Below are 49,756 nucleotides of genomic sequence, written 5' to 3' on the forward strand. Positions count from 1 at the left end.
AACAATTAGTATTACAGGAGATGGCTGCTTCTTTATGCATGGAATGGAGATCCTGACCGCAAAAGAATACGATGTTCCTGTTCTGTTTGTAGTCATGAACAATTCACGCCTTGGCATGGTTCATCATGGACATTCCCTTCAATATAAACGAGCCCACGAACGTTTTTCTCAGCAGCCGGTGGATATATCTCAAATGGCTGCTTCCCTAGGTGTACCGTGCGTTCGAATTGATCATCTAGGTGAACTTACTGAAGAAAAGGTGCAACCATTACTTCAAAACTCCGGTCCTTCCTTACTGGAAATATCTTTGGTTGATGATACCGTTCCGCCTATGGGAGACCGAGTGAAATTTCTTTCATCCTTTGGAAAATAAGGTAATGAACATACAAACTCCGAAAATAAAATAGTTAAGATTCAAATCTATTTCAGCTCGCATCCGCGAGCTTTTTTGGGATAGTCCTTCGTATGAGCACCGCCCCTTTTGAATAATTATGGAAGGAAGGTTTAGACAAGGGGTGGAGATAATGAAAAGCTTTCAAGAAACGGCTAAGTTCGAGCATCAATTCTGGCTGCAAATTTTAGGGGACCACGCCAGATTCATCAGAGATTCGTTATACTCGTCAGAAAAAGAAACAGTTGAATTGGCTAAGTCTTATGTCCAACTATGGGATAGTTTTCTTACTGAATCCAGAAGCGGGCTTATACAGGATTGGATGACCTTCAGCCTCCAAGTTGGAGAAAAAGTACGTGAATTTCGCCGGTTCAAGCTTGATTTAATTGAGCGCTCTCTTTTTGGTCAGGTCAAGATTCACCTTCCTCCCACTTTTATTAATCACATGGTAAATGAACTGGAAGAGTATATGCTGGTTATTGGCTATTTAGGAAAAAGAGAAGTACCGCCTCTCTTTCATGAGCTGCATCACCATCTCCTTTGGTTAATGGACGCTTCAGGACACGCAGGCGCTATTAATGATGAACTTGATGGTGTGGAAAAGCGTCTGAAAGAAAAAAGCGAGAAGTTTACAAAGCATTTTGAGCAATTTTACTTAAAAGCCGTAGAAATGAAAGGGTACCTGCGTACGAATCGCCAGTCCTTTCCAGCACTGAGACGATTTAACGATGAAGTAGCCCTTGAAATGAAGATTTTTAAAACCTTTCTGCGGGAATTGGAAGAAATGGAGATGAATGCCGAACTCTTAGGTACTTTTTCTGCTTTAATGGCAGATCATATGGCTCGCGAAGAATGCTATTATTTATTTAAAGTAGCTGAGTCTACCCAGGGAGAATACCCTTCCTGTGACCCTACAAAGCCCCGTACGGAATAAAAAAGCACCCCCATGGGGTGCTTTTTTATTCCGGTAAATTCTCATTTGGAAGCTTGTAGAATTCACGGATATAACTATAATCTCCTGCCATACGCCCCACAGGTTTTAACTTATATGGGTCAATTTTATCTGTTTCCATATACACTTCTTCCCTTACATGATAGCCCACAACCTTTCCAAGAATAAGCTGGTTAAGTCCCAGATCAATAATCCTGTCGAGCTCACACTCCATGCTTACGGGGGCATCAGTAACTAGTGGAGCTTTTACATACGCGGCTCGTTCTGTGCTGGTTCCTGCCTGTATGAATTCATTTGTTTCTCTCGGATGAGCTTTGCTGCTTTCATGCATCTGATTGGCCAGCGACTCAGACACGATATTCACGACAAACTGGCCGGTCTCTTTAATATTAGTAAGGGTATCTTTTTCCCTTTCCACACTTCCCACTGAAAAACACAACGTGATAGGGTCCATTGAAGCTACGGTAAAAAAGCTGAACGGAGCTAAATTGCCTACACCATCTTCACTTTCTGTAGAAACCCATGCTATCGGTCTTGGTACAACTGCCCCTTTAATCAACTTACTCATATTATGGTCCTTAAACTGATCCTTATGGATTAACAAAACATATCCCTCCTGAGAACGTTTACACCTATCATACGCGAATCATTTTTCATTCTCATCTCTCTTGCTCAATCTGTGTTTAATTACAACATTTTAGGGAATATATGGATTAATTAACACAATATTTATAAAATTTTAAAGGAGGCCCTTTAATTGGGAAATTTATGGAGTAGTATAGAGCAAGGGATTGCAGACTTGTCAGGTTTTTTATGGACATATCCACTTGCTATTATTTTGATTGCAGGTGGTATTTTCCTCACCATTAGAATCAAGTTCTTTCAATTCCGCTTCTTTGGTCACGTTCTCCATCAAACCATCGGTCAGATCTTCAAGAAAACCGATAAAAAAGGTACCATCACCCCATTTCAAGCATTCACCTCTGCCCTAGCCTCGACAGCGGGAGCCACCAATATTGTTGGTGTTCCTATTGCCATCTCCTTAGGGGGACCCGGAGCACTATTCTGGATGTGGATTATTGCTCTAATAGGAATGGCGACAAAATACTCTGAGATTCTGCTGGGTATGAAGTACAGGGAAAAGAACGAAAAGAACGTTTGGGTCGGGGGACCTCAATATTACATAAAAAAAGCCCTCGGCTGGAAATGGCTTTCCTCTGCCTTTGCTTTTTTTCTTATGCTTGAACTAATTCCGAGTACAATGGTGCAGTCCAATTCCATTGCTACACAGGCCGAAGGAGCATTTGGATGGCCTGTTTATATTACAGGAGCTGTCGTATGTGTAGCTATTGCTGCTGTCGTATTTGGAGGTATTCAGCGTATCGCCAAGGTTACCGATAAACTGGTCCCAGGTATGGTACTCATTTATCTAACCGTCTGCTTGTATGTCATCTTTGCCAATGCCGGTCAGCTGCCGGATGTATTCAGTTTAATTTTCACTCACGCTTTCACCCCGGTTTCTGCAACAGGCGGATTCGCCGGCGCCGGTGTAGCGCAAGCTCTGCGCTGGGGAATTGCGCGCGGTCTGTATTCTAATGAAGCAGGACTTGGAACAGCTCCTATCGCTCATGCTGCTGCTAAGACAGACCACCCTTCCAGACAAGGTCTATGGGGAATCTTCAGTGTCTTTATTGACACGATTGTGATCTGTACAGTTTCAGGCATAACCGTTTTAGTTACCGGAGCATGGAAAGAGGTTGGGGGCACGGATGCTTCCAACATGATTAACATTGCCATTGGTACAGAGTTTGGAGACGCCTTCGGAAGTACCTTTATCTCCATTTTCCTATTATTCTTTGTCATGACGACCATTGGAATCCTGGTATTCTATGGCGAAAAACAAGCGGAATATCTATATAACCTTAAATTTGCCCGAGTTATGAGAATCGTTTATATTTTAGCAGTTTTTGTTGGGGCCATCGGTGGGCTGAAATTTGTGTGGCAATTCCTCGATTTACTGCTGGCTTTTGTACTACTGGCCAATATTATCCCACTCCTATTTCTGCATAAAGAAATTGCAGCCCTTACAGATGATTATGTTAACCGGGTATATAAGAAGCGTAAAAGTAAACAGGAAGTTGAACTATTTGATGAAGAAGAAGCCGGTTAAAGTAGTTAAAGACTAAAAAAAAGCAAGCATGGCGGGCCATGCTTGCTTTTTATATTACCTTAAGAATACGTGATCACCAATTACGGTAGTTACTTCTTTACTGCTAAGGTAACTGCTGGAAGCTTTTGCTGGATTATAAAAGAAAAGAGACTCTCTATCATAACCCTGATAAGCTACAGCTTCCTCTACTGCCTGTTTCGACTCCTGACTGGCAGGCTGCTCAATCGTCCCATTCAATACTGGTGAGAATTGAATTCCATCATAGATCACTCCATAAATGGAGTTAGGGAATTCATTGCTTTCTACACGATTCAATACCACTGTTGCTACGCCAACTTTACCTGCATAACTTTCTCCTTTAGCTTCCGCCTCCACTAAGCGAGCCAGTAAATCTTTCTCCCATTCTTCCGGAAGCACAGGCATCTGCAACTGTTCTCCTGGATAAATCACAGAAGACGATTTATCATTGACCGCCTTCAGCTGATGGGTTGAAATCCCATAGTTCGATGCAATGCTATATAAGGAATCGCCTCTTTGGACGGTATAAGTTTGTTGAGCACCTTCCGCCTGAGCAGGGAAAGTAAATGTGAATATTCCAGCAAATACCAATAAGGAAATCATTAAGTTCTTAAACATATGCAATCAACCTCCCTGAAATAATCTATTTCACACATTAACATGGGAGATTAAAACTTTTCACTATTAATTATTTCCAACATTACCAGCTGTTCAATGTACGAAATGGAAGCTTAAATCATTTTATGAATCACTAGATAGGGTTAAAATGAGAGAAATAGAGAAAAGCAGGTGATTTTAATGTTAGACACGCATGCTAGAAAGTATGTACAACCATCTATAGAAAAAACCGCTTCTTTTTTACTAAGAAGAGGCAGGACCCCCAATCAGATAACCATTCTTGCACTTTTTCTAGGTCTTTCTACCAGTCTTCTCTACTTAAGCGGTTATCCAATAATAGGAGTAATCGTATTATGGGTATCAGGCTTTTTAGACGCTGTGGACGGGACGATGGCACGCCATACGAAATCCTCTCCTTTCGGAACTGTCATGGACGTTACGTTCGATCGAATCGTGGAAGTAGCCATGATTGTGGCGGTTGCCTATTTACATCCCGAAGTCATGTGGCCACTATTACTATTAAGCGTTTCGATTATTATTTCCATGACGGTTTTCCTAGTGGTGGGCGCAGTATCGGAAAAGGCAGGGATCAAGTCTTTTTATTATCAGGCAGGAGCGGCTGAACGATCAGAAGGCTTTATATTTTTTAGTATTATGCTCCTATTTCCCAACTTCCTTCTATGGTCCACTCTTCTTTTCTTTGCTGTGGAATTGTTTACCGGAATACAAAGGTTCATGGAAGCAAAGCGGATTCTGCAATAAGTGGAAAAGATGCTTAATACGCCGATTTATCTTCTTTCCTCTCCCATTTCTTAAAGGGAAGCGCTGCATTATCTAAGGTTATTCTGCGGAAAGGCAGGGATCTTTCCTGTGGATGTTTTGAAACTTCTTTATAGATCAGTTCATCATCAAAACCTGCACGTGAGGCATCATCTCTTCCTGCCGAAAAGTACACCTGCTCAGGACGCGCCCAATAAATAGCTCCCACACACATGGGACAGGGCTCGCAGCTTACATAAAGCTCGCATCCCTTTAACTCAAAATGTCCCAGAGTTTCGCACGCACTTCGAATTGCCTGCACTTCCGCGTGGGCTGTAGGATCCATCTTCTCTGTCACTCTGTTACCCGCTTCTGCAATGATAGTCCCTTCTTTTACTACAATGGCAGCGAATGGACCTCCATCGCGCTCCACATTGTCAGCGGCTAATTGAATCGTGTACCTCAGGTATTCCTCTTCAGTCATCTGCTGCATCCCCTCTCGCTGAATGTGATTTTTACGTATGTTTACCTACTCTTAAAAATTAAGCTCTCCTCCTTTTAAACGCTTCACCCCTCTCTGAGCAGACAGGTCTTCTACAAGCTTCAATAGAGCACGATCCTTTTCTTTAGCCTCAATCATGACATCAATCGGCTGCTCTGTCTGTTTGACTATTTTTAGAAAAGGGGTTACATACGCTTCCTCTACGTAATCTGCATGACTGCGGTAAGCTCCTTCGCTCTTTGGAGAAGATAAGTGAACTTTGGGTGGAAACCCGTATCCGGACCATGTTTCGTAAAACCTCGGCAAAAGTTCAACTAAATCTTCATCAGCGGTATGGTTAGCCATGTAATGATGATAGTCAAACATCATAGGGATCCCTTCTTTCTCGCAAACTTCCAAGGTTTCTGTAGTGGTGTACGTTTTATCATCATTCTCCAAGGTCATTTGCTTTTTAATTGGATCCGGCAATTGCTTTAAATTTTCATGAAAACGCTCAAGAGCAGCTGCTTTATCCCCGTATGCCCCTCCGATATGAAGATTAATATGAGATTCTTCATGAAGCCCCATCGCTTTTAATAAAGCATAATGATATTCCATATCTTTAACGGCATTTTCAGTCACATGGGGCTTATCACTTGTAAATAGTGTGAATTGATTAGGGTGGAAACTCGTCCTTAGCTGGTGTTTCTTTACGAGCTTCCCGATTTCAGCATACAACTCCTTAAATGGTGTAATATAATCCCATTCCACATCGTCATGGGTGGCTAATGGCACAAGGGCAGAAGAGAAACGATATAGCGGTATTTCATGTGCAATATTGTAATGAATGGCCCTTAGTGTATGCTGTAAATTTAGTCGCGTAATTCTTTGCAGCTCAGAGATCCGCTCTTCTTCTTTTAATTTTTGGTATCTCGAAAAGGTCATGGTTTTCGCCGGGGTGGCTTCCCATAGGGAAAGTGCATGGGCTACATATCCGAATCGTATGATCATTTAAACAAACTCCTTCTTCACTTCTTAAATGTCTATCACTATATTCCCCGTTTCTCAGGTGTTTAATATACTTACCGCACTTTTCATTTATGATTTTCAGCTGCAAAAAAAAGAATCTTCTTCAAGAAGATTCTCACGTTTCATCCATATACTGGACTTTTAATAAATGTAAAGCGTAATTAACGAAACCACGATACCTATAAATCCGCACATTAAGGTGTAAGGAAGATTTTTTAGAACGATTTGATAAGGATTAACGCCTAAACCAACAGAGGTAATCGTTACAATAAGACCATAGGGAGCTGACGGAACCGTAGCAATGGCACAGCTTGCGAGTAAAATCGTCAAGGTTACCGAAGGCAGTGCTTCCGTTAACAGTCCGCTGACTCCCCCAAAGATCCCCATCGTAGCAATCGGATGCACGCCGAGCAGGGTTAACACAAGAAATGCAGCTTGAATAAACAGCATAATGAGAATAGGGCTGCCTTTCAAAGCAACAATCGGATCCTGTAAATATTGTAAAAATGGAGAAGCATTCAATGCCTCCGTAAAAAATGATAATGATAAAAGCAGTACGATGAAATTATTTAAATGATTGGTCTGTCTTTTCCAAGTGGGCCACCCAATCTGCAAGAAGCTGTTTTTTCGATGTTTTAAGACCGCCCATATAAAAGCAAATGGGAATATGGCAATGGTGACAGCAAATAGAAAGTCAAGCTGAACAACGTTCGCTAAGAACACAACCACCACTAGAAATAGAATAAGAGCCGCGATGAACTCTACTAATTTCTTTTTATTTGATTGGGGAGAGATTCCATCACGCGGATTATACCCTATATCATGTTTACGGAAAATGAGCTTTCCCATAGTCGAGTCCAATATAATTCCGATTAGAGCAATGAGCAGCATCCATGGCAGGACTTCTAAGTAATTGGCACCTGTTATAAAAATGGATGTAGCCAATAAAATTTCTAATGGACTCCACAGTAAGGCAAGGGAATATCCCCGCAGCGTGGCCATGGCTATGAAGCTATTTCTCACTTTAGTTTTAGCTTCTTTTAATTGATTTTTCAACAGGTCCTGTGAAATTGTTGCTGACGATAGATTCAAAAACGCAGCCAGTGACACCATCGTTACTTCACTTCGTATGTATAAGGATCCCATCCCTTTCGCGTTTCCACCAAGCAAAGACTGCAGCAATTTATTATATCTACCAGCTTTTACTACACTATTCATCCATGGGAGCATAGAAAGAAGAAAAAGCAGACTTATGTTCCCAGCAAAGAAAGAAGGTATTTCATCTACTGAGACGTCACTCGATATAAAGAAAAAAACGCCGACTGCTAACAACACAATACCAAGAATCCGAAAAACCTTGTCAGACCTGGGGAAATTAATGATTACCATCATTATTCCCATGAGCCCGATCACAAAAAAGAGAGTATCATTTGCCCAGAATACATGGACAGTATTTAGTAAGAACACCAATGAATAAAAGATATATAAGTAATTTGTAAGCTTTAAATTGTGCATAATCTCACCTGCCTCTAGGCGAACAATACATGGAATATAAGATGAGTTCGTCTACTTATTTTTACCAGTGATCTCATCCTATCGGTTACAATGATTATTTTCAAGAAACTTGAATTTCAGAAAGGGGTTTATCCCTTATCCTTATCGAGAGCCCTGGTCAACTTCACCGTTTTCTTCCGCTCCTGCTAGGAGGCTTTTTCGATACTCATCCCATCCACTAACTCTTGAAGTTCATGTGTTAATTGATTTAGCTGATCAACAACAGCTTCTAATTCTTGAGACATGGCCAGCTGTTGTTGAGAAGCTGCGGCTATTTGCTCACTGCTTGCTTCATTCTCTTTAGCAGCATTTTTCAATTCTTGCATTGAAGCTTGAACTCCAGCTCCACTTGTACGGATTTGTGAAGAACGCCTTCCTGTATCTTTTATCCGGTGAGTAACTTCTGAAGTAGCTTTCTGAATACCGTTTAATGATCCTTCAGCGTTCTCCATCAGCTTATACCCTTCATTTATCTTCAAAGTACATTCGTTCATCTCTGAGTGAATGATCGCTGATTCTTCCTGTATACCTGATACAACTTTGTGAATGGATTGTGCAGATTGACTCGACTGGCGTGCTAATTTCCTGACTTCTTCCGCTACCACCGCAAAACCTTTCCCTGCATCTCCTGCTCTTGCTGCTTCAATAGAAGCATTGAGGGCTAAGAGATTTGTCTTTTCTGTGATCTCTCTTATAACAGAAACAAAATTAGATACTTCGCCCGTCTGGTTCAAAAATTGGGCAAATAAATCTTCTAACTGTTCCACTGAGCGATTAGCCTCCTGAACCCTGTTTCTCGCCTCATCAACTATAGATGCTCCTGCAAGAGACTGCTCATTAGCGGATTCAGAGTGGTGCTCTACTTCCTTTATATGTTCATCCATTTCTTTAATCGTTTGCAGCAGTTCTTCCAGTTTTCCTGTGTTTTCCTCTGCCTGGCCTCTTTGAGTAGCAGCCGCCGCATTCATGGTTTGAGCAGAACCAGCTATATCCTGAGCGGAATTGGCGCTTTCATTTGTTTCATGCTGAATAACTTGCGCCAGCCTCCCAAGCTCTGCCATACTTCGGTTTACATGCTGGACGACAGCTTCGTATGTCTTTGAACTGCGGCTGCGCTCTTTCTCTATCTCTCTTTCTAACTTCCTCTTATGTAGTATTAAGATAAGTGTGGCTCCATAGGTGAGCAAAAGGAACACAGCATGGATCATGAGCAAAGAGAATTTATAATTGGGTGTTCCGCATAACAGTACCGGAAAAAAGAAATAGCCAGCTAAGTGATGTACGGCAAATATGCCCGTGCTGATGCTAAGCATAGCGATAGAGTTATAATAGGCAATGAGAGCGAGAACCATAAATATGGAATAATGATATTCAACCAACCCATCACCTGAAGCGATGATGAGCATCGAGCCATGAGTTAAAGCCAAAGTAATGATTAACGGAAGTTTGCGGTGGTTCGAATCGATTCGAAAAAGAGTGAAGCCTATGATTACAAGAACTGCCGTTATCCCTAAAAGGATATAAAGCAGAGTAGTCATAGAAGGTGAAAGGTTATTTACCCCCATAAGAAAAGAGTAAGACTCTAAAAACCCAAAAACACGGTGCAATATATAAACCGTCACTGCAATGATCAACACTCCGAAAGCGAAACATAACATAAGTAGATTCCCGTTCAACCTTTTTACCATTACTTTTAACCCACCCTCAATTTTATATCTACCTCTACGCAATACTAATGAACTATACTTAATAATACGAATTATTTGATTAATCTACTATTACTACATTTTTACGTATGTATTAATAGGATACTTATCCTGCTGCACCTGCTTGTATAAAAAAAGCTGCCGGAAAACCAGCAGCTTCATTCTTTCCTTCATTCTTTTTATCGGATGTTCATCTCAGAAGGTTTAGGTCCTTTTCTTTCTCCGCGGTCTAATTTATTAATCGCATTCATATCCTCTGCCGTCAGTTCAAAATCGAATACATCAAAGTTTTCTTCGATTCTTGACGGTGTAACTGATTTTGGAATAACAATCGTATCGTTTTGTAAATGCCAGCGGATAATAACCTGGGCAGCTGTTTTATTGTGCTGCTCAGCTATTGATTGAATGGTTTCGTCCTTCAGCACTTCTTTTCCTTGCATTAGTGGACTCCACGCTTCAAGATGGATACCATTTTTGCGACAGAAATCTTTCAGTTCATTCTGAGCAAGATAAGGGTGGCATTCCACCTGGTTAACGGACGGTTTTACTTCACACTCTTCCATCAGGCGCTCCAGATGGTCAATATCAAAGTTACATACGCCGATCGCTTTTACCTTTCCATCCTTTTGCAGCTGTTCCAGTGCTTTATAGGTTTCTACATATTCATCATATTCAGGAGTCGGCCAATGGATTAGGTAAAGATCCACATACTCAAGACCCAGCTTATCCAGACTAGTCTCAAGCGCTTGAATGGTGTTGTTATATCCTTGATCGGTGTTCCATACCTTGGTCGTAATAAATAGTTCGTCACGGCCTAAACCACTTTGCTTAATAGCTTCGCCAACCTGTTCTTCATTTTTGTAAGCAGCTGCCGTATCTATATGACGATATCCTGTTTCAAGGGCTTTTGATACAGCGGCTACCGCGTCTTTCTGTTCTACTTGCCATACTCCAAATCCTAGCTGAGGCATTTCCACATTGCTATGAAGTGTCATGGTTTTCATAAAAAACTCCCTTTCTTATTAAAGGTTTACAGAGGCAGTGTAGCACAGATGGATTTCCAAATGCTTCTATTATGCTTACCTTAAAAGAAAGAGAGCCTTCTTAGTATTTATTATAGGCGGTTTGATAAACTTCTACTGATCTTTCATGACCGCAGGTTAGTTGATAGGCGAGTGTACCATCCTGCTCTTCCTTATCAATACTTTGACATGTCTTTGTTGTTATTTGCCCATTTCCGAGCTTGTCTCTTCGATTATCGTGTTTATAGTTAATCTCTTCCCCGTTAAAAGAAAGATCAATAAAAATGGGATCTCCCTCTGTGGTACGTCTCACAATGTTTACCTCGTCAATGGTTCCTTGCTGAACATTCTGAATAAAATCATCCAGCTCCTCAATAATTTCAACTGGTTTTTCTACAGCCTTATCCTCAGGTTCTTTTGTGTTGGTATCAGCAGAACTCTCCGCACTTTTCTCATCTTTACTATCCGTTTCCTTGTCTTCCTGCTCCGTCTTGACATTTTCCTGATCCTTGGAGCGATCAGCTCCCTCTTCGGTACTCTCAGCACAGCCGGTTAACAACAAAACAAGCAATAAAATCCTCCATATTTTCATGCTTGATCACCTCTACTTCATTAGACGAATCAAATGAATTTACGTTACAACCGGCTGCGAGAAGCTCAGCTTTTTAGCAAGGTAATCTGCCAACTGGATCCAGTTCCAATATTATAAGCATTCGCAAACGACCCCTGATTAATGGCTACACCTAAATTATCAAGTGAATTTACATACACTAAAGGCTCACCCTTATGAGTATCAGCAAAAGAACGACCAAAAGTCATCGAGTTACGATAAGCTTCTCTTCCATCGTAAGTTATCGTCACCTCCAGTGTATCTCCATAACCAACCCCAATTTGTTTGAAGAAATCACGGGGAATGTTGGTCCACAGGTTTCCAAAACGTATGTCCAGTATGTCGATGCTTCCAGCTGCATAATCACTTCCTATACTTGGTTCCTGAATAGGTAATTCCTCCAGTGACTTTAACGGTACTTCAGGACCTACTTCTTCAAACGAAATAACTCCAGAGGCAAGTCGTGCTCCTGTATAGGCATAAATGTCTCTTCCATGAAACGTATAAGACTCCCCTGACCTCGGAAGTCGATTAATAGTTTCATCAATTTCACGCGCCTGTACAATACCTTCTGTACGCTTAATATGCGTCAGTGTTCCGTTATCAGGAGTAATCACAAAGTGCCCTGCTCCTGTTTTTACTCCGAGACTTCTCCTCGTTGAACCTACACCGGGATCCACCACTGAAACAAAGACTGTGCCTTCCTTCCAGTATGAAATTGTCTGCCACAACCTATAGGAAGCTTCCCATATATTGAAAGGAGGGATGTCATGCGTTAAGTCAAAGATTGATAACCCCTCAGATACGGAATAGGCTACCCCGTGCATGGCGCTGACTGCCCCGTCACTTCTGCCAAAATCGGATTGTAGAACTAACGCTTGATTCATCGAATCCCGCCTCTTTTTTTAGTTATAAATTATTGATAGTTTATCCAAATCCTGCAGCAAAATCAACAAGTTTATCGTTACTGAAGACTTTCATAAATAAGTTCTTTATTAAATTTATAAAATGATTATCCTGCGTAACTAGAAGCAACAACCTAAATCATCAGCTTTTTAAGCCCTCATAACGACTCTTGAAGATAAGCTCCCTTTACTTGAAGACTTGATTTCGAGACTTTTGTGAGAATTTGGTCCTGCGGGGGACGATTTCGCTTTTCGCGGGCATGTGCTGAGCTTCCTCGGGCTTAAAGCCCTGCGGGATCTCACCGATCATGTTCATCCCGCAGAAGTCTTCATCGTCCCCCTTCGGACCTTGCCGAATTAGATGCTCGAAACCATTTAAGACGTCGACGGATTGATGAGAAAAAAGCATGTGATTATGAGGCTATTTCATGCTATAACGTTGTGGAATAGCATGTCTTAAAAGGATTTAGAACCGATAAGAAGGAGTACAATCTTTCCTATAAAAGCGTCCGTTATTCTTACTCGGCTGGGATGGTGGGGAAATGGCGAGACTCCCATGGGAGAAGGGACTAGGTGAGATCCCTTAGGGAGTGAAACGAGCGAGGAAGCTCACCGTTCCCCCATAGGAAAGCGAGTTATTTCCCCAACAGCCCTTCTTCACATACCGTAACGGACCCGAATTATCTCGAAACTGAGTCTTCCACTATTCGGCCCTATTGTTGAATAAGACTATGATGAAATAAAATTGGTAAATTGAGCCAGATAATAAAATAACCAAACGTTACGTTTAACGTTTGGCTTTCTTCTTAGGATATATAATAATCATGCGAAACATGATATAAATAAACAAGGAAAAAAATATTAGAGCGCTGAGTCCATTGGGAACCGGTGTGTTTTTTAAAAGGATACTCAAAACCAACGGCACGGTTGCCGCATATGCTGTCATCTTCCACAATTGCTGGTAAGTCAGCTTACGATCCAGCTGATTCGTCATGAGAAGAGCCGCACCTGCAAGAGCAGATACCCCCACAAGAATTAAAAATATAATCAGCATAGGATAGAAGACAAATACCTGTACCAGATAGAGGCCACGGGACACTTCCGTCAAGTTTGAGTCGAGACGTATAATCGTTCCAATCATATCCGGAAGAAACAGGACCGTCATTAAAATGAACAAGTACACGATCGTACTTGTAATTCCCTTCCGATTTAGACGGAACATCGCTTCCTTCTTAGGTAAACGTATACTATTCCATAATGAATCCAGAAACTCCATGTTATTCTCCTGCCTTAATCTGCATACACAGCAAGTTCTTCTTCAATCTTTGTACGGATTTTATCCAAAGCTTCTTCTGACGTTTTAGCGAAAACACGTGTGCCATTTACAATAGCATAAGGTCTGACTGCACACATGCCGCAGAAAGAAAGACATTCGTTCATGAGTACCGCCACTTCAGGGTATTCGGACTCAATAATGTCTTCAATATCAAGCTCTGTTATTAAGTTACCGTCACAAACTTCGACTACTACTACCCCCATGGTTAAATACTCCTTTCTGTAATGACTAAGATGATAATCCTAAAATTTCTCGTGCGTAACGTTCGTCCTGTTTCATCTCTTCTACCAGTGCATCCATTCCTTTAAAATCCACCTCATCCCGAAGGTGACGCAGGAATTTTACAGATACCGTCTGTTCGTAAACATCTCCTGAAAAATCCAGAACATATGCCTCCACTTTATAAGAATCACCGTTTACCGTTGGACGGTAACCGGCACTAATTAACGTATAATAATGTTCGGGAGCCTCCCGGTGAAGTTTAACCACTCCTAGATAGACAGCTGGTTTTACTTCTACATATTCCTTAATATCTCCCAAATTCAAAGTAGGAAACCCTAGTTCACGACCAAGCTGCTCCCCTTTTTCTACTACTCCTGTAATTTCTAAAGGACGCCCAAGCATGGATTGAACGGCTTCCATTTTTCCTTCTTGAACGAGAGACCGTATTCTTGTGCTGCTGATCTTTTCACCATTCATTTTTAGGTGAGGCACTATTTTCACAGGTACATTTATTTCCTTACAGATGTCAGTAAGCCCCTGTGCATCAGAACCTCTCCCCTTACCGAAGCGAAACCCCTCCCCGACAAGAATGTGCGAGATATTTAATTGACTTAAATGTTCGAAGACAAATTCTTCTGGAGAGGTTTTGGCGTACTCTTTTGTGAAATGAACATGATAGTAACGGTCCACTCCATATCCTTGAAGCAACCTTATTTTATCTTGATAAGAAGATAGAGATGAAGCATATTCAGGGTCTCCTTTTAGCACCCATTTAGGATGATCAGAAAATCCATAAACAGCAATTTTATCCTCAGAGGAAGCTAGTTTTTTTGCCTCATTCAGAAGGTGTTGGTGCCCAAGATGCATTCCGTCCATTTTACCGATTACTAATACGACAGGCTCTGAGTTTTGCGGCGGATGTGCCGTTACTTCAAATATCTCCATCTCCATTGCTCCCCTTTAGTATAATGATTAAACCTACTAATTATATAATACCATGTCCTATTTAAGCAACACTCGCTCTCATTTGCAACTGTTCTGCACGTGGTGTTTAATAATAGGCAAGAAGCTCTTACATAGGAGGTGATCTGATGATTGAGAAAGCTAGCCGGTTTGCTGCTGAAGCCCATAGAGGACAAAAGCGGAAAAATTCAAATACGGATTACTTCGTACACCCTGAACGAGTGGCAGATTCATTACTAAAGGCAGGATTCAGACAGGAAATAGTATGCGCGGGCTATCTTCATGACGTAGTAGAAGATACGTCTTATACACTGCAAGACATTGAAAAAGAATTTGGATTAGATGTTAAAGCTTTAGTCGAAGCTCACACCGAAGACAAAAGCAAATCCTGGCAAGAACGCAAAAGCCACACTATCCAATCTGTTAGAGAAGGTTCATTAGAGCTAAAAGCACTAATAGTGGCTGACAAACTAGATAATCTTCAATCGTTGATTACGGATTTAGAGGTGAATGGGGACAAGGTGTGGAGTAATTTTAACGCGGATTACAGACACCAGAAATGGTATTATCAATCTGTAGCAGAAGTGATGGAAGTTGGATTAAAGGAGAAGGATGTTCCGGCTTTTTTTAACACGTACCGGAAACTAGTTAAACAAACGTTTGATTAAACTCAGTGGGAAGGCCTGCGCTCCCCGTCCTTCCCACTGAGTTATAACATTACAGGGCGATAATAACTGTCGATAATTTCTTCATCGGAATGCGGAATTTCTTCTCCTCTTACAATCTGGGCATTGTTTATACAGCCACTAGTAAGAAGTATAATGTCGTTTTCTTTACCGAGTTCAAGAGACCTTTTTACTCCTTCAGCTCGGGTCTGGGCTGTATGAATATTAGGAGCTGCAGGTTCTTTGAACCCCGTCATTACCTGGTCGATGATGACCTGGGGATGGTGGTAGCCTGGATGATCAACAGTTACAACCACTTGATCGGCTTTTCCTTCAATCGCAGCAGCCATTTTGGGCATCTTATTAAAGTCCCGGATTCCAATACCGGCTATCATCACAATTAACTGGCGGTAATCCAGTTTCTTTACTTCCTCCAACAATCTTTCCAAAGCGACCGGAGTGTGAGCATAATCCAGAATAACTTTTTGGTTGTGCGGAGTTTGAATCACCTGGAATCTTCCTTCTGGCCCCTCAAGCTTTGGAAGAACGTTTAAAACTTCATCCAGCGTAAATCCAAGCAGCAGGGATGTTCCTATAGCGGACAGTACATTTGCAACATTATAGGTTCCATACACAGGTACATAAACCTTATTTGTAGTTCCATTGAAAGACAAATCAAAAATGGAACCTTCTTCAGTCACTTCAATATTTTCTGCATTAAGGTCAGCCTCGCTGTTTGATTGAATACTGTAGGTAATCATGTTTTCATCCTGGAGTTTTAAGAGGTCTTCTCCCATTCCATCGTCATCTATATTAACCACTTTGTGAACGGCTTGATGGAAGAGTCTCATCTTGCATTCTCTATAATGTTCAATGGTTTTATGATACTCGAGGTGTTCTTCTGAAAAATTAGTATGAATGGCTACATCAAACGTTATTCCTTCTACACGCTGTTGATCAAGGGCAATGGATGATACTTCCATAACTGCCGCATGGTCGCCTTCCTCCACTAAATCACGAAAGATATGATGCAAGTCTAAAGATTCGGGAGTGGTAGGAGTACTCTTTTTATAAACGAACCTTCTTTGGGACGACCAGATTCCCGTGGTTCCAATCGATCCCGTTCTCATGCCTAGAAGGGTTAATAGAGAACGAACATAGGCCGTTACTGTAGTCTTGCCATTTGTACCTGTTACCCCAATTGTTGTTAAACGTTCATCTGAATTGCCGAAGAAGAATTTTGAAAAGGAAGCCATGGCTTCTCTAACGTCTTCCACCACAATAAATGTACAATGAGGGTACATTTGACTATGCTCCAGAAATAACGATTCGTTCACGCCAATAATAAGTGATGCGCCATTTTGAACCGCTTCTTCTACATACTGATCTCCATTAAAGCTCTCTCCTTTGATACTGAAGAAAGCAAAATTCCTCTCTACTCGTTTGGAGTGAAAGGCCAGATGTACTACCTCCTGGTAATCAGGACCGTATATACGCTTTATATTCAAATGTTTGAATTGATCAAAATGTATCATCATAGTTGTTTCCTCACTCATAATATAATAGTTAGCGTCGTCAGATTTGCGTTAAAATATGTATGTTCTCTCTAATTGATTAACGGAAATAAACCCATCATCTTCCGGCCTTTAATACCCCTGTGCCCATACTAGATTAATTAAACCTTTTCCCTTATTTTAACGCAGGCAAACGCTTTTGACTTCTAATAAATGAAAAACAGGCACAACGCCCAGGTAATTCCCAAATAAACCCACCTCAGGTCATCCAAAATATGGATGACCTGAGGTGGGTTTATTTGCCTTATTTATTAGAATAAATCTGTATTCGATCGGAGAACTTAAATGGTAACAATCTGTTTAGAAAGAATAAAACATTGCCACAGCACCAAACTTGCTGCGGCATATTGATCAAGTCTCAACCTGCACGTCAGCTTCTTTATTTACTACAGAGGTTGAAACAGCTGATTTCGGCAGCATTACAGTTAAGCTGATGAGGGTGACAAGAATCGTAGCCCCCATATCTGACAAGATAGCTATCCATAGTGTAAGCCATCCAGGAATCGTTAGGAGCAGCGCGGCAAGCTTCAATCCTAAAGCAAGAGAAATATTAAGCTTAACGACTCGATTCACTTGCTTGGCAATTCTTATAGAACTTGGCAGTTTACCAAGGTGGTCCTGCATAAGGACAATATCTGCCGTCTCAATGGCACTATCGGTTCCTTTCCCCATAGCAATACCGAGATCAGCTGTAGCTAAAGCGGGAGCATCGTTAATTCCGTCTCCCACCATAGCAAGCTTTGTACCTTTACTTAATCTCTTTACTTGTTCTACTTTCTGCTCAGGAAGCAAACCAGCATATACATCGGTTACCCCAATCTCACCTGCTACTTTTTCAGCTGTTTTTTTGTGATCTCCTGTAAGCATAATCGTGTGCTTAATCCCCGCCAAGTGCAGTTCTTTAATCAGGGACTTACTTTCATTTCTTATCTCGTCGGCGATCCCGAATAATCCCAGAATCTCCTCTTCACTTGAAACAATGACCAGCGTATATCCTGCCTCTTTCAAAAACTCAATATCCTTTTGCTGTTCCTTGGATAGATCCAAGTGAGTAATCGTCTGTTCGCTTCCCATAAAGTAAGGGGCGTGATTAATTTCAGCGTAAATCCCTTTACCTGGCAGAGCTTCTACTTTCGAAGGCTCTTTTAATGCTGAGTTCTTAGCGTTAACTTCGGCCATCACGGCTTTGGCAATCGGATGGGAGGAATTCTTTTCAATCGAACCAGCTATTGTATAAAAGCGCTCTGGATCATATACTCTCGTGGTCTGGACCGTGGGTGCCCCTTTGGTCAATGTTCCTGTTTTATCAAAAGCTATGCTTTCTATTTTACCCAGCTGCTCTAGAAACACGCCTCCCTTTACCAATATCCCATTGCGGGCGTTTTTTGTAATTCCTGACACGATAGCAATGGGGGAAGATAAAATAAGCGCGCACGGGCAGCCAACAATTAGGACTGCAAGCCCCTGATAAAGTGCCGATCCCCATTCCATACTGAATAACAAAGGCGGTACAACCATAACCAGAAGGGAAATCAGCATGATCGCCGGAGTATAGTACTTAGCAAAGCGATTAATAAACAATTCGGTTGGAGTTTTCATTTCCTGTGCTTCTTCAACTAAATGTAATATTTTCGCTAAGGAGGAATCTTCATAAGCTCTCGTTATTTTCACTTTTAGAAGGCCTTCATTATTAATACTGCCTCCATACAATTTTTCACCCGACGCCTTTTCAACCGGCAATGATTCGCCGGTAATAGCCGATTCATTTACCGAACTAAACCCTTCTATCACGATTCCATCGGACGGGATCTTTTCACCAGCTTTTACAAGTACGACATCATTCTCTTCGAGGGATTCAATTGGTACAACTCTTTCGGATCCATTCTCAAGTATCAGAGTGGCTTGTTTGGGAGCCACTTTGAGCAGCTGTTCCATGGAATTTCTGGCCTTTTCCATTCCGAGACCTTCCAGGTATTCATTTAAACCGAATAGGATCGCTACAATTGTGGCTTCTCTCCACTCTCCAATAGCTACGGCTCCTACCAATGCAATGGTCATTAACGTATCAATATTGAATTTCAGCTTCACTAAATTTCTGGCACCTTTAATAAACGTCTGATAACCACTGAGAGCCATGGCAGCTACGTACATCATAATTAACACATAGCCTGAAACATAGCTTTGCAATAAAAACGTAAGTCCGAAGATCACACTTGATAGAAAAACCAGCATCTTCATATTGGAACCGTGAGAGTGATTATGATCGTGGTGACCTTTCTCTCCATGCTCGTTCGTTTCTATAAGCGAGGCTCCATCTGATTTTAATATTTGACGCACTTTATTTAAGTTTACTTGTTCATCGACGACAAGTTTACTTGAATTAAACTTCAGCTGTGCAGCGTCTCCGTGATCTAACTTTCTAATTTCACTTTCCATTTCGGCTGCACAATTTGCACAGGACAGCCCCTGGAGTTTGTATTCCTTCATTCTTTCCCTCTCCTTTAGTGATGTAGAGCGTGATTGATCGTTTGCTGAAGGACATTGATGACATGCTCATCATCATGAGAGTAAAATAGTGTTGTTCCTGCTCTTCTGTATTTAACTAGACGCAAATTCTTCAAAAATCTCAGCTGATGTGAAACGGTTGACTGTCTTAACTCTAATGTATCTGCAATTTGGTTAACGGACATCTCCTGTTCGCATAGAAGATGTAAGATGCGTATGCGTGTCGGGTCAGATAAAGCTTTAAACGTTTGGGAAACAACGAACAGTGTCTCCTCATCCAGCCCTTCCACTTCTTGCTTTTCCTTTTGATCTTCTTTCTTCGGTTCATTAACCATATGACTCTCCACCATCCTTATATGCACATATATTCATATATACATCTATCGTATGCAGGAATGTGTTTATTGTCAACCATGTTCTGCCCATGTTTATTCCACATTTTTATTGGGAATTATTCTTTTAGCACATGATGCTGCGTTAAATAAAAAACTATTCCAAACGTTTCTTATATTAAAGGAGGAATTTTATATGGCTAAGAAAGTATTAATGGTGCTTACTAATCATGATAAAATCACTGATGAGACACCTACAGGCGTATGGCTTTCTGAATTCGGAGAGGCTTACAACGAATTCAAACAACACGGTTATGAAGTAACGGTAGCAAGCCCGAACGGCGGAGTTGTACCTGTGGATCCAAACAGTGTAAGCGAAGATGAACCGCAGGAGATTTTAGATACAAAACCTCACCTGGAAGACACAGCACCAATCGCTGATTTTTCAGCTGAACAGTTTGACGCTGTTTTCTTGCCAGGCGGACATGGAACTATGTTCGATTTTCCTGATAATGAAACTCTTCAGAAACTGCTTCGTAACTTCTACGAAGCTGATAAATATGTAGCAGCCGTTTGTCACGGCCCTGCAGGACTTACAGGAGCTACTCTATCTAATGGCGAGCCACTGGTTAAAGGTAAACGTGTCAGTGCCTTCACGGACTCAGAAGAAGCTGAAACCACTCTTGATCAGTACATGCCTTTCCTATTGGAAAGTAAATTGAACGAGCTGGGTGCCACAGTTTCTTCAGGACCTAACTGGAGTACTCATTATGAAGTAGACGGTTACTTGATCACCGGTCAAAACCCTCAGTCTACTGAGGCTGTCGCAAAAGAACTTGTTAAGCAACTAGGTTAATAGTGGAGGAAGGCTGACATCCAAGCGGGATGTCAGCCTTCTTTATGTAGGGAAGCGCTCCCGGGAAGAGCGCTTCAAGAGTTACTCAGGTGTTATTTGTGGTGATGGCGGCCGCAAACACAGTCAAAAAGTCTGCGAACAAACAGGAAGTAGATAATTAACCAGAGTACAGCTAAAACTAGTACGACTACAAGTACAGGAACGGCTAGAGGGCCACCTGCAAATAAAGCGGCTGCTGCTATTCCCGCAAGAGCAACGGGCGCTAAAAAGAGTGTAAATATCGCTAACCCCAGTCCACCTGTACTTCTTAGTAGATCATGCATAGAGTTTCACCTCCTGCTACTATTCTATGTCGCAGAAAGGTTCTATCTTGTACAATTAACCAGTAAATGGAATAAAAAGGCTAGTATCTTGCAGTAGAAATAGAGTCGTATGGTAGAATGATTCGTACGAAGAAGGAGGGCTTGGATGAAGAAAAAATTAGACCACATCGGTATTGCCGTTCGAAATATAGAAGACAGCATCGCTTTTTATACGAATGAATTGGGTGGAACGTTAATCGACCGCTACCGAAGCGAAGCAGAAGGCGTGGAAAGTGAAATTGCCATCATTGATATTGATGGTGACAGGACTGAACTTCTCATGCCTACTAACAATACCACTTCCCCTATTGCCAGATTTATTAAGCAGAAAGGAAAAGGTGTCCATCATGTGGCCTATCATGTAGGAGATCTTGATCGAGCTTTGAAAGAACTTGAAACCAAAGGCATCCGCACACTAGAATGGTCACTTCGAACAAACAAGCATGGACGGCGTTTAATTTATTTAAATCCAGCCGATACAGAGGGAACTATCATTGAGTATTGTGATTATCCAGAACTAAAATCTTAGGTCAGATTCTTAATAAAATCGGGCAGAGTCTAACACTTTCTATAATCCTTTCAATCTACCCATTATTAATAAGGGCGAAAACAGGAAGCTTAACATGGTTATTCAAATGTTCCCCTCTCACCTTGTCTTAGCATAGTAAAAAAAGACCAAATCACATCGTGATTTGGTCTTTTTATCGCAAAATGTAAAAGATGTTTTCTCTAGTGAGAACGAACGTTGACCCCGTAGAATTGTCACTCATTCTAATGCATGATCTCTATCGCTTCTGAGAGATCATAATCAGCAGGGTCAAGCTCTGTTTCCTGACCTAGAGCAAGTTTAGCAAGTTCAGAGCCCAGAAATGGACCGGAAGTTAACCCAGATGCCCCGAGACCATTAGCGGCCAGCAGTCCGGGATGCTCTGGTACATAACCAAACACTGGAAGAAATCCAGGCGTAAATGGCCGGAATCCTACACGTGTCTCAAGAACGGAACTGTTATATAAGCCTGGAGCGTAGCTGAGTGTTTGGTCGAAGATTTCATGAATGGCTCCCGCAGTCGTCCGATTGTCAAATTCCGTATCATCTTCATGCGTGGATCCAGCGATAATTCTACCTCCGCCGAAAGCTAATAAATACTTATTGGTGGGAGGCATAACTACAGGCCATTCACTTGTATTTTTCTCAGCTAGTTTCAAATGGATAATTTGAGCCTTCTGGAACGTAACCTTAAAATCAATGCCTAAAGGAGTAAACAATTCTTTTGCCCACGCTCCTGCTGTCACGATCACTTGGTCGGCAGCATAGAACTGACTATCTACCTGGACACCTCTGATATCTTCCTTTTTATATACAAGAGAAGCTTCTCCTTTAACCAGAACAGCCCCATGCTTCTTGGCTGCATTAAGCAGAGCGTCTCTCATTAAGCGTCCATCCACTCGGGCCCCTCCACTTACATGTACCGCCCCATACTCCTCTGAAAGTACCGGAAAGAGCTTGTATGTTTCCGCAGGAGAAAGCCGAGTTACTTCTCCGATCTCAGGCGCATCTTCTCTCCGTTTTAACACTCTTTCTACCATCTTATCCAGCTTATCTTTATCGGTATGCAAACTGATCGCTCCGACTCTCTTGTAGCCTGTTTCTGCTTCTCCATCGTCCAGCAGCGACTGCACTAGTTCAGGATAATAATTAGCGCCTCCTCTGACAAGCTGATACCACTTTTTATTTCGACGCTGAGAAAGCCACGGGCATACAATCCCGGCAGCCGCTTCGGTAGCCTGTCCCTGATCTTCTCGGTCTATAATAGTCACCTCAGCCCCTGTTTTTGCTAAGTGATATGCCGTTGAAGCACCAAGAATTCCTGCACCTACCACAATATATCTAGTCACATCTAACACCCTGTTTCCTCTTAGATTCACTAATCAGTTATTTTACAACAGATGAGAAGGTGTCTCAAACGTGAATATACCAGAAAGATCAACTCTCTTTCTTCAAAGCAGGCAGCTTTGTAAACAGGACTGAGCACACGTGCTCCGTTAGCTATAACTTGCGAATGGACACATTTATTTTTGACTTTCAACTATGCTTGCAATATTCACAAAGATAACGGTAACACTGGTCTATGGTACTTACACAATCATGTACGTCTTCATTTTGTATTTCATATAGATTGAAATTATTTTTTGTGATTGTAAACGGGTGGATAGTGACCATACGGCAGTTATCATTGGAGAACCTTTGCAGTTCTAAATAAATAGGATCCCATTCATCTTCTACTATTTCAAACCAGCTGGCCTGCTCCATCTGACTCTCTCCTTTTACCAATTAAAACCCCTGTTAATTCACAATTAAGTACTTATATCTCTATCAAATAAACTCTACTTCCCACTGATTATTTACGTAGAGACCAATAACCTCTGCCTGATAGCCCCATGACTGGACAAGCTCTACCGATTGCTTAATCTGATCTACTTTTTCTTCTCTAGGAACAGGGTTTCCTGCACAGTCATGGTGACCTACGACTGCAATGACGTCAGAACCATGTTTATCACAGGAAATTCCTACTTTCGCCTGCATAGCTTCTAGATTTTCCTTTGATCCTTCAAGTAAATAACGAGTTGGTCCTGCTTCGGTAATCATATCTACGTATTCGGCATCGTACTTCTCCTTCATCCAATGGATGACTGGCAGCTGGACTCTTCCGTCCATGCAATTAATGGCTGTCACAAATTCTCTTTTGCTCATAACATTACCTCCTGATATTTATATTCATCTAATAGTTTATCAAATCTAGCCGTAAATGGATGATCCTTTTTTAAAAGTATAGAACAGGCTGACTACATTAAGGTCAGCTGTTCTAATTAAACGTTTTATAATAGTCATTATAACTGCTTACGAAGGTAATCGGCCAGTCCCATCGCGCAGACTTCAAAGTCTAAGCGTAATAATTCGAAAACGGGATGGTCTTCCGTTATGTTTTTTCCATTTAAATATTCCGCAATGCGTCTATGGAGCCGCTGCTCTATACCTGCGATTCCTTCGTTCTCGTTCCATGCTGTACGAGCTTCTTCCACAAAAATCGGAATCCACTCCATGACTTCGTCAAAAGCTTCTTCAGGATTTTCAGTTTTACCAAAGTGGCCGAAAAACAGCCGCTTCGGGTTCATTGCGCGAAAACGCTCAATCGATTGCTTCATCGCTTCCGGATCAAATTGATTCGGTGATGTCGTAGGGAGAAAAAAAGTTAAGCCCTTATGTTCAGTTTGATGATAGCGAATGCCTGCAGTATCTCCAGTGAAAATACCCTGGCTTTTTGAATCAAAGATTCCTAAGTGGTGTTTGGCGTGCCCGGGAGTATCATAAAAAGTTAAGCGTCGGTTCTTCTCAATATCCAGTGTCTCTCCATCCGCTTTCGTAACTATTTTTTCTTCAGGAACAGGAAGAATGGGATCAAACAGCTGATCAAATTTATCCCCATATACAGCACGGGCCCCCGCAATCAGCTTGGAAGGATCAACTAAGTGCCGTTTTCCCCTTTCGTGCACAATAACTTTAGCATTTGGGCATTCCTGAAGCAGCAAGCCAGCCCCACCTGCATGATCCAGATGGATGTGAGTTAAAATAATATACTCCACCTGTTCAGCGGCGAGGGATAAATCCTTCAAGCCTTCAAGAATTCTTGGTACAGAAGGGCTGGGACCTGTTTCTACTAAAGTAAGCTTCTCTGACTGTAAGACATATGTACCTGTGCGGCCTTCAAACCCTAAGTCAAACCCATCAATTAAATAGATATCGTTTCCTAGTTCTATCGGTGCTTTCTTGTCCAATGTCTCCACCTTACCTTTCCTTTTTCTACATTTTACTAAAATATGGATAGAATAACACCCTGGGTTCTGGATGTTTGTCACAAATTTTCCATAGGTGAATATCATGGTTTTGTGAGGAGTTGATTAACAGTGACAGACGAAAGGAATATGTACCAGCAGCCGTCTACCATGAAACCTACTGAAAGCCAGTGCGAACAACACAAGTATTACCACGTCATGGTTACACTTGAGGACGGGAGCACAGTGGATGGAATTATCATTGATGTGAGAAATGATAAAATCACCATGCTGATCAGTGAGGATGTCATGGTAGATGAAAAAGGTGAAGCTCAAAATTCAAGTTCAGACAATCGTCAATACGGTTATGGTGGTTATGGTCGAAGAAGAGCTCGTCGTTTCCGACGGTCTGTACTCCCTATTGCGGGATTAACTGCCCTTGCCCTTTTTCCTTACTTTACTCCTTATCCTTACTATCAGTATCCATATTATCCGTACTACTATTAATCGTGAACCAGGCGGAAATCAGGGAATCTCTCCAAGTCTCCTCCCTGACTTCCGGAAAAATTAAACCACCTCAGGTCATCCATAAAATGGATGACCTGAGGTGGAATTTTTTGGATTCAGATTGCTTTTATCCGAAGATGGTTTTTTCAATTTGTTTCATTTCATAGAAGTAGCCTTGTTTTTGCATCAATTCGCGGTAAGTTCCTTTTTCCACTATCGTACCTTCATCCATCACAATAATCTGATCCATGACTTCAAGACCTGTAAGACGGTGACTAACCAGGATCAGAGTATCTCCCTCTGCCTGATTAAATAAACGTTCATAAATTTTCTGTTCAGTTAAAGCATCTATAGAAGAAGTAGGCTCATCCAGTATCCAGAGTGGTTCTCCTTTCAGCAACGCCCGTGCAATTGCCAGACGCTGTTTTTCTCCCCCAGAGAGATTTTCCCCCTTCTCAAAAACGGGATAGTCCAACTGGAAAGAACCAAGCTCTACGTCACGGAGGGCGTCCAGCATTTGCTCATCCGTCAGGTCATCTTTAGCTAATTGCAGGTTCTCCCGAACAGTACCATAAAAGAAGTGGTTTTCCTGCAGCACGACATTGCTTTTGCTCCAAACACTCTCTTGATCAATACGATCCAATGGGTGGTCATTTAAATGAATTTCCCCCTGGTCGGGGATATGAATTTTTAATAGCAGCTGCAGTAATGTTGATTTACCTGACCCACTTGGACCGACGAGAGCGGTCTTGGAACCGGCTGGAATCTTCAAATTTACTTGCTGCAAAGTCTGCCGCTCTTCCTCAGGAAAACGAAAATCTACGCTGCTCAATTCAAATCCGTATGACTCCCCGCCGTCCAGATGCAGGCTTCCATGATCCTCCATCATTTCATCGCCTATTGAAAATAGTCGTCCGGAAGCACGTTTACTGTCTTCTAAGTGACTCGGAAGGACGGCCATGGGTGTAGCATTTTCAAATACCGTCAGCGAAATCATCACTAGCATCGCTAAAAACAAGCCATTTAAGTCGCCTCGCGCAACTAGATAAGCTCCCAGTCCCAATACCACCCAGGAGATTAGTAAAGACACCAGCGTATTAACGGAATGGCTGAAGATTCTCTGCATACCTTCCCGCTCCTGTTCTCTAATATAAGAAGCAGAGGATTCATGCAGCCGCTCCTCTTTAGTCTCCAATTGCTGATAAATTTTCAAGTCACGGAATCCATAAAGAAATTCCGTTACATCTATCGATAATTCTCCTCGCGATTCCCTTACTCTATTTTCAATCGTTCTCTGCCGTAAAGAAAATAAATAGGGAACAAACACTCCTGTAAGGACCAGCCCAAGAAGCAATACGATTGCAATTGACGTAGAAAAGATCGACGTAAACACAATCGTACTTAAAAAGATGACCACGAGAACTACCGGTGGATAATAGACCCTTAAGAAAAAGTTCTGCAGGCTTTCCACATCTCCCACAATCCGAGCCAGTAGATCACCACTCCTGTATTTTTGAAAAACACGCGGAGCATAAGGTTCAAGCTTTTCAAAAAAAGCCACTCGAATATTACTTAGCATCGTGAAAGTCGCGCGGTGGGAATAGTAACGCTCAGCGTAACGTCCCAAAGCCCTTGCAAATCCAAATAATTTCAAAAAGGCAATCAGCACCGTGAGCGCATATAGAGGCGGCACAAGAGCGGCTCTAGAAATCAAATAGCCACTTGAGGCAAAAAGACCGACAGCCGCCATTCCAGCTAAAAAACCAAACAAAATTGATAACAGAACATCTTTTTTCTCCATTGCCACAAGCTTTATCAGTTGGCTGATGTCTTTCATGCTGGCGTTCCTCCTTGCTGAAGCCGGACCATCTCTCTATATTCCGGATGGTTCTCCAATAATACTTCATGAGGTCCTAAAGCAGACAGATTCCCCTGATCTAAGAACAAGATCTGGTCGGCGTTTTTGATCGTGTGAAGACGATGCGCTACTGTAATAACGGTTGACGTTTTAGAGAGCTCCTTCATAGATTCCTGCAAGATGCGCTCCGTCTTTAAATCAAGTCCCGTGGTGGGTTCATCGAAAAGGATAACCGAAGGGCGCTTTAAAAAAGCTCTGGCGATGGCAAGTCTCTGCTTTTCCCCCCCTGAAAGTCCGCGGCCTGCCTCTCCAACAGGCGTTTCATAGCCGCGCTCCAGAGATTCAATAAGCTCTGCAATTCCCGCTCTCTGAGCAGCAGCTTTAATGTCATTCATTGAGTGATTACCACGTCCGCCAATCGCAATATTTTCAGCAATGGTTCCCGAGAATAAATAAGGATGCTGAGAAATATAACTGACTTCCTTAAACCATTCGTGCTCCTGGTAAAAGGAAAGAGCTTCCCCATTTACTTTCACTCGCCCCTCTGAAGGCTGGATCAGCCCAGCTATCACATGAAGCAAGGTAGATTTACCTGAACCGCTTCTCCCGACAATCGCGGTTTGTGAATATGCGGGAATCGTTGCCTGAATATTTTCCAGTGCAAATAACCCCTCTTCTTTTCCATAGCTGAATTGCACATGATCAAGTTCTAAAGATGGAGGCTTAGACCCTGCAGATAGTTTGCCTTCTCCCCACTCTACATAAGATTCCGTTTCATTCAGCTCCTCTGTCAGCTGATTGGCAGCACCCGAACTTCCACGTCCTGTATGAAATGCACTGCCGAAATCTTTAAGAGTTAAGTAAAATTCAGGGGCTAATACCAAAATGAAAAAAGCAGAGAAAAACGGAACGCTTTCATATACCACCAAACGAATGGCAATTTCCAGTGCAATCAGACCAATGCTGAGCATGGATATAAACTCAAGCATAAGCGATGAAATGAAGGCTACCTTCAGAACACCCATCGTAGCATCCCGAAAGCCGAGGCTGCTCTTTTCTATTTCATCTTTCTGCTTCTGAGCTCTTCCAAATAGCTTTAACGTCGTTAAGCCTTGAAGCGTATCCAGGAACTTACCGGAGAAAGCGGAAAGTTTCTCCATTTGTTCTTCTGACTTTTTCTTCGTCATCACTCCAACAATTGCCATAAAAAAAGGAATAAACGGAGCGGTAATAAGCATGATAAGTCCGGAGTAAATATGCTGCGTAAACACCACAATGAGAATCATAAGCGGAATCACAGCCGTCTGAATCATTTGCGGTACGTAATTACTAAAATAGCCGTCTATTTCGTCTACTGAATCCATAAGTACACTTACTTTACGACCCGACTGCCCTTTCAGAGATGCTTGAATAGGATTTCTTGAAAATTTTTGTATGATAGCCTGACGGTAGTGACTCTTTGCACGGGCGGCCATTTTCACACCGGTTCGACCATGGAGCCACGTAAACCCTGCCCGTCCAGCCAGCACAAGTAAAAGTCCAGCGAGCAGCGGAACAATGTCCTGAAACGATTGCTGCTCTAAAAAGATACGGTCCACAATGGCTACAAAAAAGTAAGCCTGTCCTATGATCGTTCCACCAATGATAAGAGAAATGATGAACAAAGCCAGAATCACTTTTCTTTGACCAAAGGCTAATTTGCTCAAATGTTTCATCTATATGAACTCCTAACTGAAGCTATTTGTGAATTAATTCACACATTAATTTCATTATAATGCATCCTGTTCCAAACTTCTAAGGATAGAACTGATGAATTTATGACAATTTCTATTCATTTTTTCCTTATCATTCGCGTCACATACCCTCGAAAGTCTGGACTAACCTTCAGAATCGACGCACTTTAAGAAATCTCTGATTTCCTTCCTGCTTTTTAAAGCAATTATCTTTTTATCAGGGCTCATGCTTTGAAAAGCTTCCAGCCTCTTTTTCATTTTTTTCTTACGAGGGTGATAGGTGGTAACAATGAACTTAATAAATTCAAGATCCAGCTTCTCTTCACACCCCTCCCCCATGTCTGCACGCGTTTTTCCGCGGTGGAGCCACCACCTTTTAATGACACGGTAGAGACAAAGAAGAAGCGGAAGCTCCAGGTAAATAATAGTATCTGCATGGGAAGCCCTCAGGTCGTAGGTCGAACTATAATTCCCTTCAATAATCCAGGAGTCCCTTTCCACAACTTCCTCCTGCTTGCTTTTAAATTCTGGGAATCCTGCTTCAATCCAGCCTGGTTTCCAGTAAAAAGCATCTAGATGATAAACCCTTATATTTAGCTGGTCTCCCAACTGTCTGGCAAAGGTGGATTTTCCTGCTCCTGCAGAAATTCCCATCACCATAATCCGTTTCAATCCTTTCCCCTCCGTTCATAAACCGAATAATTTTCTAACGATTCCATTTCTGCTCCAGGATGGCGTATAGATGCGACTCTCTCCAGGAATTCAACATTCACCACCTGCTTTCCTATCCTTATAAAGAACTTCGATATGTTTCCAGGATCAACCTTGCTCTCTCATCTAATTTTTCAGGCAGATCCTCATAAGAGAAATAGCATAATCTCAAACTCTCAGGATCATTTATTTTTAAAGTCCCTTCTATATTAGTACCCAGGAATACACTGATAATATTGTAGACTTCATCTCCGTTTGGGTATTGAAAATAAAGTTCCTTTCCAGATATAGTCCCAAGGGGCAGATATTTCAAGGCAACAAGCCCTGTTTCTTCATGCAGCTCTCTTTCTGCCGTTTCAAGGAAACTCTCACCTGGCTCCATCGCTCCTCCGGGCAGACCCCATTCCTTTGTATCCGACCTGAATTGGAACAAAATTTTACCATCTGGATTCTGAAGCAAGACTGTAGACCCCGCAATAATTAAGGGGCGGGTTCCAATGAGATTTCTCAAATCTTTTACATAGTCTTTCACTATTTCACATCCCTTCTTCGTATTTTATTTTCTACGAGTCTGACCAACGTTTGTTTCAAGTTTTGGTTATCAAGTTAATTCAGGGTATTTATTCCCATGAAAATCCCCATCCCAAGAGCTTACTCTTGGGATGGGGCAATAGCGCAGTGCCGCAGAATGGGGAGTTTACCCGCAGACATACTCGCCTGATCTATTCTACTTCTTTCAGAAAGCTCTACCCTTTTTATCAGTCCGACTTCCATCCCTCTATTAAGAAAGGGAAGAATTCTGGAACTCGGCGGCGGAAGTGAGTGTAGTTATGCTCCCCACCATCAATAATCTTGAATTTAGAAGGTTCGATCTTATGCTTTACTATATCGTACATGCGTTGATTTGATTCTATGAACCCCTGATTAATCGTTTCCTCATCACTCCCTGCTTCCAGAGTTCCGCAATCAACATAATACCTTTCCACAGTAGATAAATCAGCGCTATGAGCAAGTATTTCCATTTCCTCCTGATTACGAAAAAAAGCAGATGATATGGCTGCCGCTCTTTTGAAGAGGCTTGGATATTTACACATAGCATAAGTGGAAATTAAACCACCTAGTGAAATTCCAGCCATGGCTGATTGATCCAGGTTAGTGGAGTAGTTTTGATCAATATACGGCTTTAACTCCTGTACAACAAATTCTATGTACTGTTTTCCGCCTCCCCCGATCCGACTTTCATCTTTCATCATGTCACGGCTGTATTGTCCATTTTCCCATGCACAGTATTCGACTTTTCTCTGTTCTCCAGGCTTCGAATCTATTCCAACCACAATGACTTCAAGCTTATTTCGATCTAAAAAGTGTTCTAAGTTCAGGGATATGCCCCCTATAGCTGATTGATCGCGAAAAACGTTTTGACCATCATGCATATAAACAACAGGATAGCTTTTTCCTTTTTCACCATAATCATCTGGTGTATAGACTCTGACTGTTCGTGAATCATTTAAACACTTGGAGTTAATTGAAAAAACTTTTAGCATCTACTTCCGCACGCCCCTTCATCACTATGACTTATCATTCTCTTACGTTATATTTCGTGTACATTTTCACGGCTTCCTTTTTCCTATTCCCCATTATTCAGAATAATAGAATTGTATAATCAAAATCAGGAAGGAAGTACCTTTCCTTTTTCTATACGCTTAACAAATCAAATTTAAGGGAAGATGTTAGAGGAAAAAAAGAAAAGGAAGTATAATCATGGCTCCTTGACCATGTAATCTTGAGGTGAAAGAATGAATAATTCAATAATATCGTTAATTCTGCCTTCTTTTAACGAAGAAAAAAATATTCCTAAAATTTATGAGGCTATACACAATCAAATGGAGCCCCTCCATTACGATTATGAACTCATCTTTATTGATGATGGCAGCCAGGATCATACGTTAGAGTCGATCCAGATGCTTGCTTCTACTCATGATCAAGTAAAATATATCTCCTTCACTCGTAACTTTGGGAAAGAGGCAGCTATGCTTGCAGGGCTTGAAAAATCAAAGGGTGAAGCTGTTATTATTCTAGATGCAGACCTTCAGCACCCAAGCTCTCTCCTGCCAGCTATGGTTGAAGGATATGAAGAGGGGTATGATCAGGTAATTGCCCGTCGCACTCGAAAGGGAGAGTCTCCCGTCAGAAAAGCCCTGTCCTCAACCTTCTACAAAGTTATCAATCAGCTGGTAGACGTAACATTAGAAAATGGTATTGGCGATTTTCGTCTGTTAAGCAGAGCCGTCGTCAATGACATTTTAAAACTAAGTGAAGGGAACCGCTTCTCTAAAGGACTGTTTTCCTGGGTCGGATACGAAGAAAAAGTGATTAATTATGAAAATGTGAGCCGACAGGAAGGAGATTCAAAGTGGTCATTTTCAAAACTGTTAAACTACGCAATTGACGGCCTTGTTTCTTTCAATACCAAACCACTTAGGGTTTGCTTTTATGCAGGTCTCCTCACTTTATTACTATCGCTTGGATACATCGGCTTTATTTTTATAGAAATTATCAGAACAGGTATTGCGGTACCTGGTTATTTCAGCACCATCTCAGCGATCCTGTTCCTTGGCGGTGTTCAATTGCTAAGTCTTGGGGTCATTGGAGAATATATAGGCCGCATCTATAATGAGGTTAAACGCCGTCCACACTATCTTGTAAAGGATACGAATATTCATGACATTAAAGATCAACTCACTAAACAATGAACTTACACGTTTTATCCTGGTTGGGGGAATGAACACTCTTAATTATTACATTGTGTTCTTATTCCTCCATAACTTACTTAATTTTCATTATATGATAGCTCACATAACGGGCTTTCTCATAAGCTTTGTTATTTCTTTTTTTCTAAATACCTATTTCACTTATAAAGTAAAACCGACACTCAAGAAATTCCTGCAGTTCCCATTAACTCAAGTGGTCAACGTAGGCGTTTCATCCATTCTTGTCTTTGTGCTGGTTGATTTGCTTAGTCTAAACAGCAATATTGCGCCGCTGATCGCAGTATTTTTCACCGTTCCGATAACCTTTATCGTCACAAGTAAAATATTAAAACAATAATGGTGGTCCCTTATGAATAAACAAAAAATCACGATACTATTCTTCTCAAGTCTGCTTATCGCCACCTTATCCCATCTATTCTTTTTAAGACAATGGATGGATGGAACGTTCATGGCAGGGCCAAATGACGGGCTGAACCAAATGATTCCCTTCAAACAATTTTTATACGAAAACTACACGAGCGGGAATTTCTTTTATTCGCTCGATTTCGGTTTTGGAGGAGGATTTTTCGGTCAGTTGGGTTATTACTTCTCCACAAACCTCTTCTTCCTTGTAACGGTGGGAGTGGTCTTTTTATTGGAGTTGTTGCACGTAATTGGAAAGCCCGACTCTCTGTTCTGGGCTCAGGCTATTATATTCAGCAGCGTTATTCGCATGACCCTTGTCATTTTGCTTACTACCTATGTTTTTAGATATATGTCGCTCCGTACTATTCCATCTTTTATTGGCGCAGCTCTTTACGGTGCTTCCGTTATTTACTTCCGACACGTATCCTACTGGGAATTTTTTGCAGATGCCTTTTTATTCGTCCCCCTTTTAATTCTGGGGATTGAAAAAATCATCCGTGAACGAAAGCCCGGCTGGTTTATTTTCGCCATTGCCGCAACGATGTTTAACAATTTCTACTTTGCTTATATAAGCTTCATTTTCGCTGGCATTTATATTCTCGCTCGCTGGCTTATTTCCCTGCAGAAAGAAGAAACAGGAAAACTTCAGCAGCTTAAGCTCTATGTCATTTCAGTAGTACTGGGAATGGGAGCCGCTTCTATTTCTTTTGTCCCTACTTTATACGCTTACTTTCATAACTACAGACCAGCTTTTAATCAAGAACGACCGCTTTTTGACTTCAGCGATAATATGCTGCTCGACAGCCGCACATTCTTGCTTTCGACCATTGTGGTGCTTTTTCTATTTCTCTTTTCTTTTTATAAAAACAAAATATTCCGGTTGTTTGCTGTCCTGACACTCCTATTTATCCTTTTTCACTTCAGTCCATTTATGGGAAGTGCCTTTAACGGCTTCTCTGCCCCACGGCACCGTTTTGAATACCTGGGCTTTTTTGCAGCTGGCGGCTTAGTCGCAGCAGGTCTGCAATTTATGGCTCAGGTGAAAAGATGGGAAGTTTTCGTGGCGACCTTACTCACAGGTCTTAGCTATTATTTTTTTGCCTGGAGAGATCCTTACTATCAAATCGAAAGCGTATTTGATCAATACATGCTGTATCAAGCAGGGATCTCCATAGCAGCTTTCCTGTTACTTAGTATTCAGCATAAAAAAACCTGGATAGCAGGAGGCGTCATCATTGTGCTGCTAAACGCAGGGATGATGAACGTTTATCAGCATGACAAACTTTATAAAGAAGGAAATTTAGAAGAAACCACTAAAGATTATATCCTTAGTGATGGATATGCTTCTCCTGAACAGCAACAGCTGGTGGACCGTGTCCAGGAGAAAGATCCAAGTCCCTTCTATCGATTCGAATGGAAAGGCATGGATGACCGTAATAATATCCCGCTTATTCAAGATTTCAGCGGCACCAGTGTCTATTCAAGTATATTAAATGAACACATCCTCTATTGGTATTATGAGGATATGGAAGTTGATATGAAGCAAGAGAGTATCAGCCGTTATTCCGGATTCGGTGACCGGGCCAATTTGTACAGCGCCTTAAGCGGGAAATACATTATGACTAAAAAGGGTTCTGACAGGAATATACCTTATGGATTTGAACCTTATATAGAAAGCAGTAACTATCAAGTCTATCGAAATACAAAGCTGCTGCCCTTCGCACGTACGACAAGTAAGGTTTATAGTGTAGATTCCCTATCAGATGCTTCCATGATTAAGCGGGAACAAGCAATGCTTGAAGGAATCATATTAGAGAATCCGGATTCCGAAACTTCTTCCGTTAATCCGCTCCCGGATCTGATGGATGACGCCGAGGTAACAGCAGTAGGAGGCAGTTATCAGGATGAGCGGCTGCAGGTAACCGAAGGAACTGGCGGCTTAGATTTGCAGCTCAACTCGGTTCCTAAAAATGCAGAAGATATCTATGTATCCTTTTATATAAAAAATAACGTCAAATCCGCTCCGTGGTTTCCCTTGTATGTGAATGATTACCGAACATCGAGAAAATCGCGGGAGTCCTTTTATCGAACTGGAATGAACGATGTAACAATCCGCGTTCCAGCTGACGAAAGAATTTCCATACGTGTACCGCAGGGTGATTACCAACTGGCCGAACTTGAAATGCACTACACAACCTATGACATACTTAACAAAGCCTATAACGAAGCCGATGAGGTTTCCAGTGTAGCTGCGAATGGAAACCAAATAGATATTCAGTTGAATAACAACCAGAAGGATCAATTCCTTACGATTCCGGTTCCTTATGAAAAAGGCTGGCATGTGGAGGTTAACGGAGAATCAAAAAAAGTCTTACGTTCAAACTATGCCTATCTTGGCGCAGAACTTGAAGAAGGGCAGAACCATGTATCCTTTACGTACTACCCCCCTTACTTCAAAGCTACGCTTGCCGTATGCCTCTTCTCCGTTCTCCTTTCCTTCTTATGGATCCGAAGAACACACAAATGGTAAAAAAGGGCGTCCTCAGGGCGTCCTTTTTCGTATGCCAAATTGTAGACAAGCTGGCATGAATACATAAGCTCCTTTAAAATAAAAGCAAGAGGAAACGATTCAATCCATTCTGAAGGAGTTTTAACATGGCTGAAAATCAAAGAAAACTGCCTTTATATATCCAAATTAAAAATAAAATGATTCACAACGTGAAAGATGGAGTATGGAAGCCAGGGGAATCGATCCCTTCTGAAAGTCAGTTAATAGAGATGTACAATGTAAGCCGAACCACGATTCGGCAATCAATACGGGAGCTCGTTCAGAACGGGGTGCTGGAAACCCGGCGAGGATCTCCTGCGAGAGTGCGCACCATTCCTCCGGAAGAAGGAGTAAATCCCGGCGTCCTCCATCATGAAAAAGGAACCCACTTCTCAACAAAAGTAATTCGTTCCGGCAAGGCTTCGCATGCGCTTCACGCTCGGAATGCCCTCGAGCTCACTGAAGAGGAAGAGATGTTTCTGATTGAAAGAGTCCGATTAGCTGATGGAAGACCAATTTCATTTCAACAATTGTTTCTTCCCTACTCTATCGGTAAAACCATAGAAAATGATATGGATACGTCATTTGATATCTTCCCGAGGTTAGGGGAACAAGGAATTTATTATACGAATATTCAAGAAGATGTATCTGCATCTAATGCCACCTCGTTTGAAGCGGATGTATTAGGAATCATCCCCGGAGAAGCTCTCATTGATATTGAACGGATAACAACGGGCAGTGGGGTAAAGCCTATCGAATACAGCCGCACTAAATACCTCCCTTCCAGCTTTAATTATAAAGTAGAAATTGGCAGTTAGCTCTCTCCGCCTCCTATTGCAATAAGTTATATCTTATTGTAATATGTTAGGTAATACAGAAACGTGAATGAGGAGGAATTACTATCTCTAAACTGACGAGTAACCGACATGATAAAACTCAGATCGATCTTGTCCGTATGCGTCAATACAGACTGGGCCGTGTTCGCGAACAATTAAAAGCACTGGGATACGGCGGTATCGTGATTTTTGATCCAGTGAACTTGCGTTATGCAACAGGCAGCAGGAACATGCAGGTATTTATGCTGAGAAACCCGGGCCGCTATGTATTTATTCCAACAGAAGGCCCTATCACCCTGTTCGATTTCCCTAATTGTGAACATCTGTCAGAAGGACTGGAAACCATTGATGAAGTTAGACCAGCTATCACTTTATCTTATGTAGCATCTGGTGAGAACCTTTATGATAATGCGAAAGAATGGGCAAAAGAAATTGCTGATTTGATGGCTCAGCATGCAGGTTCCAATAAGAAACTTGCTGTGGATTATATCCCTTCTGTAGGGGCTGTGGAGCTTGCTAAACAAGGGATAGACGTCCGAGACGGACAGGAACCAATTGAACATGCCCGAAGTATTAAAAACAAGCAGGAAATTGAAGCGATGAAAATTTCTGTTCGTACGGCAGAAGAAGGTATGATCCGTATGCAGCAGGCTTTGGAACCCGGGATTACAGAAAATGAACTCTGGTCACATCTACATCAGGTAAACATCGCTCAAGGTGGAGACTACGTGGAAACGCGGCTTCTAAACTCTGGGAATCGTACAAATCCATGGTTCCAGGAATGCAGTGATAAGGTGATTAACGAAGGAGAACTTGTTGCTTTTGATACGGATATGAATGGTCCCTTCGGTTTTTTCACTGATATCAGCCGAACATTTCTATGTGGAGATTCGGAGCCTACGAACGAGCAGAAACGCCTGTATCAGACCGCTTATGAGCAGATTCAGTATAATATTGACTTATTAAAACCTGGCATGAGCTTCCGGGAGTACGCTGAAAAAAGCTGGAAGATTCCGGATGAGTTCTTCCCCAATCGTTACTTTACGGTAGCTCATGGTACTGGCTTAAGCGGAGAATACCCTTATATTGTCTATCCGCAGGACTTCGAAGAAAAAGGCTATGACGGGGTTATTCAAGAAAATATGGTGCTTTCTGTAGAAAGCTATATTGGCTCTCCTGGCGGCAAAGAAGGAGTCAAATTAGAGGAGCAGCTTCTCGTCACGAAAGATGGCGTAGAAAACTTCTCCGACTTTCCTTTTGAGCATCGTTTATTAAAATAATGGTTAATTCAAAAGCCTCAACCTCCCTTTAACCTGGGAAGTTGAGGCTTTTATTAATAAATCTCCAGCTTGCTTATTACACATAAGCTCCCGTTACTTGAAGACTCAGTTTCGAGCCTTTTGTGAGAATTTGGTCCTGCGGGGGACGATTTCGCTTTTCGGCCCTGCACGATGCAGGGTCGTTCGACCCTACTTCATGTAGGGTCATAGGAAAGTGTTCAAATGTGGCATCACCCCACAAGACACGACCAGCATAAGCCGAGCATCAAAAGGACCGTGGTCTTTCCGTCCGTTGATGAACGGCTTATGTCTCGAGGGTCTGGGTGATGGAACAAGACGAGTTATTTCCCCACCAGCCCTTCTTCACATACCGTAACGGACCCGAATTATCTCGAAACTGAGTCTTCAACAAAACGGCCCGTTAGTGGAATAACCTGCCGATGTAATTTAACCACACCGTTAAATACATCCATTAATAAAACACCCTTTACTATTTACAAGTAAAAGGTGGTTTTTTGGTTTTATGATAGGTTTTGACTCCAGTCAATGACGGCTTCTCCTTCAAGGAAACGTTCAGAGTCCATTGCAGCCATACAACCTGTACCAGCTGCCGTAACGGCCTGCCTGTATTTCTGATCCTGTACATCACCGCAGGCGAATACGCCAGGGATATTAGTATCGGTTGTACCAGGCTCTACTAGAAGATAGCCTTTATCATCCATATCCAGCTTACCTTTTAGGAATTCCGTATTTGGATTGTGGCCAATGGCTACGAAAATTCCGTCTGTTTCAATTACTTCCTCTTCCTCTGTTTCATTGTCTTTCACTTTCAAACCTGTAATCTTCATCCCATCTGAAATCATTTCTACTGGTGTTTTATTAAGAGCCCACGTGATCTTCTCATTATTTTTCGCTCGCTCTTGCATAATCTTCGATGCGCGTAGTTCATTTCGTCGATGAACGACTTGTACTTCACTTGCAAACTTTGTTAAGAAAGTAGCTTCTTCCATTGAGGAATCACCGCCCCCAACGATAACCACTTTTTTGTTACGGAAAAAGAACCCATCACAAGTTGCACAGGTGCTTACACCTTTTCCGATATTCTCCTTCTCTCCCGGAATACCAAGCAGCTTTGCAGACGCCCCTGTGGATATGATCAGCGTTTGCGTCTCGAGCTCTCCTAAACCATCTACATTTAGGGTGAAAGGGCGCTGATCGACATTGACATCCGTGACCCAGCCTCTTTTAAAAGTAGCTCCAAAACGTTCAGCTTGTTTCTTCATATTATCCATTAGTTCAGGTCCCATGATTCCATCCGGAAATCCAGGGAAATTCTCTACTTCTGTCGTTAGCGTAAGCTGCCCGCCTGGTTCAGGGCCTTCAATAACCAGGGGTTCCATATTTGCTCTGGCTAAGTACACAGCAGCTGTCAATCCTGCTGGTCCGGTTCCTAATATAATTGATTTATATGCCATAGTGAATCCTCCTTACAATATAATATCCGCTCTTAGTGGTATAACCTGTTTTGGTCATCCTCATTCACTTTTTCGGTCCTTGTTTCATCGTATGCAGCCATTTTGGTCATTTTGCAAGTTGTTAAAATGAAAGGAGATTAAGCAGCACTTTTTTTAATACTGATTCAGCTCTTGCTAAATCTGCCTATTTAGACCATACCCGCTCCATTAAAATTTTTAACAACCCTTTTGAGAAATTCCAGGAATTCATACGATACGATTTTGATCCTAATATTTTATATAAACCTTACTCCCTGGGCTGATGAAGAGACTAAATAGTAGAAGAATCATATGATATAGCACATGCAGTCCATAAGTACGGTTTAGATTTTATGAAGCAGGAGGAAGTAAGATGAAACGCTATAAACGCACCTATCGTCGAGGCTTATGTTTATTCCCGGGATATAAATACTGCGGGCCGGGATGCAGCGGGCCGGGGACGCCGATCAACGCGGTAGATGCTGCCTGCAAGGCTCACGATGAATGTTACCGGTATTACAGGAATTACTGTGAATGTGACATAGCTTTTATTCGCCAATTAGAGCAACTGCAGAACCCTTATACGGTTGAAGGTCGCCATGCACGAATGATGTACAAATACATGAAAATGCAGCGTCTTTTCACCTGCACATTTTAAACATAAAAAAGGCAGCTGAGTATTTAAACTCAGCTGCCTTTTTGTCTATTAACACGTTATTTATTCTACTGTAACACTCTTGGCTAAGTTACGAGGCTTATCAACATCGCAATTGCGGTGAAGCGCAGCGTAATAAGAAATTAGCTGTAGAGGAATCACAGAAACAAGTGGTGTAAGAAGGTGATGGACATGAGGAATAACAAATGCATCTCCTTCTTTATCCAGACCCTTCATGCTTATAATTAAGCTGTTTGCTCCACGAGCTTCTACCTCTTGGACATTACCACGGATAGAATAATTAACGTTCTCCTGAGTGGCAAGGGCTATAACAGGAGTACCATCTTCAATTAGTGCGATGGTTCCGTGCTTCAATTCACCGCCGGCAAAACCTTCTGCTTGAATATAAGAGATTTCTTTTAATTTCAAGGAACCTTCAAGCCCTACATAATGATCCACACTGCGACCAATGAAGAAGCAATTGCGTGTGGTCGGAAGGTATTCGCGAGCCAATTCTTCGAGTTCTTCCTTCTGATCCGTTAAAGCTTCCATAGCATTAGCAGCAATGCCTAATTCCTGCATTGGATCAAACTCAAGCTCAAGACCTTTAGCACGCGCGGTATCAACCGCAAGGATAGCCAGTACGGCCATTTGTGCTGTATAAGCCTTCGTTGAGGCAACGGCGATTTCAGGTCCTGCATGCAGGTGCATTGTATAATTTGCTTCCCGGGAAAGGGTGGATCCAGGTACGTTTGTGAGCGTTAACGCTGGATGACCAAGTTCTTTTATCTGAACAAGTACAGAGCGGCTGTCCGCTGTTTCTCCGCTTTGAGAAATAAACAAGAATAAAGGCTTTTCAGAAAGAAGCGGCATGTTATAAGAGAATTCACTGGCCACATGAACTTCTACTGGAATATTCGCTAATTTCTCAATGAATTGTTTTCCAAGAAGTCCTGCGTGGTAACTCGTTCCAGCAGCAATAATATAAATGCGGTCACAACTTTTCATAGCCTGACGAATATCAACGTCTAGTTTGATTTCATCATTTTCATTTTTATATTCCTGAATGATTTTACGAATAACGAATGGCTGTTCATCAATTTCTTTAAGCATGAAGTGCGGATATGTTCCTTTTTCTATATCTGTCGCATCCAGCTCTGCTGTGAATGGTTCACGTGATACAGTAGTTCCGTCCAATTTTTGAATTTCTACACTATTCCTTTGAACGATAACCGTTTCTTTATCCATCAGCTCTAAAAATTGATCCGTAACATGTAATGCAGCCATAGAATCGCTGGCGACCACATTGAAGTCGTCTCCCAGACCAACTAGTAATGGACTTTTATTCTTAGCTACATAAATCGTGTCTTTGTTCTCACGATCAATTAGTGCGATAGCATAGGAGCCGGATAGTAATTCTACTGCCTTACGAAAAGCAGCTGCTACATCGTCCATTTGCTCATTTAATACTTCGATAAGCTGGACAATGATTTCTGTATCCGTCTCACTCTTCATATTCACATCAGCCAGATACTCATCACGAATATCAACATAGTTTTCGATGACACCATTATGAACAATAGTGAATCGCTCAGAAACACTTTGGTGCGGGTGAGCATTTTCACGACTTGGCACACCATGTGTGGCCCAGCGAGTGTGACCGATTCCAAGAGTAGCTTTATTATTTTCATCAACAGCTTCTCTTAAGGCAGCAATGCGGCCTTTTACTTTAAATACGTTCACACCTTCATTGTTCAACGTGGCAATTCCTGCAGAGTCATACCCGCGATATTCTAACTTCTCAAGACCATTCAGTAATATATCTTTCGTATCCTCTTGCCCTATATATCCTACAATTCCACACATAAGTTGTTGTCCTCCTCAAGTTATGGAGTAAGGGCAACGAATGAGCATCAATCTACTTCAGGGGCTGATTCGCTGCCCCTCTCCCGTTCATTTCTTTATTTGTCAGCACTATGTTCAAAGAATTTGAACAAAGAGTCGCCTCTCTGGTTTAACCTTTGAACTTCCAGTTGAGTGCGGCAACTGGGAGGCATCCGCCGAACGTTCGATGAACCTCCTCCTCGTCAACTGTGCTGCTGCTTCAGCACACAGTCCTGGCGCTTTTCAATTAATTACGTCTTCTCTCCTTTTCTATACTTGAATATGGCCCTCAACTTACATTACCAAAATAATACTTCGGTAAACTTATTTTCAGGCCAACTTTTATTTTACCCGAACTTTTATTTGCAGGTCAATCTTTATTATGAGGGACTTGAAAACCACGCTATATAATATGCACAGGATGCACGTTTGTGCACCCTGCTTCTTGCCCTTACTATTCTTCTTTCATACCCAATTCTTCTTCTACTACTTTAACTACTTTATTCACGTAGGTTTCACATTGCTCTTCTGTAGGTGCTTCGACCATAATCCGTACAAGGGGTTCAGTACCGGAAGGACGGACCAGCACTCGTCCGCTGTCTCCCATTTCTTCTTCTACTGCCTGAATGGCTTCTTGAACACGAGGATGAGTCTGTACTCTATTTTTATCAATGACCCTCACATTCTTAAGAACTTGTGGGAATTTCTCCATTTCACCAGCAAGCTCTGAAAGAGGCTTTCCAGTTTCTTTCATAACATTGACAAGCTGCAGAGCAGAAAGAAGCCCATCGCCGGTGGTATTATGATCAAGGAAAATAATGTGGCCTGATTGTTCACCACCCAGATTATATCCTCCACGGCGCATTTCTTCCATTACATAACGGTCGCCCACCGCGGTTTTATCACTTTTCATACCTTTGGATTCTAGCGCCTTGTAGAATCCAAGATTACTCATAACTGTTGAAACGACCGTTGAATGAGTAAGTGTACCACTCTGATTCATATGCTGGGCACATATATACATAATGCGGTCGCCATCCACAATATTTCCCTTCTCATCCACTGCAATTAACCGATCTCCATCTCCGTCAAATGCAAGGCCAATGTCCGCTCCTTTTTCCTTAACCAGTTCCTGCAGCTTTTCAGGGTGGGTGGAACCTACACCTTCGTTAATATTCAGCCCATCTGGTGATGCTCCGATAGAAGAAATATCAGCTTCTAAATCAGCGAATAAATGAGAAGCAAGCGAAGACGTAGAACCGTGCGCGCAGTCTAAGGCAATATGCAGTCCATCAAAATCGTAATCGACTGTCTGCTTAAGGTGCTGTAAGTACTTTTGTCCACCTTCAAAATAGTCGTTAATTTGACCTAAATCAGAACCAGAAGGGCGAGGAAGCGTATCTGTTTCTCCATCAATAAGCTCTTCAATTTCTTGTTCCTGAGCTTCAGTAAGTTTGAAACCATCCGGCCCAAAGAATTTAATCCCATTATCCTCTACAGGATTATGAGAAGCAGAGATCATAATCCCCGCCTCTGCCTGAAGCGCCTTTGTTAAGAAAGCTACACCTGGAGTAGAGATGACCCCCAAGCGCATAACCTCCGCGCCAATGGACAGCAAACCAGAAGCAAGAGCGCCCTCCAGCATCTCTCCTGAAATACGGGTGTCACGCCCGATTAGGATTTTAGGCTTCGTAACCTCTTTTGTTAGCACATAACCTCCATATCGCCCGAGTTTAAATGCAAGTTCCGGGGTCAGTTCTTTATTAGCAACACCACGGACTCCGTCCGTACCAAAATATTTTCCCATAATAAAACCTCTCTTTCTAAAGTGAAACTGTTTTTTTATTTAGCTGCTTTTATTGTCTTCGCAAGAAAAAAACTATACTAATCTGAGCTATAATTAAGCCGTTCCGCGAAAACTTTCAAGGTGGTCAATATCATATTAATCTTCCACATCTATTTCTACTTCAAGCTTTTCCGGTTCCACAGAGGTAACCCCGTCTGGAACCGGTATCTCTACTTCCTGTGTCTCATCTTCCGTAACTTCCGTTATATCTACAGGGATGCCCTCCAGTTTATTGATAACTGCCAAGACATCTTCTGGACCGTACAACGTAACTGTTTCCGTAGAAGTAGTCACTGAATTGACCACAACCCCTTCAGGAGCCCCGCCTCTTGGGGTAACCTCCACTGGGACTTCTTTTTTCCTTTTGGATATAGGAACATTCAGTTGAACCGTTGTAGGATCAACCAACACGTTTAGTTCGTTGCCTTGCTCATCATATACTTTCACAGGTGCTTCCAGATCTTCAAGCGAACTCTGAGCAGATCCAACATCAACTACTGCTTTCACAGATGCCACTCGATCCACCACAGAAGCTGATCCCGTAATGGTTGCCATTTCCGGTTGTACCGTGGGTTCTTCTAACACGAGTTCACTGTCCAGTCTGCTTTCATTAAGGTAATCAACCTTCACTTCGAAATCTTCACTGACTTTCTCTTCAATAGTAACTTCAATCGTTTTAGGCTTGAGAGAAACAGAAAGTTGATTTGATATACCTGAATGCTGTAAAGAGACTTCATGCACTCCTGGTCCTAAACCGTTTAAATCCACGAAGACCGTGAAGTTTTTCTGGCGTACTACCGGAGTAACTACACTCGCCTGACCTTCCACTGTGACAGAAACCTCTTGAGGCAGTCCACTTACTACATACTCTTCACTGTCAAATCTTATTTCAAGTGGAATATTGTCCATTGTCTCCATATCTGAGGAGTTTTCATTAAAGAACAAAGAATCAGAGTCCATATTATTATCTACATTCACTGTAATCCATAGTAAACCTGCCAGAATCAAGGAAATAATTCGGATGAACCAGATACTTTTCAACCAATTATCCATTCTTTTTCCCCCTCCAGTTCCAGGTCTTCACTGCGGAGGAATAGTCAAGCTCCGTCCGGAGGATTTCTTCCAGCTTTTCCTGATCGAGGTTTCTATGAAGTTCCCCGTTTTTTGTACAGGAAATGGCTCCAGTTTCTTCAGAAACCACGATGGTTAACGCATCGGTAACTTCACTGATCCCCATTGCTGCCCGGTGCCTTGTCCCAAGCTCCTTTGAGATAAAAGGACTTTCAGATAACGGCAAATAACAGGCGGCAGCGACTATTTCATCATTTTTAAGTATTACGGCGCCATCATGAAGTGGAGTGTTAGGAATAAATATATTGGTCAGTAACTCACTTGAAAGATGGCCGCCAATGCGAATCCCCGTTTCAACGTAGTCTCCCATTCCCGTGTCCCTTTCTATTGTTATAAGGGCTCCTATACGACGTTTAGCCATATAATTACATGATTTAATTATAGCCTGAATTGATTTCTCAGTTGTATCCTCTTCAGAAGAGTTTCTGCTGAAGAAACTCCCTCTTCCCAATTGCTCTAATGCACGTCGGAGTTCGGGCTGGAAAAGAATAATAATAGCAAGAAAACCCCATGTAATGGCCTGGGACATTAACCACCTTAACGTGGTAAGTCCAAATAAATTACTCAATAACCATATACCCAGAATAACGAATATACCTTTTAGCAGTTGTACGGCTTTCGTCCCCTGGATCAGCATGATTAATTTATATACAACAAACCAGACAAGGGCGATATCAACCGTAATTAAGAAATAATCTAATACATCAAATCCCCCATCAAGCATGCCTACACTTCCTTTTAATTTTAAAATCAAGCAATTTTTAGAAAAAAATTTACCTGTATTATTATATCACACTTCTATTTATCGGAATATGAGAACCCGTATTCAATTCAAATGAACAATTTAGTATAAAAAAACCAGGGTGTAAGTTCACCCTGGCTATTATTCCTCCTGATCTGATTCAAACGAAAAGAGATCAGAAACGATATGTTTCGTTTGGTACCATACCCACTCGTAGACTTGATTGACCTCATTCAATTCTCCCGTATAGGCACGGAGAGTGGATGAATCTAAGTTATTTTCGATATCACCGTTGGGCTTTCCATTTATAATTTCTCCATTAATGATAGTAACATCGCCATTTATTTTTCCAAGAATCTTCAAATCTCCATTCCTGACGACCAGATCGTCGTTAATCGTGACACCTTCAGGAACGATGACAGTCTTATCCCTAATTTCCAGGTTCTCCTGTTTAGATACCGTTACATGTTGATCCTGGTTCCAAGCTGAAAAAATGCCACTGAACATAAGAATGAAAAATACTGCGGCGGCAGTCAAAATTGGATGACGCTGCATAGCTCGTATATAGTTTTTCCTCTTTTTTTCTTTAGGAAGGCTATTCATTACGTTTGCAGTAAAATTACTCGGTGCCGAAGTTGGACCTGTATTTTTTATTAGCGTAATCGAACGCTTTAATTCATGAAAATGGTTTTGGCAGGAAGGGCAGTTTTGCAGATGGTTACGCAGTCGTCTCTCTTCTTCTCTCTTTAGCTCCCCATCCAAATATTTATGCATGAGTGAAATAGCTTCTTTTTTACAATTCATTCCCTCAACTCCTTTACACATGACGAAGCCTTTTGCGCAATGCTTCCCTGCCGCGGTGAACTCTGGTCTTTACTGTTCCCACAGGGATGTCCAGCACTTCTGCTATTTCTTGAAGTGCTAACTCATCTAAATAACGTAGTACGATGACACTACGGTATTTAGGCGGCAAGGCCAATATTTCCTTATGGATATAACTCTGAAGTTCAAGGCTCTCTACCTCTTCTTCCGGCAAAGCCTGGTCAGCTGCCAATTGAGAATACATATCCAGTCCATCCGTCCCTCTGACCTCAGCATCGAGGTGGTAATCCGGTTTCTTTTTACGAATCCGGTCGATTGTCAAATTGGTTGCAATTCTATATAACCAAGTTGAAAATTTCCTTTTCTCATCAAACGTATGGATATTTGTATAAGCACGGATAAAGGCTTCTTGTGCAAGATCTTCAGCTTCATAGGCGTTCCCAATCATACGTAAACAAATATGGTACACTTTAGTCTGATAAAAAGATACAATATCTTCAAACGCTGATTGATCCCCTTTTTTCACTTCTTTTATTTTCTGTTTAATCATGGTTTCCATCTGCTATACCTCCGCTTTACTTGCGGTCGATATCCTTTACGGATGACCCCAGGGGTAAGTTTCAAAAATTATATAAAAATATATCTTTTTATAGTTTAACTTCTATTAGTATGGGTTATAAGAGAGTAAATGTAAAAACTTACATAGGAGGAATGTTACATGAAACAGGAAATATTTTTAATTAATGAAATCGAAATGTGCCGTGAAGAAATGAGCAGGGCAGCAAGAAAGAACGCATTAACATCTAAAGAGGTCCTGCAGATGAGTATCCGTTTGGACGAACTTATGAACGAATATGAAAACCTTAAACAAAAAGAACAGCAACCTGCCTAAGGCAGATTGCTGTAAATAAAACATTTATTTTAAGCTTTCTCCAAATAAAGACCCCATTAAACCGACTGCGACACTTGCGGTCTTATTTTTTTCATCTAAAATCGGGTTAACTTCCACAAACTCCGCAGAAGTAATCATTTCCGACTGATAAAGCATCTCCATAGCTAAATGACTTTCCCGGTAGCTTAGTCCCCCAATTACAGGTGTACCTACTCCAGGTGCTTCATGAGGATCCAATCCATCAAGATCAAGACTTAAATGCACACCATCCGTACGCCCTTTTAAGTATTCTACACTTTCTTCCATTACTTTCGTCATGCCCATACGGTCAACTTCGTGCATGGTGTAAACTTTAATTCCTTGTTCCTTAATGAGCTCACGCTCGCCTTCATCTAATGAACGAGCTCCTACAATGACGACATTCTCAGGTTTAATTTTAGGTTCATAACCATGAATGCTAGTAAGTTTCTCATGACCAATTCCCAGACTTACAGCTAAAGGCATACCGTGAATATTACCGGATGGTGAACTATCTGCCGTGTTTAAATCACCATGAGCGTCATACCAGATAACTCCTAGATTCTCATAATGTTTGGCTATACCGGCTAAGGTTCCCATCGCTATACTATGATCTCCGCCCAGTACCAGCGGAAAGCGTCCTTCTTCCACCACTTTATCAACTTCTTCAGCTAAACTTTGGCTTCCTTCAGAAATTTCATTCAAATTTCTTAAATTATCAAGTTTTTCGCTTCCTGTTTGAGGAGGTAAAGGAATATCAATATCTCCCAAATCTTCTATGTCATATTTTAACTGTTCTAAGCGCTCTCTCATACCTGCATATCGAATCGCGCTCGGCCCCATATCGACGCCTCTTCTCATTTGGCCCAAATCCATTGGAACCCCGATAACGGAAATTTGTTTATTCATTTATTTTCCTCCTTTATTCACTACTCTAATTGTATCCTTTTTTCGATAAATGACTCAACTAGACATCTTAGTGTATATATATGCGACTATAGATATCATGAAAGAGGGAGACTTGCATGATTACTTACTTCGCGGTCAAATATTGGCAGATATAAAAAAAACTGACATCTATTAAAGATGCCAGTTTTATAATTAATTTATATTCCTTGTAAGTGGAGCCTAGCGGGATCGAACCGCTGACCTCCTGCGTGCAAAGCAGGCGCTCTCCCAGCTGAGCTAAGGCCCCGTATGGAGCGGGAGACGGGATTCGAACCCGCGACCCCCACCTTGGCAAGGTGGTGTTCTACCACTGAACTACTCCCGCATAAGTAGAACGGTCACAAAATGAATTTGAAAGAGTGAGCCATGAAGGATTCGAACCTTCGACCCTCTGATTAAAAGTCAGATGCTCTACCAACTGAGCTAATGGCTCCCAATGTTAATAAACTCTCATTATGAGTTCAAAAGATGCTCGTCGTGTTGCAAGTTTACCTAAGAAGTCTCACTCCTCGCAAGCCTGCAAGGATGGCTATTCAAGGAGCTGGCTTGCTCTACCAACTGAGCTAATGGCTTTCAATGTATTAGTTGAGGAATTCTCATAGTAAAAGTATGAGTATAAATTGCCTGCAAACCGAATTATTAGTCCATACCCCTGCTTATGCTGCTTATAAACTACAAACATAAAGCATATGTATTTAAAAATAAAAAATTCCGTCAATTAATGAAGGAATTAAATGGCTGGGCCAGCTGGATTCGAACCAGCGCATGACGGTACCAAAAACCGTTGCCTTACCGCTTGGCTATGGCCCAACGAGTACAATGTTAGTATGGTCATTGAATTTAATAATATACATATAAATATATTTTCTCATAAAAATATGCTGATCTATGTACTATCAGCAATCGACCATGCTCTAACAACTAAAATAAATGGTGGAGGGAGTAGGACTCGAACCTACGAACCCGATGGGAGCGGATTTACAGTCCGCCGCGTTTGGCCAACTTCGCTATCCCTCCACGTTAGTCAAAAACATTTAGTGGTGCCGGCCAGAGGACTTGAACCCCCAACCTACTGATTACAAATCAGTTGCTCTGCCAGTTGAGCTAGGCCGGCTAATTATTAAATTATAATGGTGGAGGATGCAGGGATCGAACCTGCGACCCCTTGCTTGTAAGGCAAGTGCTCTCCCAGCTGAGCTAATCCTCCATCAATTGGTGACCCGTACGGGATTCGAACCCGTGATACCGCCGTGAAAGGGCGGTGTCTTAACCACTTGACCAACGGGCCTTCTTACGATTACTTCTGAGAGCTTCCAGCCGGATTTGAACCGGCGACCCCTTCCTTACCATGGAAGTGCTCTACCACTGAGCTATGGAAGCAAGTGGCTCCAACGGTAGGATTCGAACCTACGACCAATCGGTTAACAGCCGATTGCTCTACCACTGAGCTACGTTGGAATAATATAAAGCTTCAAAATGCTAAGTATAAGGGATACAATGTGGCGGCGTCCTACTCTCACGGGGATCGACCCGACTACCATCGGCGCTGAAGAGCTTAACTTCTGTGTTCGGCATGGGAACAGGTGTGACCTCTTCGCATTCACCACCACATCATATACAGTTTGAGGTAAACCCTCAAAACTGGATAAGGCAATCATTCAACCATCGGACGAGCGAACGTCTCTTCCGACTAACATTTCATACTAGATAGATAAGTCTTCGATCCATTAGTATCCGTCAGCTTCACGTGTCACCACGCTTCCACCTCGGACCTATCAACCTCATCGTCTCTGAGGGATCTTACTTACTTGGCGT

The 49,756-nt window shown here is 41.9% G+C and carries 48 protein-coding genes, 10 tRNA genes and 2 rRNA genes (1 of these 60 only partly in view); 15 read left to right on the plus strand and 45 right to left on the minus strand.

Annotation, left to right across the window (positions count from 1 at the left end):
* On the plus strand, nt 1-373 hold the 3' end of the coding sequence (locus LCM11_RS17320; RefSeq protein WP_224895548.1) for a thiamine pyrophosphate-binding protein. Its footprint begins 1,262 nt before the window's first position; only the last 373 of its 1,635 coding nucleotides appear in the window; its start codon lies off the left edge, out of view; the stop codon is at nt 371-373.
* A 151-nt stretch (nt 374-524) separates the two neighbouring features.
* Nucleotides 525-1,325, plus strand: coding sequence for a DUF2935 domain-containing protein (locus LCM11_RS17325; protein ID WP_224895549.1), 801 nt, complete (start codon nt 525-527; stop codon nt 1,323-1,325).
* 25 nt (nt 1,326-1,350) lie between these two features.
* Here LCM11_RS17325 and LCM11_RS17330 read toward each other — a convergent pair whose 3' ends face one another.
* A complete protein-coding gene (locus LCM11_RS17330; RefSeq protein ID WP_224895550.1) occupies nt 1,351-1,947 on the minus strand; it encodes a flavin reductase family protein in 597 nt (198 codons plus the stop codon).
* Between the two features lie 153 nt (nt 1,948-2,100).
* Between LCM11_RS17330 and LCM11_RS17335 the strand changes: the two genes are divergently transcribed.
* The gene (locus LCM11_RS17335) at nt 2,101-3,513 is read left to right on the plus strand and encodes an alanine/glycine:cation symporter family protein (protein ID WP_224895551.1); all 1,413 of its coding nucleotides are present in this window, start codon (nt 2,101-2,103) and stop codon (nt 3,511-3,513) included.
* 54 nt (nt 3,514-3,567) lie between these two features.
* Here the strand turns inward: LCM11_RS17335 and LCM11_RS17340 are convergent, their stop codons facing one another.
* Entirely contained in the window at nt 3,568-4,149 is a 582-nt protein-coding gene (locus LCM11_RS17340) for a cell wall hydrolase (protein WP_224895552.1), read from the minus strand.
* Nucleotides 4,150-4,329: 180 nt separating this feature from the next.
* Between LCM11_RS17340 and LCM11_RS17345 the strand changes: the two genes are divergently transcribed.
* Complete coding sequence (locus LCM11_RS17345) at nt 4,330-4,911, plus strand: CDP-alcohol phosphatidyltransferase family protein (RefSeq protein WP_224895553.1); 582 nt, start codon at nt 4,330-4,332, stop codon at nt 4,909-4,911.
* A 13-nt stretch (nt 4,912-4,924) separates the two neighbouring features.
* On the opposite strand, the gene LCM11_RS17350 is transcribed toward LCM11_RS17345, so the two are convergent.
* From LCM11_RS17350 to LCM11_RS17395, 10 genes are all read right to left on the minus strand, one after another.
* Nucleotides 4,925-5,392, minus strand: coding sequence for a nucleoside deaminase (locus LCM11_RS17350; RefSeq protein WP_224895554.1), 468 nt, complete (start codon nt 5,390-5,392; stop codon nt 4,925-4,927).
* A gap of 51 nt (nt 5,393-5,443) precedes the next feature.
* Nucleotides 5,444-6,400 (minus strand): UV DNA damage repair endonuclease UvsE, encoded by a 957-nt coding sequence (uvsE, locus tag LCM11_RS17355; RefSeq protein WP_224895555.1) that lies wholly within the window; start codon nt 6,398-6,400, stop codon nt 5,444-5,446.
* A 159-nt stretch (nt 6,401-6,559) separates the two neighbouring features.
* Nucleotides 6,560-7,933, minus strand: coding sequence for a hypothetical protein (locus tag LCM11_RS17360; RefSeq protein ID WP_224895556.1), 1,374 nt, complete (start codon nt 7,931-7,933; stop codon nt 6,560-6,562).
* 185 nt (nt 7,934-8,118) lie between these two features.
* On the minus strand, nt 8,119-9,630 hold the full coding sequence (locus tag LCM11_RS17365) for a methyl-accepting chemotaxis protein (protein WP_224895557.1): 1,512 nt from the start codon (nt 9,628-9,630) through the stop codon (nt 8,119-8,121).
* 227 nt (nt 9,631-9,857) lie between these two features.
* Nucleotides 9,858-10,682, minus strand: a complete 825-nt coding sequence (locus LCM11_RS17370) for an aldo/keto reductase (RefSeq protein WP_224895558.1) — start codon at nt 10,680-10,682, stop codon at nt 9,858-9,860.
* A 100-nt stretch (nt 10,683-10,782) separates the two neighbouring features.
* Nucleotides 10,783-11,292, minus strand: a complete 510-nt coding sequence (locus LCM11_RS17375) for a DUF4362 domain-containing protein (RefSeq protein ID WP_224895559.1) — start codon at nt 11,290-11,292, stop codon at nt 10,783-10,785.
* A gap of 65 nt (nt 11,293-11,357) precedes the next feature.
* The gene (locus LCM11_RS17380; RefSeq protein WP_224895560.1) at nt 11,358-12,197 is read right to left on the minus strand and encodes an S-adenosyl-l-methionine hydroxide adenosyltransferase family protein; all 840 of its coding nucleotides are present in this window, start codon (nt 12,195-12,197) and stop codon (nt 11,358-11,360) included.
* An 805-nt stretch (nt 12,198-13,002) separates the two neighbouring features.
* The gene (locus LCM11_RS17385) at nt 13,003-13,491 is read right to left on the minus strand and encodes a DUF1189 family protein (RefSeq protein ID WP_224895561.1); all 489 of its coding nucleotides are present in this window, start codon (nt 13,489-13,491) and stop codon (nt 13,003-13,005) included.
* Between the two features lie 14 nt (nt 13,492-13,505).
* On the minus strand, nt 13,506-13,754 hold the full coding sequence (locus LCM11_RS17390) for a YuzB family protein (protein ID WP_014641494.1): 249 nt from the start codon (nt 13,752-13,754) through the stop codon (nt 13,506-13,508).
* Between the two features lie 25 nt (nt 13,755-13,779).
* On the minus strand, nt 13,780-14,718 hold the full coding sequence (locus LCM11_RS17395) for a bifunctional riboflavin kinase/FAD synthetase (protein ID WP_224895562.1): 939 nt from the start codon (nt 14,716-14,718) through the stop codon (nt 13,780-13,782).
* 146 nt (nt 14,719-14,864) lie between these two features.
* Between LCM11_RS17395 and LCM11_RS17400 the strand changes: the two genes are divergently transcribed.
* Entirely contained in the window at nt 14,865-15,404 is a 540-nt protein-coding gene (locus LCM11_RS17400; protein WP_224895563.1) for an HD domain-containing protein, read from the plus strand.
* A gap of 41 nt (nt 15,405-15,445) precedes the next feature.
* Here the strand turns inward: LCM11_RS17400 and LCM11_RS17405 are convergent, their stop codons facing one another.
* The 3 genes from LCM11_RS17405 to LCM11_RS17415 all read right to left on the minus strand — a co-directional run bounded on the left by LCM11_RS17405 (nt 15,446) and on the right by LCM11_RS17415 (nt 19,815).
* Nucleotides 15,446-16,939 carry a UDP-N-acetylmuramoyl-L-alanyl-D-glutamate--2,6-diaminopimelate ligase gene (locus LCM11_RS17405; protein ID WP_224895564.1) on the minus strand — a complete coding sequence of 498 codons (1,494 nt, stop codon included), beginning with the start codon at nt 16,937-16,939 and terminating at the stop codon, nt 15,446-15,448.
* 387 nt (nt 16,940-17,326) lie between these two features.
* Nucleotides 17,327-19,462, minus strand: coding sequence for a heavy metal translocating P-type ATPase (locus tag LCM11_RS17410; RefSeq protein WP_224895565.1), 2,136 nt, complete (start codon nt 19,460-19,462; stop codon nt 17,327-17,329).
* Nucleotides 19,463-19,476: 14 nt separating this feature from the next.
* Nucleotides 19,477-19,815: an ArsR/SmtB family transcription factor gene (locus tag LCM11_RS17415; RefSeq protein WP_224895566.1), complete on the minus strand. Its 339-nt coding sequence runs from the start codon at nt 19,813-19,815 to the stop codon at nt 19,477-19,479.
* 193 nt (nt 19,816-20,008) lie between these two features.
* Here LCM11_RS17415 and LCM11_RS17420 point away from each other — a divergent pair, with 193 nt between their 5' ends.
* On the plus strand, nt 20,009-20,668 hold the full coding sequence (locus LCM11_RS17420; protein ID WP_224895567.1) for a type 1 glutamine amidotransferase domain-containing protein: 660 nt from the start codon (nt 20,009-20,011) through the stop codon (nt 20,666-20,668).
* Between the two features lie 92 nt (nt 20,669-20,760).
* Here LCM11_RS17420 and LCM11_RS17425 read toward each other — a convergent pair whose 3' ends face one another.
* Nucleotides 20,761-20,991 carry a hypothetical protein gene (locus tag LCM11_RS17425; protein ID WP_224895568.1) on the minus strand — a complete coding sequence of 77 codons (231 nt, stop codon included), beginning with the start codon at nt 20,989-20,991 and terminating at the stop codon, nt 20,761-20,763.
* Between the two features lie 145 nt (nt 20,992-21,136).
* Here LCM11_RS17425 and LCM11_RS17430 point away from each other — a divergent pair, with 145 nt between their 5' ends.
* A complete protein-coding gene (locus LCM11_RS17430) occupies nt 21,137-21,559 on the plus strand; it encodes a VOC family protein (protein WP_224895569.1) in 423 nt (140 codons plus the stop codon).
* Nucleotides 21,560-21,801: 242 nt separating this feature from the next.
* Here the strand turns inward: LCM11_RS17430 and LCM11_RS17435 are convergent, their stop codons facing one another.
* The 4 genes from LCM11_RS17435 to LCM11_RS17450 all read right to left on the minus strand — a co-directional run bounded on the left by LCM11_RS17435 (nt 21,802) and on the right by LCM11_RS17450 (nt 24,864).
* Nucleotides 21,802-22,926: an NAD(P)/FAD-dependent oxidoreductase gene (locus LCM11_RS17435; RefSeq protein ID WP_224895570.1), complete on the minus strand. Its 1,125-nt coding sequence runs from the start codon at nt 22,924-22,926 to the stop codon at nt 21,802-21,804.
* Between the two features lie 187 nt (nt 22,927-23,113).
* Nucleotides 23,114-23,341, minus strand: a complete 228-nt coding sequence (locus LCM11_RS17440; RefSeq protein WP_224895571.1) for a hypothetical protein — start codon at nt 23,339-23,341, stop codon at nt 23,114-23,116.
* 63 nt (nt 23,342-23,404) lie between these two features.
* Nucleotides 23,405-23,782 (minus strand): carbonic anhydrase, encoded by a 378-nt coding sequence (locus LCM11_RS17445; RefSeq protein WP_224895572.1) that lies wholly within the window; start codon nt 23,780-23,782, stop codon nt 23,405-23,407.
* A gap of 137 nt (nt 23,783-23,919) precedes the next feature.
* Entirely contained in the window at nt 23,920-24,864 is a 945-nt protein-coding gene (locus tag LCM11_RS17450; protein WP_224895573.1) for an MBL fold metallo-hydrolase, read from the minus strand.
* A gap of 129 nt (nt 24,865-24,993) precedes the next feature.
* On the opposite strand from LCM11_RS17450, the gene LCM11_RS17455 reads away from it, so the two are divergent.
* Nucleotides 24,994-25,368, plus strand: coding sequence for a hypothetical protein (locus LCM11_RS17455; RefSeq protein ID WP_224895574.1), 375 nt, complete (start codon nt 24,994-24,996; stop codon nt 25,366-25,368).
* 127 nt (nt 25,369-25,495) lie between these two features.
* Here the strand turns inward: LCM11_RS17455 and cydC are convergent, their stop codons facing one another.
* The 5 genes from cydC to LCM11_RS17480 form a co-directional block, all read right to left on the minus strand.
* On the minus strand, nt 25,496-27,205 hold the full coding sequence (gene cydC, locus LCM11_RS17460) for a thiol reductant ABC exporter subunit CydC (protein ID WP_224895575.1): 1,710 nt from the start codon (nt 27,203-27,205) through the stop codon (nt 25,496-25,498).
* A complete protein-coding gene (gene cydD / locus LCM11_RS17465; protein WP_224895576.1) occupies nt 27,202-28,941 on the minus strand; it encodes a thiol reductant ABC exporter subunit CydD in 1,740 nt (579 codons plus the stop codon). Before cydD ends, cydC begins: the two co-directional genes overlap by 4 nt.
* Nucleotides 28,942-29,103: 162 nt before the next feature.
* A complete protein-coding gene (locus tag LCM11_RS17470; protein ID WP_224895577.1) occupies nt 29,104-29,631 on the minus strand; it encodes a topology modulation protein in 528 nt (175 codons plus the stop codon).
* A 118-nt stretch (nt 29,632-29,749) separates the two neighbouring features.
* The gene (locus tag LCM11_RS17475; protein ID WP_224895578.1) at nt 29,750-30,202 is read right to left on the minus strand and encodes an NUDIX hydrolase; all 453 of its coding nucleotides are present in this window, start codon (nt 30,200-30,202) and stop codon (nt 29,750-29,752) included.
* Nucleotides 30,203-30,428: 226 nt separating this feature from the next.
* Complete coding sequence (locus LCM11_RS17480; protein ID WP_224895579.1) at nt 30,429-31,214, minus strand: alpha/beta hydrolase; 786 nt, start codon at nt 31,212-31,214, stop codon at nt 30,429-30,431.
* Nucleotides 31,215-31,466: 252 nt separating this feature from the next.
* Here LCM11_RS17480 and LCM11_RS17485 point away from each other — a divergent pair, with 252 nt between their 5' ends.
* The 5 genes from LCM11_RS17485 (at nt 31,467) to LCM11_RS17505 (ending at nt 37,510) form a co-directional block, all read left to right on the plus strand.
* Entirely contained in the window at nt 31,467-32,423 is a 957-nt protein-coding gene (locus LCM11_RS17485) for a glycosyltransferase family 2 protein (RefSeq protein ID WP_224895580.1), read from the plus strand.
* Nucleotides 32,392-32,778 carry a GtrA family protein gene (locus LCM11_RS17490; RefSeq protein ID WP_224895581.1) on the plus strand — a complete coding sequence of 129 codons (387 nt, stop codon included), beginning with the start codon at nt 32,392-32,394 and terminating at the stop codon, nt 32,776-32,778. The genes LCM11_RS17485 and LCM11_RS17490 overlap by 32 nt, the downstream gene beginning before the upstream one ends.
* 12 nt (nt 32,779-32,790) lie before the next feature.
* Entirely contained in the window at nt 32,791-35,376 is a 2,586-nt protein-coding gene (locus LCM11_RS17495; RefSeq protein ID WP_224895582.1) for a YfhO family protein, read from the plus strand.
* A gap of 125 nt (nt 35,377-35,501) precedes the next feature.
* Entirely contained in the window at nt 35,502-36,212 is a 711-nt protein-coding gene (locus LCM11_RS17500) for a GntR family transcriptional regulator (protein ID WP_224895583.1), read from the plus strand.
* A gap of 137 nt (nt 36,213-36,349) precedes the next feature.
* Nucleotides 36,350-37,510 (plus strand): M24 family metallopeptidase, encoded by a 1,161-nt coding sequence (locus LCM11_RS17505; protein ID WP_224895584.1) that lies wholly within the window; start codon nt 36,350-36,352, stop codon nt 37,508-37,510.
* A 521-nt stretch (nt 37,511-38,031) separates the two neighbouring features.
* Here the strand turns inward: LCM11_RS17505 and trxB are convergent.
* Nucleotides 38,032-38,985, minus strand: a complete 954-nt coding sequence (gene trxB, locus LCM11_RS17510; RefSeq protein WP_224895585.1) for a thioredoxin-disulfide reductase — start codon at nt 38,983-38,985, stop codon at nt 38,032-38,034.
* A 391-nt stretch (nt 38,986-39,376) separates the two neighbouring features.
* Here trxB and LCM11_RS17515 point away from each other — a divergent pair, with 391 nt between their 5' ends.
* Entirely contained in the window at nt 39,377-39,661 is a 285-nt protein-coding gene (locus LCM11_RS17515) for a phospholipase (protein ID WP_224895586.1), read from the plus strand.
* Between the two features lie 60 nt (nt 39,662-39,721).
* On the opposite strand, the gene glmS is transcribed toward LCM11_RS17515, so the two are convergent.
* The 6 genes from glmS to sigW form a co-directional block, all read right to left on the minus strand.
* Entirely contained in the window at nt 39,722-41,524 is a 1,803-nt protein-coding gene (gene glmS / locus LCM11_RS17520; RefSeq protein WP_224895587.1) for a glutamine--fructose-6-phosphate transaminase (isomerizing), read from the minus strand.
* 472 nt (nt 41,525-41,996) lie between these two features.
* A complete protein-coding gene (gene glmM / locus LCM11_RS17525) occupies nt 41,997-43,349 on the minus strand; it encodes a phosphoglucosamine mutase (RefSeq protein ID WP_224895588.1) in 1,353 nt (450 codons plus the stop codon).
* Between the two features lie 135 nt (nt 43,350-43,484).
* Nucleotides 43,485-44,441 carry a YbbR-like domain-containing protein gene (locus LCM11_RS17530; protein WP_224895589.1) on the minus strand — a complete coding sequence of 319 codons (957 nt, stop codon included), beginning with the start codon at nt 44,439-44,441 and terminating at the stop codon, nt 43,485-43,487.
* Nucleotides 44,434-45,243 (minus strand): diadenylate cyclase CdaA, encoded by an 810-nt coding sequence (cdaA, locus tag LCM11_RS17535; protein ID WP_224895590.1) that lies wholly within the window; start codon nt 45,241-45,243, stop codon nt 44,434-44,436. Before cdaA ends, LCM11_RS17530 begins: the two co-directional genes overlap by 8 nt.
* A gap of 159 nt (nt 45,244-45,402) precedes the next feature.
* On the minus strand, nt 45,403-46,065 hold the full coding sequence (locus LCM11_RS17540) for a zf-HC2 domain-containing protein (protein WP_224895591.1): 663 nt from the start codon (nt 46,063-46,065) through the stop codon (nt 45,403-45,405).
* Between the two features lie 13 nt (nt 46,066-46,078).
* Nucleotides 46,079-46,642, minus strand: coding sequence for an RNA polymerase sigma factor SigW (gene sigW / locus LCM11_RS17545; RefSeq protein ID WP_014641465.1), 564 nt, complete (start codon nt 46,640-46,642; stop codon nt 46,079-46,081).
* A gap of 159 nt (nt 46,643-46,801) precedes the next feature.
* Between sigW and LCM11_RS17550 the strand changes: the two genes are divergently transcribed.
* Complete coding sequence (locus tag LCM11_RS17550; RefSeq protein ID WP_224895592.1) at nt 46,802-46,975, plus strand: aspartyl-phosphate phosphatase Spo0E family protein; 174 nt, start codon at nt 46,802-46,804, stop codon at nt 46,973-46,975.
* A 24-nt stretch (nt 46,976-46,999) separates the two neighbouring features.
* On the opposite strand, the gene rocF is transcribed toward LCM11_RS17550, so the two are convergent.
* The 13 genes from rocF to LCM11_RS17615 all read right to left on the minus strand — a co-directional run.
* A complete protein-coding gene (gene rocF, locus LCM11_RS17555; protein ID WP_224895593.1) occupies nt 47,000-47,902 on the minus strand; it encodes an arginase in 903 nt (300 codons plus the stop codon).
* A 213-nt stretch (nt 47,903-48,115) separates the two neighbouring features.
* Nucleotides 48,116-48,188, minus strand: a tRNA-Ala gene (locus LCM11_RS17560).
* Between the two features lie 3 nt (nt 48,189-48,191).
* Nucleotides 48,192-48,266 (minus strand) — tRNA-Gly (locus tag LCM11_RS17565).
* Nucleotides 48,267-48,301: 35 nt separating this feature from the next.
* Nucleotides 48,302-48,374, minus strand: a tRNA-Lys gene (locus LCM11_RS17570).
* 302 nt (nt 48,375-48,676) lie between these two features.
* Nucleotides 48,677-48,751: transfer RNA gene (locus tag LCM11_RS17575), tRNA-Gln, on the minus strand.
* Nucleotides 48,752-48,872: 121 nt separating this feature from the next.
* A tRNA-Tyr gene (locus tag LCM11_RS17580) sits at nt 48,873-48,958 on the minus strand.
* A gap of 21 nt (nt 48,959-48,979) precedes the next feature.
* Nucleotides 48,980-49,055: transfer RNA gene (locus tag LCM11_RS17585), tRNA-Thr, on the minus strand.
* Between the two features lie 17 nt (nt 49,056-49,072).
* A tRNA-Val gene (locus tag LCM11_RS17590) sits at nt 49,073-49,148 on the minus strand.
* 6 nt (nt 49,149-49,154) lie between these two features.
* Nucleotides 49,155-49,229 (minus strand) — tRNA-Glu (locus LCM11_RS17595).
* A gap of 20 nt (nt 49,230-49,249) precedes the next feature.
* A tRNA-Thr gene (locus LCM11_RS17600) sits at nt 49,250-49,321 on the minus strand.
* A 3-nt stretch (nt 49,322-49,324) separates the two neighbouring features.
* A tRNA-Asn gene (locus LCM11_RS17605) sits at nt 49,325-49,399 on the minus strand.
* A gap of 39 nt (nt 49,400-49,438) precedes the next feature.
* Nucleotides 49,439-49,552, minus strand: a 5S ribosomal RNA gene (gene rrf, locus LCM11_RS17610).
* Between the two features lie 96 nt (nt 49,553-49,648).
* A 23S ribosomal RNA gene (locus tag LCM11_RS17615) occupies nt 49,649-49,756 on the minus strand; the annotation flags it as partial.

It is taken from the genome of Halobacillus halophilus, assembly GCF_020171985.1.
GTDB classification, from domain to species: domain Bacteria; phylum Bacillota; class Bacilli; order Bacillales; family Halobacillaceae; genus Halobacillus; species Halobacillus halophilus_A.

What these genes read in the sequence shown, in the direction of transcription:
- LCM11_RS17420 (WP_224895567.1), top strand. Translation starts at nt 20,009, where the DNA reads ATGGCTAAGAAAGTATTAATGGTGCTTACTAATCATGATAAAATCACT.
- cydC (WP_224895575.1), bottom strand. Translation starts at nt 27,205, where the DNA reads ATGAAAGACATCAGCCAACTGATAAAGCTTGTGGCAATGGAGAAAAAA.
- LCM11_RS17430 (WP_224895569.1), top strand. Translation starts at nt 21,137, where the DNA reads ATGAAGAAAAAATTAGACCACATCGGTATTGCCGTTCGAAATATAGAA.
- LCM11_RS17550 (WP_224895592.1), top strand. Translation starts at nt 46,802, where the DNA reads ATGAAACAGGAAATATTTTTAATTAATGAAATCGAAATGTGCCGTGAA.
- LCM11_RS17325 (WP_224895549.1), top strand. Translation starts at nt 525, where the DNA reads ATGAAAAGCTTTCAAGAAACGGCTAAGTTCGAGCATCAATTCTGGCTG.
- LCM11_RS17495 (WP_224895582.1), top strand. Translation starts at nt 32,791, where the DNA reads ATGAATAAACAAAAAATCACGATACTATTCTTCTCAAGTCTGCTTATC.
- LCM11_RS17540 (WP_224895591.1), bottom strand. Translation starts at nt 46,065, where the DNA reads ATGAATTGTAAAAAAGAAGCTATTTCACTCATGCATAAATATTTGGAT.
- LCM11_RS17415 (WP_224895566.1), bottom strand. Translation starts at nt 19,815, where the DNA reads ATGGTTAATGAACCGAAGAAAGAAGATCAAAAGGAAAAGCAAGAAGTG.
- LCM11_RS17380 (WP_224895560.1), bottom strand. Translation starts at nt 12,197, where the DNA reads ATGAATCAAGCGTTAGTTCTACAATCCGATTTTGGCAGAAGTGACGGG.
- LCM11_RS17440 (WP_224895571.1), bottom strand. Translation starts at nt 23,341, where the DNA reads ATGGAGCAGGCCAGCTGGTTTGAAATAGTAGAAGATGAATGGGATCCT.
- LCM11_RS17340 (WP_224895552.1), bottom strand. Translation starts at nt 4,149, where the DNA reads ATGTTTAAGAACTTAATGATTTCCTTATTGGTATTTGCTGGAATATTC.
- glmM (WP_224895588.1), bottom strand. Translation starts at nt 43,349, where the DNA reads ATGGGAAAATATTTTGGTACGGACGGAGTCCGTGGTGTTGCTAATAAA.
- rocF (WP_224895593.1), bottom strand. Translation starts at nt 47,902, where the DNA reads ATGAATAAACAAATTTCCGTTATCGGGGTTCCAATGGATTTGGGCCAA.
- LCM11_RS17395 (WP_224895562.1), bottom strand. Translation starts at nt 14,718, where the DNA reads ATGGAGATATTTGAAGTAACGGCACATCCGCCGCAAAACTCAGAGCCT.
- LCM11_RS17445 (WP_224895572.1), bottom strand. Translation starts at nt 23,782, where the DNA reads ATGAGCAAAAGAGAATTTGTGACAGCCATTAATTGCATGGACGGAAGA.
- sigW (WP_014641465.1), bottom strand. Translation starts at nt 46,642, where the DNA reads ATGGAAACCATGATTAAACAGAAAATAAAAGAAGTGAAAAAAGGGGAT.
- LCM11_RS17500 (WP_224895583.1), top strand. Translation starts at nt 35,502, where the DNA reads ATGGCTGAAAATCAAAGAAAACTGCCTTTATATATCCAAATTAAAAAT.
- glmS (WP_224895587.1), bottom strand. Translation starts at nt 41,524, where the DNA reads ATGTGTGGAATTGTAGGATATATAGGGCAAGAGGATACGAAAGATATA.
- LCM11_RS17385 (WP_224895561.1), bottom strand. Translation starts at nt 13,491, where the DNA reads ATGGAGTTTCTGGATTCATTATGGAATAGTATACGTTTACCTAAGAAG.
- cydD (WP_224895576.1), bottom strand. Translation starts at nt 28,941, where the DNA reads ATGAAACATTTGAGCAAATTAGCCTTTGGTCAAAGAAAAGTGATTCTG.
- LCM11_RS17370 (WP_224895558.1), bottom strand. Translation starts at nt 10,682, where the DNA reads ATGAAAACCATGACACTTCATAGCAATGTGGAAATGCCTCAGCTAGGA.
- LCM11_RS17350 (WP_224895554.1), bottom strand. Translation starts at nt 5,392, where the DNA reads ATGACTGAAGAGGAATACCTGAGGTACACGATTCAATTAGCCGCTGAC.
- LCM11_RS17505 (WP_224895584.1), top strand. Translation starts at nt 36,350, where the DNA reads ATGCGTCAATACAGACTGGGCCGTGTTCGCGAACAATTAAAAGCACTG.
- trxB (WP_224895585.1), bottom strand. Translation starts at nt 38,985, where the DNA reads ATGGCATATAAATCAATTATATTAGGAACCGGACCAGCAGGATTGACA.
- LCM11_RS17375 (WP_224895559.1), bottom strand. Translation starts at nt 11,292, where the DNA reads ATGAAAATATGGAGGATTTTATTGCTTGTTTTGTTGTTAACCGGCTGT.
- LCM11_RS17480 (WP_224895579.1), bottom strand. Translation starts at nt 31,214, where the DNA reads ATGCTAAAAGTTTTTTCAATTAACTCCAAGTGTTTAAATGATTCACGA.
- LCM11_RS17405 (WP_224895564.1), bottom strand. Translation starts at nt 16,939, where the DNA reads ATGATGATACATTTTGATCAATTCAAACATTTGAATATAAAGCGTATA.
- uvsE (WP_224895555.1), bottom strand. Translation starts at nt 6,400, where the DNA reads ATGATCATACGATTCGGATATGTAGCCCATGCACTTTCCCTATGGGAA.
- LCM11_RS17410 (WP_224895565.1), bottom strand. Translation starts at nt 19,462, where the DNA reads ATGAAGGAATACAAACTCCAGGGGCTGTCCTGTGCAAATTGTGCAGCC.
- LCM11_RS17365 (WP_224895557.1), bottom strand. Translation starts at nt 9,630, where the DNA reads ATGTTATGTTTCGCTTTCGGAGTGTTGATCATTGCAGTGACGGTTTAT.
- LCM11_RS17360 (WP_224895556.1), bottom strand. Translation starts at nt 7,933, where the DNA reads ATGCACAATTTAAAGCTTACAAATTACTTATATATCTTTTATTCATTG.
- LCM11_RS17400 (WP_224895563.1), top strand. Translation starts at nt 14,865, where the DNA reads ATGATTGAGAAAGCTAGCCGGTTTGCTGCTGAAGCCCATAGAGGACAA.
- LCM11_RS17390 (WP_014641494.1), bottom strand. Translation starts at nt 13,754, where the DNA reads ATGGGGGTAGTAGTAGTCGAAGTTTGTGACGGTAACTTAATAACAGAG.
- LCM11_RS17490 (WP_224895581.1), top strand. Translation starts at nt 32,392, where the DNA reads ATGACATTAAAGATCAACTCACTAAACAATGAACTTACACGTTTTATC.
- LCM11_RS17345 (WP_224895553.1), top strand. Translation starts at nt 4,330, where the DNA reads ATGTTAGACACGCATGCTAGAAAGTATGTACAACCATCTATAGAAAAA.
- LCM11_RS17530 (WP_224895589.1), bottom strand. Translation starts at nt 44,441, where the DNA reads ATGGATAATTGGTTGAAAAGTATCTGGTTCATCCGAATTATTTCCTTG.
- LCM11_RS17485 (WP_224895580.1), top strand. Translation starts at nt 31,467, where the DNA reads ATGAATAATTCAATAATATCGTTAATTCTGCCTTCTTTTAACGAAGAA.
- LCM11_RS17515 (WP_224895586.1), top strand. Translation starts at nt 39,377, where the DNA reads ATGAAACGCTATAAACGCACCTATCGTCGAGGCTTATGTTTATTCCCG.
- LCM11_RS17425 (WP_224895568.1), bottom strand. Translation starts at nt 20,991, where the DNA reads ATGCATGATCTACTAAGAAGTACAGGTGGACTGGGGTTAGCGATATTT.
- cdaA (WP_224895590.1), bottom strand. Translation starts at nt 45,243, where the DNA reads ATGCTTGATGGGGGATTTGATGTATTAGATTATTTCTTAATTACGGTT.